This is a genomic window from Phycisphaerae bacterium (genome assembly GCA_018003015.1).
In the GTDB taxonomy this organism is placed as follows: domain Bacteria; phylum Planctomycetota; class Phycisphaerae; order UBA1845; family PWPN01; genus JAGNEZ01.
On the sequence record JAGNEZ010000035.1, the window covers coordinates 1 to 57,671 of the forward strand.

The following is a 57,671-nucleotide window of genomic DNA, read 5'->3' on the forward strand; positions in this document are numbered from 1 at the left end:
CGCAGGGTATGTTGGCGGAGTTCCTGATCCTCTCCCCGATCCCGCCAATGCGTTTGTCGTGGTAGGTGCCGGCCGGGACAGAGTAGATACCCCAGTGAATGAACATGCCGAATCGGGCCTCACGCCACCACTTCATGCGCGCGTCGCGCTGTTCTCGCGTCTCGCGGGCATAGGGATCCACGGCGTCGTCGGCAGCCAGGGCAGTACCCGTCAAGCCGGACGCGAGAAGAACCGCTGCCATCAGTACTCTGCTACGAGTCATGGTCGCACCTCGCTTGGACTCTGGTTGTGGACCCGCACGCAACGACATCGCCCGTGCGCTCGACAAGGATACCGGTAGGTTACATCTCCACGATCGAGATGCAAGAGGGACAGACGATGGCGAATCGACCGGCGGTGAGTCATGGCTCGTCAGCGACGGAGGGTGGGCCATGCCGCCCTATCGCGGAGGGCGGAATACACGTCCCACGAAATGCGCCGGCGACCAGGCGGCCTTGATCTCTCACCCGACCGGATGCCTGTGGGGAGCGGGAGAGCCGCCACGGATTGTGGCGTCGACCAGGCTGGCTCTCGACGTGGCTGCGGTCATTTGCCAAGCTTCTTTCTGATCGCTTCCAGCTTGTCCTTGAGGATGGGCGCGAACGTGAAGAAGCCCTTGAGCGTCTCGCAGCCGTAGTCCGGGCAATGAGCGCAGGTCTGGACTCCTCGCGCGGTGGCGCAGGTTCGCACGCCGCATGTGGCTGCGTGGGCGGTGCTGATCCGTTTGCCCGAGGGGCATCCGTCACATACGCACATGTCGGCGCGATACTCTCTCCCACCGTATTGCCGGGTCCATTTCTGAGCCACCTGCGCCAGTCCGGCCTGGTCGTTTGTCTGAGTGGCGGCGTAGGCTTCACATTCGCCGCAATCCAGACCACAGAACGCTTGGATCCTGGCCATGGTTTCTCCTTCGGCATTCGCCGCGCAGCAGATACGGCTTAAGTTTGGTCTATGTTAGGGTCAAAGTCAAGCGAATTCCGGCGCCACCCCGGTTTTTTCTTCAGTGCGCCGCCGAGAAGCGGCGTGCGTGGAGGGAGGCATCATACGGTGCTCGCCGGTTCGGACACCTCTCACGCGGGCAGAGCTGGCAGTTCTCGAAACCTGTCTCGGTGGGAAAACGAAGCCCTGAGGCGCTCTTGATCGGGACCATCAGGAAACTGTCGGTGAGCCTGACACCGATCTGCACGCTGGCGTCGCCGAGCAGGCTGAACAGCGCGGTCTGCTGCTCGATCGGCCAGTCTTCCAGCGAGCCGGGATTCATCATCGCGGTCTTGCCCAACTGATACCGCCGGTTCATGTCCGCAGTGAGTGTCTCGAAGGCCGATCGCAGCGCCTCCTCCATGATCGTATCGGCCCAGAACCGCTCCAGCATGTCGGTGATGGTCTGCGACCACGCCTCGAGTTCGACCCCGCAGGTGACCACGAAGGGGAAGACGCGATGGCTGTCCGCCAAGTTCACCCGGAGAATGCGGCTGGCCAGTGTGACACCGTTGACGACGACGGCGTCCTCCGCCTTGGAGTCGACGTAAGCGAGCCGGTAGGCTCCTTTGGGTCGAGCGTGCAGGGCAGCTTCTCGTGCCAGGCGGCTGCACCGTTCCGCGTATTCGGGTCGCCCGTCGATCCGCAGCTTCTTCAGCAATGCAGGAAGACCGAGATCGAAGGGAATGTCCTTGAGAATCGTGACTGCCATCATCCGCACCCCGTATAGCTTTCGCCGCATTATAATCGGTCGTCGCCGGCGTGTCACGTCTCGAGAACCGGTGTGGCCACGGCGGAAGATCCAACGGGAGAAAGGTGGTGACCGCCGGCATGATCGAAGGCTTGTAGGGGCCTACCGCGACAGATCGCTCAGCACCGCCGCAAGCAGTCTCGCGAACCGCTCCACGGACGGGATGTTCACCCGCTCGCCTGGTGCGTGCACACCTTGGATCATCGGTCCCAACGAGATCATATCCATCCCAGGGATTCGTTCACCGATGAGTCCGCACTCAAGGCCCGCGTGGATCCCCATCACCGTGATTTCCTTGCTGAAGAGCCGGCGATACGTCTGCTGCAGGACTGCCAGGGCTCTCGAGGTCATGTCTGGCTTCCAGCCGGGGTAGCCTTCCCCTCTCTGGGCAGTGGCGCCAGCCATTCGAGCCAGCGCTTGGATCGCATCGAGGACCTCGCCCAGGGCCTGGGCATTGGACGAGCGTGACGAGCAGACGAGCTTGAAGCCATCGGCGTCCGTGCGCACCGATGAGAGGTTATTGGATGTTTCTACTAGCCCGACGATGCCCGGGGTCATGGCGATAACGCCGGACGGAATGGCACACAGCAGGTCCAGGAAGCGACGCGTGCTGTCCGGCGTGAACGGCCCGGCGGCCTCGTCCAGCGCTGGCTCCGACATGCCGATCTTCAGGCCGTCGTCCAGGCCGGTGTACTGGGCGGCCAGCGCCTGCCGCGTGCCCTCCACCTCCTCGCGGACAACGTGCTTGAAGCCGGCCGGGTGGCAGACCGTCGCCCGGCATTCGCGAGGAATGGCATTGCTCTTGTCTCCGCCATCCAGTCTGGCCAACCGCAGGGGGATCTGTCTCCCGAGAAGGCTCTGCAGGGTCCGAGCCATGGCTTTGATCGCGTTGAGCCGGTTCTTGTCGATGTCCATTCCGGAGTGCCCGCCTTTGAGCCCGGTCACGGACAATTCCGATTGCGTCCAGCCGGCCGGAAGCGGTTCGCGCCGGTCAGACCACTGGAGCGACGTCGTGCAGCCGCCCGCACAACCCACGGTGACCGTGGTCTCGTCCTCGGAATCCAGGTTCAGCAAGGTGCGGCCGCGAAGCATGTTCGGGTCAAGCTGCTTGACCCCGGTGAGTCCCCGCTCCTCGTCGAGCGTGAACAGCAGGTCGAGCGGGGCGCAGGCCAGATCCTCAAGCTCGGCCACATGCAGCATGGCCGAGCAGCCGATGCCGTTGTCCGCCCCGAGCGTGGTCCCTTCGGCGCTGAGCCAGTCACCATCGCGGACCACGTGCATCGTGCCCTTGGCGGTGTCGTAGGGACAGTCGGCATTACGCTCGCAGACCATGTCGAGGTGGCTTTGGAGGACAATCGGGGCCGCGCCGGCCAGGGCACCCCGTCCGGGCACGTGGATGCACACGTTGCCGACCTTGTCCCGGACGACCGGGTACCCCCGCTCGGCGGCCCAGGAGCATACGTAGGCGGCGATGTCCTGCTCCGAGCCGGACGGGCGCGGAATCCTGGTGAAGGCTTCAAAGTGTGTCCACAGCCCTTGGGGCTTGAGGCCGGAGAAAGCGCTCGTATGGCTCATGTGAGATCATCCTGAGGCGCTCCACCGACCATGATGTGTGGCCCGCCGTCTGGAGCGGACAGGCCCGTCATGGCCAGGACGCCGTTCGCCATCGTAGCGGTGCCTGCCGGTATCGTAAAGCGCTCAACTTCTCCGGCTGCAATGTGGCCGGCGGACGGGCGAGGCGTTGCCGAGGTGAGCGGCGCAGGGCGGCCGCCGGAGGCGGCGTTCACAGGTCCGGTGCGGCGAACGTATCCCCCCGAGACAGATCCCCCGTTTCAAGCCCGCGGCGGAACCAGCGCGTCCGTTGCGCGGAAGTGCCGTGGGTGAATGAATCGGGCGTCACGTAGCCGCGGCTCTGCCGCTGGAGCCGGTCGTCACCTATCGCGGTGGCGGCATTGAGGGCTTCCTCGACATCGCCGGGTTCGATGATCTGCTTCATGCGGTGGGCGTGGTTGGCCCAGAGGCCGGCAAAGAAGTCCGCCTGCAGTTCGAGACGCACGAGGAGCTTGTTGGACTCTGATTCGGTGAGCCGGGCACGTTGGGCGTTGACGCGATCCATGATGCCCAGCAGGTTCTGCACATGGTGCCCCACTTCGTGGGCGATGACATAGGCCTGGGCGAAGTCCCCAGGTGCCTGAAAGCGGTTTTTGAGATCCTGATAGAAGCTAAGATCAATGTACACCTTCTCGTCGCCCGGACAGTAGAAGGGGCCTGTTGCCGACTCGGCCATCCCGCACGCCGAGTTGACCGCGCCTGAGAATAGGACCAACTTCGGTTCGCGGTAGGTCTTGCCCATCCGTCGGAACACCTCGTTCCACACATCCTCGGTGTCGGCCAGAACAACCGAGACGAACTTCGCCATCTCGTCGTCCGGACCACCGGTCTCTCTCACGCCCGGCGATGCGGGGGCTGCGGGCGCGCCTTCCGGCATGCTCTGCAAGTTGGTCATCAGCCGGCTTGGATCCACACCAAGAAACAGGCCGAGCAGGATGATGATGATCACCCCCGCGCCACCGCCCACCAGGGTGGTCCGGCCAGCCACCGACATGCCCCGGCGATCCTCCACGTTCCCACTTTGCCGGTCGTTTCTCCATCGCATGGTAACCCTCTTGCCAAGCCTGAGGCTTCCGAGTTGATCGTGTCCGGCAACACCGTCGGACGGTTTGCACGATTATACCTTGCCCGTTGACGTCAGTACTATCGCCGCGCCCGGCGTCGTCCTCTTCCGCCGGGCGAAGGAGGCCGTCAATGCCGGTGGAGACCGGGCCGGCGACTACGGCAGGAATGCAGCGAGCCTGCGAGTCTGCAACTGCCGCGGCAACGGCGCGCCTGGCCAGGATGAGCCCGATGCCAACGGGGACAGCGTGCCCGACGGCAACAATCTTCGCCGGGGTAACGGCTTCGAGGCGTCCGGCGCTCCCGCTGCACCAAGCGGACGCTGAGGTGTGCCCGTCACGCCACGATCCGCGGAGGCTCCGGCCGCCGGTTTCCCGTCTCTTGGCCATGGGGAACTGTGGCTGTATGATCAGCAGGCATGTCGTCAGCACGACGCGTGATCATCAGTCTGCTCGGCGCCTTGGGCCTCGCGTTCTTCCCGGCTTGTCTGCCGGTGCCGCAGCCGCCCGGCGATGAACAGCCCGGTTCCGACATCGCCGCCACCGTGGAGGTTGAGCCCAACAACAGCATGACGGCCGCAGCCCTGGTGACGTTCGACGCCCAGGGGCGGGCACGGCTGCAGGGCACGATCCTCGGCCTCGAACTCGGCGTAGACAGCGACTACTTCGACCTGGGCCCGATGAACGCCGGAGATCAGATCCAGGCCTACCTCAACACGTCCGGATCCGACCTGCAGGGGATGCTCGGGGTTTTCGATGCCGACAGCAAGTTGTTTGTCCTGAGCCAGGAGGAGATCCCGCGAGGTGCCACTGCCCCGCGGAGCCCGGATGTCGAGTGGGGACAGCCTCTTTCGATCGACGAGATCGTTCGCCACGAGTCGAGTCACTACTATCTGGTGGTGAGTCGCAAGCCGGGCGTGGGCAACGTCAAGGGCCCATACGAAGTCCTGGTTCGCCTCCGGCGAGGTCTCGGCGTTCCCGCTCCGCGAAGTCAGATCGTCCTCCTCGATTACCGGCCAGCGACGGTGACTGTGCCCGGCAAGGGGGTTCTTTCGTTTGGCGCCTTTGACCCCGGTGCGGTCAGTTCGCGTTACGCGGGCCAGGCGGACACGGTCAAGCGGCAGATAACCCGCACCGTCCGTCAGAACTACGCTCGCTATGCTGTCCAGGTGTACGATAGCGACGAGGACATTGCCGAGCTGGCGGCGCCTTACTCCACCGTGTACTTCGGCGGTGCCTGCTCCGCCGCCCTGGGCATGGAGCTCGGCGAGACCGACTTCTACAACCACGATGCAGCCGACAACGCCATCGTGTTCACTGACAGCTTCACGCTCGACTTGTTCACCTCGCCGCCGGATGCAACCGGGCTGGGTACCGCGATGGGCAACGTCGCCTCGCACGAGATCGCCCATCTGCTGGGTCTCAGTCACGTGGTTGACTCGGGCGGGACTGACCTCATGAGTGCCCTGGAGATTCCCGATCGCTTCATGACCGACCTGCGATTCCGCGACAATGCCTCCTTGGCTTGGACGCTGTTCCCGGTTCCCAACATCTGGCTCTCTCAGGACGCCGGCGTCATGCTCACGGAGACGCTTGGGCGAGCTGCATTCGCTGTGGCGGCCGAGGTCACCGTGGGAACTGGCCCCATGAGCGTCACCGCCTCCGATTACGACGGCGACGGAGATCTCGATCTGACCATCGGTTGCCCGCTGGCGTCCGAGCTTTGGTTGGCCAAGAACGAAAACGGAGCTTTCCCCAATCCGTTTGCCTTCACCCTGGCGCCGACCGGGGTGGTGGCCGCGGATTTCAATGGTGATGGTGCGGCCGACCTGGCCGCGACGGACCGCAACTCCGGTGACGCGGGCGTGTATGTCTTCCTGACCGACGATGGAGGGGTACTGACCGATCCGGCCGTCTACGCCCTTCAGGACGGTCCCTGGGCCATGGCCGCCGCCGATTTGAACGGCGATGGCCGTCCTGATCTGGTCGTCAGTCATTTCCCCTCCGAGACGGTCTCTGCCTTGCTGAACCTCGGCAACGGCAGCTTTGGCGTGGATGCCGGCGCGGTGCCAGTGCCATTCGCCAACGCTCTGGCGGGCGGTGACCTTGATGGCGATGGTCGGGAAGATGTGACCGTCGCCAGCCTGGGCTCATCGACCAGCGCCGCGGGGGTGTACATTCTGCCCAGCAACGGCGACGGCTCCTTCGGTGAGACTCGGCATCTGTTGGGCGATGCACTCACCACCTCGGTGGCCGTGGCTGACCTCAATGGCGATCGACACCCCGATATTCTGGTGACCGATAGCTACGCGAATCTCATCTACGCGGTGCTCAACGATGGTCTCGGCCGGTTCGAGGGCGCCCAGGCGGTGGGGTATCCAGTCGGGGGGGCGCCGGTCGCCATTGCCGTCGGCGATCTGGACGGTGACACGTACGTGGATCTTGCGGTCGCCAACAGCAGTACCAACGACGTGTCCGTACTTCTCGGGCGCGGGGATGGGACGTTCGAATCTGAGTGGCCGTTTGGCGTGGGTGCCGAGCCTTCCGCGGTGACGATCGCGGATCTCAACGGCGACGGGCATCCGGACCTTGCGGTGGCCAACATGGGTGGAGACACCGTCTCCGTTCTGCTTGGCCGCGGTGACGGGACGTTCGGGGCACCATGAGTCGGCGGCGACGAGTGTGAGGTGCTGAGCTGAGCGTATCGAGGGAGCCCCTCCGGATCGCGCCTCAGCGGAGGCGACGGGGGAAACACCGAGGGCGGATTGTCAGTCTGCGATTACTGCGCGTTGACCTGTGGTTGGCGATTGCCGGTTGCCGGTCAGCGCATTCCGGGTGACGGGTAATGAACCAAGGTCCTGCCATGAAACGGGTGTCGATCCGCGGCCTGATTCGCGGGAGTGTGGCGGTGCTCGCTGCTGGGCTCTGCATGGGGCAAAGCTGTTCAGATTCCACGCCGGTGTCGCCGCCGGTCGGTTCGGCTTGCGGGCAGTTTGCCGCCGAGTGCGTGAATCTCCTCGGTACCGCTCCCTATGCTTTGGCTCCGGCCGATCTCGACAAGGACAGCGACATCGATCTCGTGGTGGTGAACTTCGGTACGGCCAACGTCAGCGTGTTGCTCAATCCGGGTGACGGGCGACTCGTGGAGTCGGGCAGATACACGGTGACCGATTGGCCTGACGATGTCGCCATCGGAGACTGGAATGCGGATGGTCACCTCGATCTGGCCGTCCAGGGGCCGCTCGGCGTCTCGCTGCTGGCCGGCAGCGGCGACGGGACGTTCGCTTCGGCGGTCACACTGGACATCTGGCAGAACGCGCCCCAGCGGTTGACCGCTGCGGACATGGACGGCGACCACCGGCTGGATCTCGTGATCGCGGGCGGCGTGCTCGTTGCCGACAACGTGACGATCATGCGCAACAACGGCCGGGCCCATTTCACCGCGGCCCAGTCGGTGACGGTGGATGAACTTCTGGCCGGCTTCAGCGCGGCCGAGGTCGCCGACCTGAACGGCGACTCTTCTCTCGATCTGGTCCTCGCGAACCGGTACGCCGGCAAGGTGCACATCCTGACCGCGGACGGGCAGGGCGGCTACAGTACCTCCGCCCTGGATGTGGCCGGGGCCAGCCATATTCTCAACGATCTTCTTATCCAGGATATGGACGGCGACGGGACATTGGATTTCGTCGTCGCGGACAACGGCAATCCCCTGGATGCGCAGGATGCGGGGTCGGTGATTCTACTGCTGAATCCGATCAGCGGCACGACGAGCCCGGTCAACTTCAGCGCCGGGACCTCACCGGTTTCGCTGGCGACCGGCGATGTGAATGGCGACGGGTTGCGGGATATCATTGTCGCCAACAACATGTCCGACGACGTCTCCGTCCTTTTCGGTCAACGAGCGGGCGGCTTCGCCTCGCGGATGAGCATCGCTGTCGGCGACGGTCCCACGGCCGTGGTCGCCAGGGACTTCAGCAACGACGGCAATCTCGACATCGCTGTCTCCAACATGAACTCTGGAACGGTGAGCATCTTGATCAATGACGGCACTGGCCATTTCACCGCGACCCGATGACCCGGTGGCCAGCTCAGGTCTCAGGCCCGTCGGTCGAACCCGACGACCGGGAATGTCGCGATCGCTCCGTCCTTCCTTCGAGCTCGTCATCTCGTGTTCGTGAGCGTCCGTCGCGTGTGCGGCATTTTCCCCACCACCCCCGCCTGGTCGGGCACTATTGCCCAATCTCGGCCTCCTCTCCTCGTTCAGTCGCCCCAGAAGTGAGTTCTGTCGCTGGCACACCGTCTGCATGACACGATCATCGACCAAGCCCGCACGGTGCGGGGGATCGGAAGAAGGGGTTATCAAACCAAAGGAGAATGATCATGGCACGTTCAACGAACAACAGGAGCGGCCGCGGCCGGTGGATCAAGGGCCTTGTTCTGGCTCTGGGTTTCTCTGCGCTGGCGGCCGCAACCGGCTGCGACGAACTCTACAGCGGCTTGTATGGTGGCTACTATCCCAGCTACGGCTACTACGACCCCACCTCCACGATTCAGTCGGTGATCAGTTACCGGCAGAACGTGTATGATGCCAGCAACGCCGCGTGGGGCGCGTACTTCCAGGAGTGATCCGGTCATCGAGGGACGGGGGTTCGTTTCGCGGGAAGATCGGTGTGATGCTCGGACGTTGGTTTCAGGACCGGCGCCGAGCATCACCGTTGTTGCGGTCCTGGCCGGGCCTTGTCGGTCCTCGTCGGATGGTGTAATCTGCAGCCGCCGTCCGCGTGTGGTTCGGCGCGGAAGGACTCGTTTGGGGCCAACCAACAGAAAAGGAGCAGGACCGTGGCCAAGGTGCAGACGAAGGCGACCGGCAATCGGGGTAAGTACCGTTTCTCGTTCGGGCCGTGGAATATCAGCGAGGGAGCGGATCCGTTCGGTCCCCAGACGCGTGATCCGGTCGCGTTCGCCAGTAAACTCAAGGTCTACCGAAAGCTCGGATTCGCCGGCGTGCAATTCCACGACGACGACGCAGTACCTGATCTCAACAAGCTGTCCCGCCAGAGCGTCGTGGCCAAAGCCACGGCGCTGGGCAAGGTCCTCAAGAACGAGGGGCTGGAGCCCGAGTTCGTCGCCCCGCGTCTCTGGGAGGATCCCCGGACCATCGACGGCGGATACACCTCCAACAGTCCGGCACTCCGTCAGTACGCCGTGGATCGCTCGCTGCTGGCGATTGACATCGCTGATGCCCTCGGCTGCCGCAATATCGTTCTGTGGCTGGCCCGGGAAGGAACCTATATCCGCGAGTCCAAGAACGCCCGCGTTGCCCACGAGTACCTGCTGTCGGCGATTAACAAGATGCTCAATCATCATCCCTATATCCGTATCATGATCGAGCCCAAGCCGAACGAGCCGATGGATCATGCCTACGTGCCGACTATCGGCCATGCGATCTCGCTCGCCTATCTCTCGATGGATCCGAATCGCGTCGGCGGACTGATTGAGACCGCTCACGCCAAGCTGGCCGGGCTCGATCCGTCCGACGAAATGGCCTTTGCCTTGTTCCACAAGAAACTGTGGAGCGTCCACCTCAACGACCAGAATGGTCTGAAGTTCGACGAGGACAAGAACTTCGGGGCCGCCAACCTTCGCGAGGCCTTCAATCAGGTCCGGATCCTCGAGGAAGGCGGCTACGGCAGTGAGGGCGAGATGGTCGGCCTCGACGTCAAGACCTTCCGGACCCAGAAACAGACCAACAACACTGCCCACCTGGCCAACAGCAAGCGGTTCTTCGAACTCCTGGTCCAGAAGGTCCGCGCTTTCGACCGCAAGGCCGAGGCTCGGTTCATCAAGGACCGCGATTACGAGGGGCTCGAGCGCCTCGTGATCGAGCATCTGCTTGGGGTCAAGTAGGCCGTCTTGCGCCAGCCCTCGGACGCCGAGCCCTCGCAAGGCCCCGGACCGTAAGAGGAGATCCGCCGGGCCGGCAGGTCGTATCTTCCTCGACGAGCATGAGCACAACCTCGCCTTGCCGAGCTCCGCTGGCTCGGGCGGGAGCAGCGGCTACGCATGCAGATCAGCGTGGTCTTGCGTGAACGCGACCTTGATGGCCCCGGTCCGAGCCCGGCCCGCCAGCGTGGCGAAGGCCTCCCGATACTGATCGACTCGGAACCGGTGGGTCAGCAGGCCGGTCAGGTCGAGCTTCTTCTGCGTGATCAGCTCGAACACCACCTCGTAGGTGTGCATCGGGCGCCCCCGATAACGCTCGATGGCACGGCCGTTGGCTCCGATCAGCGACAGCTCGTCAAGCCAGAGCGGGGCGGTGTCCACCAGCCCGATCTGCGAGGTGCCCACCTCGACCACCGTCCCGCCGGATCGGGCGTATTTCATCGCGTCCGTCAGGCTCTGGCCGTTTCCCACGCAGTCAAACACCATGTCGAAGCCGCCGAAGAAGGCCTGATGGCCGAACTTGGAGGGAACCACCTCTCCGCCGATCAGCTCGGCGATTCTGCCGTAGCGTTCCGCCTGAGGCGCGGATCGGCGGAGGCTCACCTGTTCGTTCGCACCAAACCGACGCATCATCTCCGCCTGGCGCGGGCTTCGACCGAGGGCGACAACTCGACATCGCGAGCCCAGGGCCCGGATCGCACCGGTCACACCCATCCCTACGAGACCGGAGCCGAGGACGAGAACGGTCTGCTCGTCGCTGGGCGGGCGTCGCAGCACGGCGTGCACCGCGCCGGCGATCGGATCGGTCAGGACGGCGGTCGCATCGTCGATGGCCGCCGGCACGCGGTGAAGCTGCGATACATGTGCCACGAACCGGGGAGCCCAGCTTCCCCCGGTAAAGTTGTTCCAGCCGATCATCGAACCGACCGGAAGGGGGCCCGTCCGGAAGTGCTGGCAAAGGGTGAACCGGCCCGCCGCGCACATCCGGCAGCAGGGCTCGATTTCCCGGGCGGCACACGAAAGCGCCGACTCCGCCACCACGCGATCGCCGGGTTGCCAGCCGGTTACCTCCGGCCCGATTGCGTCGATGATGCTGACGTTCTCGTGGCCCAGGACTGCCGGCATGCTCGAAATCGTCTGGAGGATCGAGGCCGGGTGGTGACGCTGCATGACCGCCGCCAAGTCCGTCCCGCAGATTCCACCAAGCAACGGCCGCAACCGAACCCACCGAGGCGACGGCAGCGGGGGGATCGGGACTCTCGCCAGCCTCAGGCCAGAGTGTCCGGACCAGAACACCCCCGGCCAGGCCCAGCCGGCGACCTTGGTCACAGTCCAGGCCACCGGCCGGACGCGGTAAACTAGGGCGGTCATCTCGCCTGGTGAATCTGCCCAGCTCATGGTCGAATCATACCGATCAGCGATTCCGGCCGCCAACCCGCTAACCTGACCGGCGAGCGGCTCGCGCCCCAAGGTTTTCGCGAAAGCGGAGTGCGGGTCTCGACGGTCCGTCCGGAGTTGATGGAATACCCAACCTCTAGACCTTTAGCCGAACATGGAGCCGCATCAGCCCGCCGGTCAGGGCGACGATCAGGAGAGCGAACACCGCCGATCGGACAATGGCTTGGCTCCCGGCATTGAAGTGGGTGTCCAGCCAGGTGATGCCCGCCAGGCTGAGAGCCGACTCGATGATTGACGGTAGGATGTACGCCAGGACCGCGCTGGCCCCCGCCGGGCGAAGAAAAAAGGACCACCGCGTCCAGCCGACGACATCCATGACCACGTACAGAACACTGAAAACCAGCGTGGCGAATCCAGCGCTGTACAGTCCCCAGGTGGGCGTGGCCGCGTTCTTGTTGATCCCGAAGGCCGAGCGGAGAAGAAAGCCTCCAGCCATGAAACTCGCCGCCAGCAGGAGCATGAGGCCGATCCGCCGGCCGGCTGACGGCGGCGCATCGGGGCTCCTGATCGCCCTGGCCACCAGCACGCCGGCCAGGGCCACGGCCGTATGGCCTCCAATGTGACCGCCGACATTGAAGTACTCGTGGACGCGGAGGTCGAGATGCAGCCGGCCAACGCTAACAATTCCAAGGCCGTTGAGCCAGCCCAACATGCCGGTCTTGTCGCCGATGAAGATCGCCACACACATGGCCAGCATCCCCGCGATTCCCGCCGGTCGGTTCCTGAACGCCAGGTAAATGACGCTCGCGAGAAGGTATGCCCATCCGATCAGCCCGAGAATGCCCCACCAGGAAGTCCGCATCCGCACAAGTCGGCCCTGCTCCTCTGCCCCGTAGATGGCGGCCATGGCGACGAGAACGCTGATTCCGGCCAAGCGGAGGATGAGGCGAACGGCCTCGGGAATTGAGGCCGGATAATCGTTCCAAATCAGAATGAAGCCCATGTACACGGCTAGGCACCATTGAGCACGGGTCATCCCGGTCAGCTCGGCGTTGACACGGCTCATATTGACCATGAAAACCCCCATGATCACGAGCCGCGCAGTGCGCCCCAGCACATGGCCGCAGACACGTGACCAGTGCTCCCCACGCTCGATCCTGCCGCCGAGGGCAAAGGGAATGGCCATCCCCATGATGAAAAGGAACGCGGGGAAGACCACGTCCACGAAGGTCATGCCGTCACCGTTTGCGGGGAAGTGTTTCATCCACGGGGGGATGTCCTTCATGCCCGCCAACTCGTTGACGAAAGCCATGATGAGGATCGTCAGTCCGCGGAAGGCGTCGACGGACGCCACGCGGCCCCGAGTAGATTGGCACCGAGTGATCCAGGGTGTGTCATTCATGGACGGCGAGATTGTACCTCAAGGCGGCGACGATTCCGTCAGGATTCCCAGAATCCGCCGGGCTCGATTGACTCACATGGCATAACCCGATCATCCGATCATTGGGGGAGGTCCGCTGTTCGAGCAGGGCAGTCTCCGCCGGCTGGAGACTGATTGAGAGGAGACGATCCCATGCGCCCGGTCCAGATTACCTATGTCGCGTCCATGCTCACCGCCACCGTTGCGGCCGGCTGTGTGTTGGTGAACCCATCCAATGTCCACCTCGGAGCGGTCATGGCCTCGCCCTCCCCATCCGAACCTGGCTCAACTTCGCCCTCCGTTCGCGAGACGGCTTACGCTTCTGCCCTGAAACGGGTCATGCACCAAGAGGAGAAAGTGGTGAAGCAACTCCAGAAACGCGACTGGGAAGACCTGTTGGAGGAATGCAGTGCCTGGATGGAATACACCCGCAAGCTCGTCGGTTACGCCGACACGTCTCAAGACCCGGTCCGGTTTCGCCAGTACGGCCAGGAACTCCTGGTGGCTATCGAGGAGATCAGGACGGCGGCTCAGGCTCACGATGCGAACGCATCCCAGGCTGCCATCCGGCGGTGCGATCCCATTCTCGACAGGTATTCTCACGACTTCCCTTTGTCGGTCGTTCCAGTTCAGCCAGGGACCGTTCCGTCGGATTCGCGGGCCTGGACTCCGCCCGAGAGTGCTGGATTGCGAGTCCCTTGACCGCTGAACGGCGGAAAACCGTCTCGCCGGTTAGCTCTCACGGTTCACCCTCAGAAGATACTCGGGCGTGGGGACCGGCATGATGCGGTTTGATGCCGGTTCCTCGGATGATATGGCCTAGCGGACGCCAAGCAGTCGGAGTCTGCTCACCGTCAGCGATCTCCTCTTCAGGAAAGCGTTTTTCAGTTTAATTCCAGCCCTTTGCGATGTTTCAGATACGGGCGGGCATTGCCAAATCGGCTCAACGTGCTGAGCATGAACATCCGATAAAGGCGTTGACGGCGCCGTACGCGACGAGACAATGGGCCCTTGGCGCGGCCCTGGTCTGCAAAACCACTGTCCTGAAGGATGGAAGTCGCTGCGGCAGAACCGGTTATCACCGTTTTTTTGCCTTTTCCGCTTGACAGGCGACAGGCGGTGTGCTATCAGGATAACAGCCGTTCGGCCCAACACCCCGTTTCGGCGTCAGCAAGGCGCGTTGTAGGCTGGCATCGAAGGCCATGCGGTCTGGCGGGGTGGGCAATGGATAAGCGGCCGACTATAACAGCGATATTCTGCGGGTGTGCTAGTGTCACTCGCAGGTGCGGGGCACGACAAGAGTGTTCGCGTGTTCACTCGAGTTGTGGAGGCCCACGGTTGGGCGCCCGTAGGGTGTAGAGTCTACACGAAAGGAGAAAGGTAATGACTGCATTCTGGCTTCTGTTCTGGGTTGTCGTTCAGCCGCTGTTCAACACGATCGTGAATATCTGGCAGCTGTGGGGCTGATGTGTGTTGGGCCTCCCGTTGCTCATCGAGTGACGGGAAGTGCCGAACGCAGCAACTGTGCCGCTTCTTCCTGGACAACGGCTGGGGAGAAGCGGCTCTTATACATCCGTCGGTTGTTCTGATCGGAGCGACCTGAGAGCGATCCTGCAGTTGCTGACGCTTGACAAGGGGCGGTGTGTGTGTTACTTCTCTCGAGTCGATGCGATCGCCACGAATGGCAAGCAAGTTGGCGAGCCATACGGAACCCATGGGAGGGTTTCCGGAGTATTAGGTCTCTGATTGAAAAGGAGAAAGACAATGACTGCTTTCTGGCTCTTTGTTTGGTTCCTAGTCCAGCCGCTGTTCAACACGATCGTGAACGTTTGGCAGCTTTGGGGCTGATGTGATTGTGTTGCGCCTCGTCGCTCTTCAGGGTGACGGGGATCGCGAGCACGAACGATTGATCGCTTCTTAGCAGGCTCGGGCCCGCGAAGAAGCGATCTGTTTTTTCGTTGCGTACCATCGATCTCCTCGTGAGCACGCTTGCCTCGAGGCGAGCATCCTCGTGGACTGCTCAGCGGCTCAGCCCGCCGGCCCGGCCGGCCTTGACTTCTTCATGCCTCTTGGTCGCGGCGGCGGGCGCTGAGCCTGGTCGGCGATGGACGCCGAAAGCCGCGCAGGTTCGGGGCGATCCGGCCTTGGCGCGACGGGTCGCCGATCGGGCAGTCCGGCCGGTCTCAGGATGGGAACCCGGTCTACGGACCCCGGGTGGCGGCGACGACAAGGTCGGAGAGCCGGGCGGAGGCGAGCCTGACAGCCTCAGGTGAACGGTCGCATCCCAGCCATCGGCGGCCAAGGCGACGGGCAACTGCCAGGGTCGTGCCGCTTCCGCAGAAGAAATCCGCGACCAGATCTCCCGGGTCGCTGCTGGCTTGGATCACCCGCTCGAGAAGGCTCTCCGGCTTCTGTGTGGGGTAGCCGGTTCGCTCCCGGGCCACGGTGGACAGGAACGGGAGTTCCCACACATCGGTCATCGCCGGTCCTTCGGGATGGAAATACAGCCGGCCGGAACGGGTCTTCTTGTAGGGTCGTCCGGTCTCATCGTGATTGAGCCCGTCAGTGCGGTAGGCTCCCTCGCGCATGACGCGGAACTTGTGACGATTTCGCTCTCGGGTGTACGCCAGGAGCGAGTCGTGCTTTCGGGCGAACCACCGGTGGCTGCGGCCACCCGTGCGGTAGGACCAGATGATCTCGTTGAGAAAGTGGTCGTAGCCGAATACCTCATCCAACAGAACCTTCACGTAGTGGACCGCGTGCCAGTCCAGGTGAACGTAGACACTGCCGGTGGGTTTGAGCAACCGCCGCATCTCTGTGAGTCGTGGCCTCAGGAAGTCCAGAAAGGCCGTCAGGCCGCCATGCCATCGGTCATGGAAACTCTGCCGGCCGTTTCGGTGCGTCTGTAGCTTGCCGGTGAAGAAGGGCGGATCAGCGTAGATCAGATCGATGCTTGCTGAAGGGAGGCCGACCATGAAGTCCAGGTTGTCGGCCAGGACGATTCGCCCACCCAGAGCGGGACTCTTCTCGCTTCGCGATTCCGGCCTTGCCCCACCGTGGTCCACCGCCTCAACATCATCCGGGCGGCGGGCCGGCTCAGATTCAGAGGATCTCTGATCTGGGGACGATGCCAAGCGCGTCCATCCTGCGATACAACCGACTTCGTGAGATTCCCAGCAATCGGGCCGCTAGACTACGCTGACTTCCGGTCTTACGCAAGGCCGTCAGAATGGCCTGGCGCTCATAATCGGCCAGGAGATTGTCCAGGGGCGTGATCCCGGTAACCGGGCCCTTGTTCAAGCCTGAACGACGGGCCACACTCGCCAGATCGATGTCTTCGCGCTGCAATGAGTCGCCCGAGCCGCGGGTCATGGCCGCTTCAATCGCATTGCGCAACTCCTGGGCATTCCCGGGCCAGTCATAATCGTTGAGCGCTTCCCACGCCTCAGGAGAGATGGTCCGGATCTGACGGTTGCTGTGTGGGTTGAGCTCTCGCACGAACTGATCGACGAGAACCGGGATGTCTTCCTTCCTGGCTCGCAGCGGGGGGATCTCGATGGACAGCACGCTGAGCCGGCCGAGCAGATCATCGCGGAGCGTGTTCTGGTTGCGGATTTCGCTCAACGTCCGGCTGGTCGAGGCAATCAGACGCAGACGTGCCGGGACCGCTTCGACGCTTCCCACCGATCGAACGGCGCCTTCCTCTAGAGTCTTGAGCAGTTTGACCTGGCAGCTCTCGGGCAATTCGTCCACACCCTCGACGAACAGTGTGCCACCGTCAGCCGCCCCGCACAGGCCGGCGGCTGACAAGCCGATGGTCCCAGGTGGGGCATGTCCCTCACCGAAGAGTTCGCTTTCGATCAGGTGCCGAGGTGTGGCCGCCACGCACATGGTGACAAACGGGCCTTCTCTCTGAAGACCATTGAAGTGGATGGTCCGGGCAACCATCTCCTTGCCGGTGCCCGGCTCGCCGCTGATCAGCACCGGGCTGCTGCCGGTACAGGCCGATTGGACCTTCTCGAGAACCCCCTGCATGCCCGGTGAGCGGGAGACGACGCCTTCGAAGCCGTATCGGTGCCGCATCTGGTCGCGGAGTTGTTCCACTTGCTCCCGCAGTCCCTGAATGGTCTTCTCCCAGCGATCCTCGCGGGCCTTGCTTTCGGTCGCGTCGCGCATGATCCCGATGACATGTCCGGGTCCCCCGCCGTCCTTGCGGAGTGGGGTGTAGATCGTCTCAACCCAGCGTTCGCGACCGTTGCGGGACGAGATGCGCATCAGCTGGCGCACGGCGCCGGGCTTCCCCTCGGACAGTTGCTTGGCCGGGCACAGGCCAGCGGACAGGATCCGCCCTTGCGAGTCGCGGCATTCCAGCAAGTCGCTGCAGGCATGCGTGCCGGAGAACATCTCATTCCGTTGGAGCCCGGTGAGGGCTTCGAAGGCCTGGTTGACGAAGACAAACCGCTGCTGGTCGTCAAGGACGAACACACCATCCTGAGTGCTCTCCATCACACGTTCCAGCGCGAGCCGTTCGATGGTTTGAGGTGTCATGAGCAGGTCCCCTGGAAAAGACCATTACGGTTTCGACCTGTTGAGATTCTAGGCGCGCCCCGGCCATGGACGAGGGAAAAACCGAGATGACCCACAACGGGGACAGGACTCGCTCCGATGGACTCAAAGGGGGCTCTTTGGTCGATGCCCTAAGGCGGTTTCCCGACGTCCTCGTCGGGTTATCGACGTCCGTTGAAGCGATGGACAGTCTCGATCATGGCCAGAAAGTGGTCGGCAGGGATGTAATTGGGTATGGAATTCCCAGAGCCGCAGGCGTAGCCGCCCGCCGGGGCGCAGGTATCCAGAATCTGGCGCGTTCGGCGGATAATCTCCGTTTCGTCCCGGCGGGCCAGGATGTCGATGTCCACACCACCGATCGCCGCCAGTCTGCCGCGCCATGCTCGGGCAAACTCCTCGACGGGCTGAATCACATCCTCGAAACTGTGTTTGCCGTCAATGCCCACGGAGTCAACCAGCTCCGGCATCACGCACTTGAGATTGCCGCAGGAATGCAGCAGAAAAGGCTTGTTGTAGCGGTGGGCCAGGTCGACGTACCGACGATACCACGGGAAGATGTACGCTCGGAGGTCCGCGGCGCTGATCATCGTGTTGGTCTTGTAGCCCAAGTCGTCCCCCATCCAGAGGATCGGCACGCTGTCCGTGCGACACCACACCTCGAAGCAGTCATGGAGCAAACGGCCGACCCGGTCCACAACCTCGCGAACTAGGCCAGGTGCGTCGTACAGGGCGAGCATGAAGCTCTCCAGCCCCATCAGCCAACTGCTCCATTCGAAGACCCCGCTGCAGTAGCCGATGCAGGCCATGCCATCGGGAAGCAGGCGGAGTGTCTCTTCGACCGGGCCGAAATCGACGTCTGCCACCGTCGGCCATGGGTAGCGATCGAGATCCTCGGCGGTCTGGATCGGCCCGCGGTGCTCGTTTTGCCATACCCGCTGTCCCCGGTTCAGCTCGGCCGTGTCCGCGGCCTTGTCCTTGAATGTGTTGAACGGGATGGCCGTCCGAAGCCGGAAGGCGTCAAAACCCAGGCGGTGCATGAGGCCGACGGACTGTCTCAGGGACCTGTCGCGGAGTTCCGATGGACCGTTCTTCGACCACGGCACGTAGGGCTCCCCCAGCAAGGCGGACATGACCTCGTCGTCAAGCTTAAGTTCCAGGAAAGGGATCCGCTCCGGCCGTTCCCGACGCAGGACTGCCAGCAGGTGGTGGATGTTCGGATCTGGTTTGGGCAGACGCTCGACGCGATCGATCATGAGGCACCTCTGCGGACAAGAGCCTCCGGCTGACGTCGGGCATGATACAGTCTGGGTGTGGCTTGCTCCAAACGCGAACTTTTACCCGGGCTGTGGCACAATAGGGATGGGCTGGGAAGAGGCAGAGGTGGTTGGTGAACCCGGAACGTCTCCAGATCGAGACGCTGTGGCATACCTGTGCGGTCAGGGTGCGGCGATTCCTACGCCGTAGCATGGGTGACCACGAGACGGCCGACGATCTCCTGGGGCAAACGTTCCTCGAGGCGGCCCGCTCGTGGCATCGCTTTACCGGACGGGGTAACCGGGAGGCATGGCTGTTCGGGATTGCCCGGAACCTGTCGCGGCGGGCCCACCGATCGGGTCGCTTGCGGCGGACGGAACCGCTCACGCACGAGCCGCCGGCTCGCCCGGAGACGGAGTCGGAGGACTTGTCCGATGAGCTGGGTCGGATGAGAGCAGCGATCGCCCGGCTGCCCGACAAGCTCCGTGAGACCCTCACCTACCGTCTGGCCGACGGGATGAGCTACGACGAGATTGCCGCGGCCCTCGGTATCCCGGTTGGAACGGTTCGGAGCCGTCTGCACGATGCCGTACGCCGGTTACGGGAACAACTGACCGATGAGGAACAGGAGTGATTTGAGATGGAACGACACCACATCGAAAGCCTCGTGGCCGATCAGGCCCTCGGCGAGTTGTCCGTACCGGCCTCCTGGCTACTGGAACGTTATCTGGCCGAGCATCCGGAATATGCGCGTGAGGTTGACCAGATGAGGCGCACGATTCGGCTGGCCAAGTCGGCCCTGCTGACCGCTCAGCCCGCGGAGAGCCCGCTGCCGTCGATGCCTCGTTTGCATCCCCGGGGCTGGACGGTGCGGATGCGGAATGTCGCCTGGCCGGCGGCGTGTGCGGCCTGTCTGATGCTGGGCTGGTTCTTGCGGCCCACCGCTCCGACCGCGAGTCAGACCGTCAATCAGGCCAACTCGGTTGTGAAGCGCGAGGGACAGGTCGGTTCGGAGCGTCCTTCGACCATGGTTGTGGCGGGGGCGGCTGACGAGCAGTTCTGGTCGGTTCGTTCCTGGGTCGAGCGCAGCTCGCGTTCATCCAAGGGGACGGCGGGTGCGTCGGCGATCGTGTGGAAGGCTCCCTTTCAGGTTGCATCAAATTGAGGTGCGGTATGGATCGGAAACGACTTGCGGCGGTCCTCGTGATCGCCTGTACGGTTTGGCCTGGTTGTCTTCCCGAGAAGCGGGTGGTTTGGTCGCGTGACGGCTCGCGTGCGATGGTCCGGGCCGGTGGGGATCGCTTGGTCCTGCTCGACGGTCCGACACTGACCCCACGCGATTCCGGCCTGCCGGTCCTGGGCATGGATTGGCTGCCGGAGGTGAACGGAACGCCCCGGGCGGTTCTGCTCAAGCGGCACGACTACACCACCTGGGATTCGCTCAAGTCTAATCTGTCTTCCGACGAGGTACGCAAGGTCGCCGCCGCCGCGAAGGACCTGGGCGATCAGTTCATGGCTTTTCAGGGTCCCACGGATCAGTTCAAGCTCAAGGACGATTCCCTGCTCAATGACGGGGTCTGCGCAGATGCGGCCCTGCTTTGTCTTCGGGACACGGCCACACCGGAGCTGAAAGCCAAGTTCGGTGGCAAATGGGGTGAACTGGGCGAGCCGAAGGCCTACACTGCCGAGGTCACGGTAATCGCGGATGTCGGCAAGCAGGCGGACTCGGGGCAGGTGCTCGACACCTTCCTGGTTTCGGGGCGAGTCCCGGTGGCCGCTGATCCGACCGGTCGAACACTGGCCTTGTTGCTTCCGCGTCCCGACCAGTCCTTGGCCGACGCTCAGCCCGCGTATGCCCTGGCTGTCTGCGATCTCACCCGGCCCAAGTCCTTGAGCGTCGTCGACGAGCGCGTGGGCATGGGTGTGGCCTGGAGCGGCGACGGACGGCAGATCGCCTACTTCCGCTACGTAGGCGACCCACCCAAAGAACGCAAGCCCGACGGCGCCTCTCGGCTGGGGCACCTGACAGTGCGGGACATCTCCTGGACGGAGGTGGATGGCAAGCCGGTGGCCCAAGCAGGCGCACCGAAGCAAGTGGGCGTCCTGTTCAATTCACTGGCCGGACTTCAGTACACGCCCGACGGCAATCTGATCTTCGCGGCTCTGCCGATGACACTGCCCGCCACCACCGAGGATATGCCTCAACGATGGACGTTGTTTCGGTGGGATCCTCGATTTCCCGCGACCGTCAGCCGTGTGCTGGACAGCGAGACCACCGATTGGTTCGCACAGCCAAACCAGATGTGGTTGTTTGCCATGAGCCCCAGCAGTCGGCGGGTCCTCCTGGCTGGCGACAAGGACTCCAGGAAACTGTACGTCTACGATTCCAGGTCGGGGCGGCGGGTCATCGTGGAGGGCGTTGAATGGGACGAACACGGGATCCAGCCCACTTGGCGGAATGAAGATCAGTTCTGCGCTGTCGTCGTGGCGGGCAACGAGAGTGGCTCGCCCGGTCGAAGAGAACTGGTGTTGTTCGCAATCGATTCGTCCGGGCAGGTCAAGGCGGCTTCGTGTCCGAGCAGGGATTGGCCGCTCGAGTGGACCAGGGACTGGCTGGAGACAGAATCGAAATAGTCATCACCGAAAACCGACCGCTAAAAGCTGAAGGCTCTTTCTACTTCCCGAAGTACTGCTGGCACGCGGCCTGGTTTGGGAAGAGCCCCACCCCAACGAGTTCACTGCACCGGCCGTTGGGCCCGGTCAGCGGATTGGCACGCGGGGCAAGGAGGTTGCTTGCCCGAGCCAGGCCGAGGCCGGTGGCCAGCCCTCGCTGCAGGCCCGGCTGGCCGACCACGGCGGTCAGCGTGCGCGGTTGGGGGGCCCCAAGGCCGGCTAGGCCGCTGCCCCCCAGGGGTGTACCCGGCGCGGCTGCGGTCACGCTTGATTGCGACAGTTCTTTACCAGCGCTGGTGACATTCGGGGCAGCGGAACTGAGGGCCAGAGCCGCGAGGAGGCTCAACTGCTGGGCACGAGAGCCCGGCACGGTGTAGGGCACCCGGCCCTTGGGTCGAGTGCTGGCCGGCTGGGTCGCCGCCAAGTCCGAGGATGCCGGCTGGGTCGCCGCGCCTCGCGGGTCGGATTGGTCCGCAATGAGCCTGGCATGGCCCTGCTCCACGCCACGCGACAGGTTGATCGTCGAGCGGTGGAACAGCAGTGCCGCCTCTTGCTGACAGCCGAACGACAGCAGCAGGGGGATGCCGCAGATCAGAACCGCATAAGGCGATGAAAGTCTCATAGTCAGTTCCTTCTTCCTGTGCATCACGCCGCCGCTACCACGTCCACTGAAGCTGGGCTCCGTACACCACCTTGTCGTAGGTGTAGGGCTCGGCCCAGTCGCTCGTGAGCAGGTTCGAGCGGGCGTCCATCCAGTTGATGATGCCATGCAAGGTCAGTTCGCCCCAATCGGGGTGGTCGAGGATCTTCTGAGATACTGTGAAGGCATAGGTCGTAATCTGGTCATCACGCCGGCGGCTGTAGCGATCGAGCAGGCTCCAGTGGCGATAGTCGCCGAGCTGCCAGTTCACGTTGAACCGGAGAACAAGTTCCTTGTCCGGCAGGATGAGATAATCATTGGGTGACAGGGGGTTCAGCAGCGGCAGGTTCGCTCCGAGGTAGAAGTTGTGATCGGTACGGTCGAACTCGCGACCCTCGGTCGCCACGCCATCCAGGCGGTAGCCAAGCGATAGATCGCCGGTTCGTTGCGTCCGGGGCAAGGGATGGTACTTCACACTCTGTTCGACGCCGACGGAGTGGACCAGACCGTCGCGATCATACTCCGGCTCGGTGGGGTAAAGGAATTCCTGGCCGTTCAGCTGATAGAAGACGCCGGTCTCGTTCAGCCAAACGGGGCTGTTTGTCGGCTGCCAGTGATAACGCAGGCCAGGGGTCAGCGCATGGTTGGACAGAAATGACTCGTTGCCCAGTAGACTGATGTCGTAGTCATACTGGAGACTCAGCTCCCACCGCTCGGCGAGCATGCGGGCGTAACGAATGCTGGTTCCGTAGTCCTGGTAGTTGAACTCCTCGACCGAGAAATTCCAGACATGGCCGAGCCGGCCGCCGATCGTCAGCAGTTCGTCGCGCCTGGTCACCGGGGCGTAGTGGACGTCCACCATCTGGCCGAACTTGCCGTCCGGCCGGCCGGAGGTGATGCCAAGGGTACTGCCCGTGCTGCCCAGAAAGCTGACGTTGGTGTCGTACGCCAGGCCAACCTGGTAGTCCAGCCGGAGCACCTGCCGCCGAGCCTCCCGGCGATGGCGGCCAATGGCTTCGGTCAATTGGGGATCGGGATTGCCGAACTCCGCGAGGAGGTCCGTTGCCCGGTCAAAGTTCTCCATGGCCGGATGAATGTTGCCCAGGTTGTGCTCGGCCAGCCCCCGGTAGAACCACAGCCAGGGGTTCTGCGGTTCGAGTCGTTCGGCCTGGTCCAAGGCGGCCATCGCGGCCCGGGGCCGGCCTTCACGAATCAACTCGACAGCCGCGTCCAGCAGACTCTGAACAGATGGCGCAGTCTCCCACGAGTTCCGCGCGGTCGGCTCACGAGAAGTACCGGCCAAGTCGCTGCCGGCCGCCGCGCTGCAGAGTGCCAAGCCGAGCAGAACGCGATGAGCTACGTGCACCGGTGTCATCCTCCCTTGGCGTCAGTCGGGCTCTTCGGGGGGGTATGATACACCATCGTGCCGCCTGTCAAAATGGCAGAACTGCAAGAAATGCTTTTCCAGGACTCGTTTGCCGGCCCCCAAACGCCCCTTTCTCTGGTACGCGGTTTGATTCCTCCCCTGCCTGGGGCCGCCGAGGCGGCTCCGAAGGTGAGGTCTTGCCATGCGCATGGAGCAATTGACCGTCAAGGCCGCCGAGGCCCTTCAAGACGCCCAGGAGCGAGCGTCCGCCGCAGGGCATGCCCAGTTGGAGCCTCTGCACCTGCTGCAGGCCCTCATGGCGGAGAACGGACAGGGCGGTGGGGTCGTGGTACCCATTCTTGAGAAGATCGGCGTCAAGGTCGATCGATTGCGCCAGATTGCAGCGAGCGAACTCGCTCGTCGCCCCAAGGCCACGGGTGGCCAGACCGTCCCTTCCCGCGAGCTCCAGGAGGTGCTGCAGGCCGCCCAGCGGCACGCCGACCGCCTCAAGGACAAGTACATCTCCACCGAGCATCTGCTGCTCGGTCTCGCTGAGATTCGTTCAGACGCCAAGCAGGCTTTGTCAATCGGGGGAGTGACGCCCGACGCAATCCTGGCCGCAATGAAGGATATTCGCGGAAATCAGCGGGTGGACAGTCAGAATCCCGAGGACACCTACCAGTCGTTGGATCGCTATGGCCGTGACTTGGTTGAGCTGGCCCGCAAGGGCAAGATCGACCCGGTGATCGGACGCGACGAGGAAATCCGGCGAATCATGCAGGTGCTCACTCGTCGCACTAAGAACAACCCGGTCCTCATCGGCGAGCCAGGGGTCGGCAAGACCGCGATTGTCGAAGGCCTGGCCCTGCGGATCGTCAACGGCGACGTGCCTCACACGCTCAAGAACAAGCGGGTCGTGGCCCTCGACCTGGGGGCCCTGATCGCCGGAGCCAAGTATCGCGGTGAGTTCGAGGATCGACTCAAGGCTGTCGTCCGGGAAGTGGTCGAAAGCGACGGCAAGGTCATCCTGTTCATCGACGAGATGCATACCATCGTCGGGGCGGGCAAGGCCGAGGGGGCCATGGATGCAGGTAATCTGCTCAAGCCCGCCTTGGCCCGTGGCGAGCTCCGCTGCATCGGGGCGACGACGCTGGACGAATACCGCAAGCACATCGAGAAGGATGCCGCCCTCGAACGACGGTTTCAGCCCGTGCTCGTGGCCGAGCCTTCGGTCGAGGACACCGTCGCTATTCTCCGGGGCCTCAAGCCTCGTTACGACGCTCACCACGGGGTTCGTATCCAGGACTCGGCCCTCGTGGCGGCCGCAACGCTGTCCCACCGCTACATCACCGACCGGTTCCTTCCGGACAAGGCCATCGACCTGGTGGACGAGGCGGCTTCTCGCCTGCGAATTGAAAACGACTCGATGCCTTCCGAACTGGACGAAATTCGCCGCAAGGTGATGCAGCTCGAGATTGAACGCGAGGCCCTGCGCAAGGAGAAAGATGAGGGCTCGCGCAAGCAGCTCGGCCAAGTCGAGAAGCAGCTCGCCGACCTCGGCGAGCAGAATAAGGCCCTCACCGCGCGATGGGAAAAGGAGGTCGGCATTCTCCGCGAGATTAAGTCAATCAAGGAGCGAATCGACGCTAAGCACAATGAGCTCGCCGATGCCCAGCGGACCGGGAATCTCGAGCGGGCCGCGAGGATCCAATACGGCGAGCTTCGCGATGAGGCCAGGAACCTCGCCAGGCACGAGGCCGAGTTGACCGACTTGCAGAAGAACGGCGGGGCCCTCGTTCACCAGGAGGTCAACGCCGAGCAGATCGCCGAAGTGGTCAGCAAGTGGACCGGCATTCCTGTCTCGCGGATGCTCGAAGGCGAGCGACAGAAACTGCTGCAGATGGAAGAACGCCTCCGCCGTCGCGTCGTCGGTCAGGACGAGGCGACCGCCGCCGTCAGCGACGCCGTGCGGCGCAGCCGGGCCGGACTGGGCGATCCCAATCGGCCGATCGGCTCGTTCATCTTCCTGGGACCCACCGGCGTCGGAAAAACCGAGTTGTGCAAAGCCCTGGCCGAGTTCCTCTTCGACGACGAGGGGGCGGTGGTTCGCATCGACATGAGCGAATTCATGGAGCAGCACTCCGTGGCACGCCTCATCGGCGCTCCGCCAGGATACGTCGGCTACGAGGAGGGCGGCGTCCTCACCGAGGCCGTCCATCGGCGACCCTACTGCGTGGTGCTTTTCGACGAAATCGAAAAGGCCCATCACGACGTGTTCAACGTGCTCCTCCAAGTCCTCGACGACGGCCGGCTCACCGACGGCCACGGCCGAACCATCGACTTCCGCAACACCCTCATCGTGATGACCAGCAACATCGGCGGCCAGATCATTCAGCAGCTGGCCGAGGAGAAGGCCCCCGATTTCGAGATCGAGGCTCAGGTTCGCGAGGAGCTCAAACGGCACTTCCGCCCCGAGTTTCTCAACCGCGTGGACGAGACAATCATCTTCAACCGGCTCAGCCACCAGGATCTGGCCAGAATTGTGGATATCCAGTTGGCCCGTCTCCAGCAGCGATTGCATGAACGCCGGATCGTCGTACGCGTCACCGATGCCGCCAAAAGCCACCTGGCCAAGGAAGGTTATGATCCGGTCTTCGGCGCCCGACCACTCAAACGCCTCATTCAACGCGAGATCGAGAATCCGCTGGCCAGGCGAATTCTCAACGGAGACTACGCCGACGGCGATTCCGTCGAGGTGGACGTTCGCGGAGAATCGTTCGTGTTTGAAAAGGCCGGTACGCGGTAGGGGACCACCCGCCGCAAACTCACCGGCCGCTGTCATCGGGGATCGCCGGCTCAATCAAACTCATCGCCGCGGAAGGTGCTGCCCAGGTAGGTGGTTCTCACTTTCGGGTCGTTGATCAGGTCGCGAGGCGTGCCCTCGGCCATGACCTGCCCCTCGTGAATGATGTAGCTGCGGTCCGTTACCGACAGGGTCTCGCGAACGTTGTGGTCGGTAAGCAGGATCGCGATCTTGTGCTCTTCCCTCAGGCGGACAATCTCCCGCTGTAACCCCTCCACCGCGATGGGGTCAACCCCGCTGAACGGCTCGTCCAGCAGAATCAGCTGAGGTTCGGTCACCAGGGCCCGGGCAATCTCCAGCCGTCGTCGCTCTCCCCCCGACAGATCACGAGCGTACTGGTGCTGGAGATGCTCCATGCCGAACTGCTGGAGCAGCTTGTCCGCTCGCGCCCGCCGATCCCGGCGACGCAGCGACATGCTCTCCAGAATGGCCGTCAGGTTCTGCCGAACGGTCAGACGCTGGAAAACGCTGGGCTCCTGAGAGAGATAGCCAATGCCCCGCTGGGCCCGCTTGTACATCGGCAGGTCCGCAATGTCCTCACCGTTGAAGATCACCTTGCCTGCATTCGGCTCGATCATGCCGATGGTAATGCGAAAACTGGTGGTCTTGCCGGCCCCGTTGCGGCCCAGAAGCCCCACGATCTCTGCTTGGTGCACGCAGAAACTGACCCGGTCAACAACCGTACGGCTGCCATATCGCTTGACCAGATCGACGGCATCGAGCAGCTTGGCTGGAGCAGGCATTGCTGGCCTCACCTTACACAAGCCACCCACCGCTCTCGCAGTGGATAGGCTGTTGATAACTCCGAGGGCTCAGACGGTTATCCGCCTTCCGGGGTCCGTCTTCCACCCGATCCTGGCTTCGTCCCCCTCAGGGTTCGCAGAAGCCACCGCAGGCAATAAGACACTGTCTATCAACCAGTTAGGGCGGCAAGTACAGTGCCACACAAGCCCGACGTCGCTTCCTGTCTGTACAACTGAAATAAGTAAACTCAAGTTCGTTACTTCGGCCCTCGTTGTGGATAACTCGATCTCGTCGGTCCTGACCTAGCGGATCCACCGCATCCTGCCGAAGTTGGGAATCACACCCAGACCGGCCGCCCACGAGGATCGGTAGCCCGCCGGCCAGTACACGAAAAAGGCCCGGCCAATGAGCTGGTCGCCCGGCACCGTTCCCAGTTGGTACTCCTCTCCCAGGGGCTTCAGGTGCGGGCCGACTTCCCACCACAGCCGCGAATCCTTGCTGGCCGGACTGTTGTCCCCAAGCATGAAGTACTCGCCTGAGTAGTACCTGCCATTCACGCCGCGCCCTTGACGCAACAACATGGGGTGTCCGGTCGTACCCCATGCGGGCCAACCCACGTGTGGGTTCGTTTGTCCCTTGTCATTGTCGTGTTCGATTTGGGGCGTGCTCTGGTAGTAGACGTCGCGCTCGACCACCACGTGTCGGAACCGAGAATGCAGATTGCGGGCAGCTATCTGGACGGTGGTCGGCCGCACGTCATCAACCTTACGGAGGCTAACTTGAACGGCCCGGGCGATGTCCGGCTGGTACTCATCACCCGTTGCGACCAGTTCCTTGCCGTCGACGCGGAGCGAGACACGGTAGTCAACGTTCGCAAACTCGATCTTGACGGCTCGCCCGCTGCGGAGAGGTCTGCTGATCTTGGCCTGCCCCACCAGTCGCTTGCCGCCCGGCAGCCCCGGCCCTTGCTGTTCGATGGCCACAATACCGTCCGCTCCGATGTCTGCAATGAACACGTCACGGTCCTTGTTTATCTGCAGACGAAGCCCCCCGTTCCCGGCGATCGGGAACCAGGTGAAACGCAGACGCACATCGCCCACGAGGAAGGTGCCGCCACGCGGCCCGCGACCGTAGCGCCCACTGTCGTTGTAGGTCACAAGGTCGCTGATCTCTTTCCCGCTGAACTGGATGGCCTGCAGCGTGTCTTCGCTGCATTCGCAGACGAGTTCGCGCCCCGACGTAGTCCAGACCTTCGCCGCAGCATCGCCCACCGGCCGCCATCCAACCGTCGAGACCGGCCGCGTGTTGTCAGTTGCGGCCGGCAGATAGTCGTGGTCGTACACGTTGGACCACAGCGGCTCCTGAGCCAACTCGGTCTTCCTTGCGATCCTCAGGTGGGGCAGAATGCGCTGGTTGAGCTCGGCGTACCGGCTGTGAATCTGCTCGAAAGGGGCGGCAGGGCCCGACTTGATGCCGTAGAAGTAGACCTCACGCCGCAGTTCGTCCAGGGCCTCCACCACGCCAGGCTCCTTGCTCTGGAGTTCGGCCACTGGAACCGTGTATACGTCTCCGTCGATGATCTCCAGCACCTCGCCGGGCAGGCCGACCAGCCGCTTGATAAAGTTGGTCGTTCCGTCCTTCGGATCCTTGAAGACGGTGACATCCCAGCGGTTGGGCCCGAAGTGCTTTCCGCCCAGCCCCAGCGACCACCCCCACTTCTGGACCAGGATCCGATCACCACTGTCCGGACGCTGAAGACGAGCCATCGGGATGCGGTCGACCTCCGTGTCGCAGTTGGGGCAACGAAGGCGGTTGTTGTACACCCTGCGCTGGATGGCTTCAGCCACGTCCGTCTGCGTGACACCCCGCGCGTACTCGTATCCGCAGGCCGAACAGGTAGTTGTGGCTTGGTCACCGTAGAGCGTCACCGCCATCGAGCCGGTCGGGATGACGAAGGCCTCGACGACAAAGGCCCGGAAAACGAAGGCTAGGATAAACGCCACCACAATCGACTCGAGCGTCTCCCTGATGGTCTCAGTCACCGACTTGGCGGCCGGGCTGGCTGATGAAACTGTCTGGGCTTGTCGGGCCATTCTGCGCATGTTGCCTCATCAGAGACACATTCGTCGGGTGGGTAGCCTATCGGTTGGCACGGTTCCGGTCAACCAATTGCACGATCCCGGGGCGACTGGCAGAGCCCCCCCAAGACATCAGCGAAGACATAAACAAAAGAGCCCACCGGCTTTGCGCTCGGCGGGCTCTGTAGTTCGCAAATAAGCCGGCAATCACCTACTCTCGCCCTGAGGGACTACCATCGGCCGCTTGGGCTTAACTACCGTGTTCGGAATGGGAACGGGTGTGACCCCAAGCGTATGGTCACCGGCACTCGGTATACTACATGATCCCGGCGGGGCGTCAAGGCCCCTGGGCCCGGTTTTTCGAGAAAATCTTCTCCGGCGTCGTTTTGGCCACCACGGCCGCGAAAACAGCCCGGGCCCCTGCTTTTTTCAGGACCTTGGCCATCTCGTTGATCGTGGCATTCGTGGTTGCCACGTCGTCCACCACGCAGATTGTCCGGCCGGCCAGGTGCTCGGGTCCCTTGATCCGGAAGATCCCCCGGACGTTCGCGGCTCTGGCTGAGGCAGGCAACTCCGCTTGGCGGCGCTTCTTGCCACGTACCACCGCCGCCCGCCAGACCGGCACGTTCAGCTTGCGAGCCGCGGCCCGGACCAGAAGACCTACCGGCCAGAAGCCGTGTCCCCACCGTTCCCAGAGGGTGATTGGAACAGGTATCAGAGCCTCGATCTGGCCAGCCCACACCTGCCCGGCAATCGCGTCCGCCACCAGCGTGCCCAGGATTGCATCTAACTCTTGATGGCGTTTTAACTTATAGCGAAGAACAAGCTCGCCGGCGGGGCCTTCGTACGTCCCTACACGGACTAGGGCGTCAATGTCGACCCTTTGTCCCTTACAGTGGCGGCAGCCATCCGGACTAACCATGTAGGGCTCCGCCACCCGCCCGCATCGCGGACAGAAAGCTCTGCTCAGGTCATCCATGAATCGGGACGTGCAGTGCGGGCAGGCCCAGGGGGCCTCCGGTGACAGGCTCGTGCCACACAACGCGCAGGCGCGGGGGTAGACCAACTCGCCCAGCCATCGGAACGGCCAGTGCACCGCATGCATGGGACTCATTCTGCCCTCGTGCCGGATACGAGGCAAGCTACGCTTGTAGGAGCAGGGCCGATGCCATACTTTTTCTCCCGTGAGTCATTCGCTGGACTTGCTTCTCGAAGCGGCACTTGCCAGGCGGGCGTCGCTGCTGGCCGACCATCGGACCGATGCGCTGCGCCTCGTGCACGGGGATGCGGACGGGCTGCCGGGCTTGGTGATCGAGCGCTACGGCGATGTCCTCGTGGCCCAGTTTCACGAGGGACGACTGGCTGTGGAGGAGGACACGCTTCGGCCGGCGATCGAGAATCTGCGGCGAAATCTGGGGCTTCGCGCGGTCTACAGGAAGTCCTTCCTTCGCGATCGTGATCATGTTGCGCCCGATGTCACTGAGGTCCACACGGACCCCACGCCGTGGCTAGGGGATCCGGTCGAGCCTCAGGTGACCATACGGGAGAACGGCCTGCGGTTCGTGGTCCGGCCGTACGAGGGCTTCGCCGTGGGCTTGTTCCTGGAGCACCGGGAGAATCGGCGGCGAGTGCGCGAGCTGGCTGCCGGGCGGCGCGTGCTCAACAGCTTCAGCTACACGGGGGGGTTCTCTGTGGCGGCCGCGGCAGGCGGAGCCATCGTGGTGCACAGCGTAGACCTGTCCAAGCGATATCTGGAGTGGTGCAAGGCCAACTTCGCTGCAAACGGGATCGACCTGGCGGATCATCGCTTCTTCCGCTCGGATGTGTTTGAGTTCTACAAACGAGCGACGCGGCAGAAACGTCGCTACGATCTGATTGTTTTGGATCCACCGACGTTCTCGCGTCTACGTCGGCCGAATCGTACGTTTGTACTGGCGGATGAGCTGGAGCGTCTGGTCGGGGGCGGCGTGACGTTGCTCGATCCTGGTGGGATACTGCTCCTGGCGGCGAACGACCGTCGGCTGGCCATCTCGCGTCTGGAAGAGGCGATCGCCGCAGGTGCCCATCCGCGAAAATGCAGCATCCTCGAGCGCCCCTCGCTGCCGGTCGATTTCCCGGGTGATCCCCACTACTCCAAGACCGTGATCGCCCGCATCGACTAGCCGTGGACGGCGCGGAGAGGCTTCAGGGCATCTGGAGCGGTTGGCCCTTGCGGTAGACCGTGCCCTGGAATACGGCAATGATGGCCTTCTCGTCGTCGGTGACTCGAATACTGTAGGTCGCCAGCTTCGGATTGAGGGACTCCTCCTTCGCCTCGGCGTAGAGCGTTCCGGTCGTCGCGGCCTTCAGGTACGAGATGGTCGCGGTGATGCCGACGGCCAAGGTGCCGTGCGAGTTCGAAGCCACCGCGAACGCCAAATCGGCGAGGGAGAAAATCGCGCCCCCGTGGACCATCCGCACGCTGTTGTAGTGATCTTCACGGATCGGCATTCGCACTCTGGCGGTCCCGGGGCCGACCTCGAGAATCTCGATTCCCATCGCTTTGGCAAGCAGGTCCTGCTGAAAGTAGCTTTTGACATCGGTCATCGGCATGCTGCTCCTTGGATTAGGATTGAGGTCTCACCAGTGACGGGATTGTACACCGCGGACCATTCGGGCGAAACGCCGTCTTTCTAGGTCTTCCAGCCATCTGCCCGGTCGATTCTTTGCCCCATTCATTTCGACCAAGCCCTACAGTAGACTCTAGAGCTGCTTGTCTCTGACTTCGGGTCGAACCGGAGTTTGGGACTGGATACGAGCTGTGGGAGTTGCCGACAAGATACGATGTGGCCTGGATCTGTCAGCGGCCACATGGCTTGTGGGGGCTGGCGTTCCTGAGGTGTGGGACGAGCGTGGGGAAGGGGTAGCACGAGGGCGTTTCGTGAGTCCGACGATCAGTGTGGGCAGGAAGAGGGTCAGCCGAATGCCGGCCTCTGGTATCCACGGGCCGGGTGTCGCCGGCAAGCCTTCAACGTCGAGTGCCTCCGCCCGCGTCACCGCGGCAAAGGCAACCAGGTTTCCTTGCTCAAGGTGGGCTCTGCTCCGCAGCCTGAAAATCACTTTTGCGGGCTTGCTGGCCTTGATCGTGGTGATCCTGATCGGCCTGGCCGCCTTGAACAGTGAAGCGAATCTGCTTTTCCTGCTGTTCAGTCTGAGTGTGGGCCTGGTGGTCTTCGGAGCGGTCGTTCCGCTGTTCATGGTTCGCTGGATCGAGGTGGAACGGGTGATTGCCCGGGCGGCAGTTGCCGGTCGTGTGCTCCCGGTGAGCTATGTGGTGCGGAATCACGGACGGTGGGGGGCGGCCTGGGGTCTGGTGATCGAGGAGACCGCGGCGGGGAGCGTTCTGCAACTGCCGCGGGGGTTCGTGCAGGAGCTGCCGGCCGGCGGTCACGAACGGGTTGAGTTGCTGGCTCATTGTCCACGTCGCGGGCGGTACCCGCTTAAGGCTGTGCGAGCCCGGTCCAGTTTTCCGCTCGGCCTGTTCAGCTGCGAGGTGGTCTTCCCGGCGGAAGCCGAGATCGTGGTCTATCCGGCGTTGGGTTCGTTGCGGGGCAACCCGTGGCGCGATCAGCGCTGGGCGGATGCCCAGACCTCACGGCAGCGGCGAGCGGGCCTTGCCGCGGAGGAACTGGATGGGCTCAGGGAATACCGGGACGGTGATCCCCTGCGGTTGATTCACTGGCGGCGCTCCGCCCATGCGGGCGACCTGGTCGTTCGCGATAGCCCTCCGGCTCAGCCGACACAACTCATCCTGCTCCTCGACCCCTGGCCGGACTCCGATTTCGGGGGCGAAGGCAAGCCGGACCGGCGGAGGAGACGCAAGGAAAGCCCGGTCCATCCAGAACAGCATGATCGCGAGGTGGAACTCATCATCAGTGCGGCGGCAACCGCCGCGTGTGATGCCCTGGAGCGAGGGCATCGGGTGGGGTTGATTGCACGAGGCCAGGTTCCGGTGATCATTCCCCCGGCCAGTGGGCGGCTACAGCGCCAGCGGGTGCTGCACGAGTTGACCATCCTTCGCGCCGGGAGTCCGGAAATGCTGGACGAACTCGTCTCCCGGATCCGGTGGTCGTCAGGATGGCACGCTCGCTGCCTGCTCTGCGTATCCGAGTTGAACGATCAGCATCGACGATTGGCCCGGTTCCTCGGCCGGCGGGCCGAAATGGTCTCCATGGTGGCCCCGGGGACGGCTTGGTTCGACTCGGTGTTCATTCCGGCGCCCCCCATCGCTGCGGAAACGCCGTCGGAACGGAGGGGCCCATGAACGGCTATCCCCGGCTGTTCCGATCGCAGGTGGTTCTGCTCTCCGCGGTGGCGGTCCCCCTGGCGGTCGCGGAGGATTCGCTGGTTCGCCAGATCGTCGTCGTGGGTGCGATCCTCGCCGCGGTTCTGTCCTACGTCTGGCGAAAGAAGCCGGCCCTGCCGATACCCGTCGGGCGCATCCTCGTCTTGGCCGCATTCGGCTGGTTGATCGTCGAATATGCCTGGCTGGATGAGATCCCGGTCGTCGCCCTGTCGCACTTTATGATCTCGTTCTGTCTGGTCAAATTGCTGCAGTTTCAGACCGACCGCGAACGGGCCCAGTCGCTGGTTGTCTGCTTTCTTTTGCTGGTTGTTGCTGCAATCGTGAGCGGCGACATCCTTTTCTTCCTGGTCCTGGTGTTGTACCTGACCGTCGGTCTGCGGGCCCTGATCAGTCTGCACCTGGCCGTGGAGCTTGGCCGCGTCGATCACTACAACCGCCGTGTCAGCCCGTTCATGGCCGCTCTTATGCCCGGCGGCGCGAGGGAACTGGGCAAGCGACCCGCGATGGACTTCACCTTCGCCGGAGCAATGACCGCGATCCTGATCGGAGCCGCGATCTTCGTTCTCTCTCCTCGAGCCGGCGTGGGCATGCTCGGCCACCTCGACGCCCGCGAGGGGGCCATCTCGGTGACCGGTCTGGGCTCCTCGCTCAGCTTGGACCGGATCAGCCGGATTCAGACCTCGGACCAGGAGGTCGGCAGCGTGCGGCTGAAAGACGAGAACCATCAGGAATACTCGTGCCCCGAGCCGGGTCCGTATCTGCGAGGCTTGGTGTACGACCAGTATTCCGGTTCTTCCGCCGGCCGTCGCGGCGGCTGGGAGTGGCGGAAGACGGGCGATCGAACCGCCCCGATGCGGGAACAGCACTGTTCGCTGATCGCCGGCTCGGCGAGTCTCCTCTCCCCAGCCGACATCGAAGACGCTTCCCGAGTCGTGCAGGAGTTCCGGATGCGGACCTCGGACCTTCATGTGTTGCTGGCCATGTACCCGGCGATCGAGGTCCGTTCCGATGACTTCGAGTCCCTTCGGAAAAACAACGACGATCAGGTCCTCTGGCTCCACGGGCGGTTGCGTTCGTCAATTCGCTATGAGATCGTCTCTCTGGCCGGCGTACCCGAGGAAATTGCCGCCGTGCTCGCGAAGAAGCGGGGTCGGTCCGAGCCCATCGTTCAACTTCCCGATCCGCCCCTCCCTCGCGAGGACAGAATTCGTGAACTGGTCGCCAAGCTCTCCGCCGACACGAAGATGCCGGTCGCGCTTGATGATCCCAGGTGGCGGCGGGCTTACGCGGAGCAGATCTGCAAATACCTGGGCTCGTCCGAGTTCGCCTATACACTCGACCGGCCGCCACCCGCCGGGCGACGCGAGCCGCTGTCGGCGTTCCTCCTCGACCACAAACGCGGGCACTGCGAGTACTTCGCCGCGGCCATGGCCCTCCTCTGCCAGTACCGGGGCATTCCCGCCCGGGTGGTCACCGGCTACCGGGGAGGAGACTACAACCCGCTGGGACACTACTACGTCATCCGGCAGAAGCACGCTCACTCCTGGGTCGAAGTCTACATTCCCCAAAGCGACTGGGTTCTGTTTGACCCCACCCCGGCAGCCAATCAGACCGATCGTGCCGCCCGGCCCTGGCTCGCCGGCCTGGCCAGTTGGCGCGACTATCTCCAGTTTGAATGGGCCAACCTGGTCGTGTCCTACGATGCCAGCACCCGAACGCAGCTCTTCAGGGGCTTCGCGGATTGGCTCCGGCGACCGGTGGGGGATCACAAGAACATCATCGAGTCCGTCGGCGCTTTCGTCCGCGAGCTGTTCTGGTGGCGGGCCGAGCTTGGCTTGTACAACCGCCTCCTGTACTGGTTCTTCGCCATCATGGTCCTGGTCATGGTGGTCCTTCTGGGCTATGTATTCGGCGTCCTGGGTCTGTGGGCCGGGCGGTATGGGTGGGCCCGCCACCAGGCACGAGTCCAGGAGGACACCGTTCTCGGAGACGCCGAGTTCTACCGCCGCTTCCGCCGCCGGCTGAGGTCGCTTGGACTGCGGCGACCCGCCGATCAGACGCCTGCCGAATTCGCCGCCGAACTGGCTCGCCGGTACCCGTCTCTGAGTGACGCACCCTCGGTGGTCGGTGCCTACTACCGCGTGGCCTTCGGCCGGGGAGGTCTCCTGCCGTCGGAGAAAGCCCGCATCGAGGCGTTCCTCCAAAGACTCCGCACGCTCGATCCGGCCCAGTTCACGGTGACCTCCTGACCGTGGGTCGACGCTTGCAAAGCCCTTTCTCGCGGGGTATCGTGTTTTTCTGACAGGACCGAGCGAATACCCCTTGCTGCGGCCAAGCGTCGCGAGTGTGTCGCTTGGCCGGCTCGTTTATCCAGGCAGGTGAAACATGGCCCAGTACTTCGTTGGTGTAGATCTCGGAGGAACCAATATTAAGTCAGGGGTTCTTGACGCCGACGCCCGGGTGCTCTGCAAGATGAGTGTGGCAACGGAGGTGGACCGAGGGAACGCGGCCGTGGTCGCCAACATCGTCAATGCGGCCGAAGCCGCCATCGCCCGGTCCGGCGTCGATCGTTCGAAGGTCGCGGGCATCGGCATCGGCTCACCCGGACCGATGAGCCATCGCCAGGGCCTGGTCATCAACCCCGGCAACCTGCCATGCCTCAAGGACACGCCCTTGCGCGACATCATGGTGAAGAAGACAGGTATCAAGACAACCCTGGAGAACGATGCCAACGCCGCGGCCTTCGGGGAGTACTGGGCGGGCGCGGGCAAGGGCGTTCGCGATCTGGTCATGTACACACTGGGTACCGGCGTCGGCGGAGGAGTGATCGTCGACGGGCGGATGCTGCGCGGCTACTTCGAGAACGGAGCGGAACTCGGCCACATGATCGTGAAGCCCGGCGGCCGGCGATGCTCGTGCAACCAGAAGGGCTGCGTCGAGGCATACTCTTCGGCCTATTTCCTTGCCCGCCGAGCGGAAGAGATGATCAAGGAAGGACGCCCCAGCAGCCTCAGAACCCTCGTCGACAAGGGGGAGCTGCTCATGGCTGAGCACATCGTCGAGGCCGCCAAGGCCGGCGATACGCTCGCCGCCCAGGTCTGGGACGAGGCGTGTTACTACCTCGCGGTGGCCATCGTGAACATGCAGCATGTCACCAACCCGCAGCGGGTGGTGTTGGCCGGCGGGCTCATCGCCGCCGGCGACTTCCTGCTCGGCCCGATATGCCGACACGCATCCGAGCTGACCTGGAATCTGCTTGATGATCTGCCGAGAATCTGCTTCGCGACCCTGGGCAACGACGCCGGAGTCATTGGGGCCGCGGGTTGTGCCTGGGAGGCCGACCGCTCGGGGGACTGGTAAGCGATGGAACTGCTGTCAGGAAACGAGGCCATCGCCCGGGGGGCGTGGCAGGCAGGGGTCGCCGTGGCCACGGGCTATCCGGGAACGCCATCCACCGAGATCCTCGAGAACATCGTCAAGTACAAACCGGACATCTACTGCGAGTGGTCGCCGAACGAAAAGGTGGCTTTCGAGGTCGCGGCTGGAGCTTCGCTGGCCGGTGCTCGGAGCATCGTGACCATGAAACACGTCGGCTTGAACGTCGCGGCCGACCCGCTGATGACCCTCTCCTACATCGGCGTCGTGGGCGGCTTCGTGGCCTGCGTGGCCGATGATCCCGGGATGCACTCCTCGCAGAACGAGCAGGACACGCGGCACTACGCCCGTTTTGCCAAGGTGCCCATCTTCGAGCCATCCGACTCGCAGGAGGCGGCCGATTACGTGCGGCTGGCCCTGGAGGCATCCGAGCAGTTCAGCGTTCCTGCCATCCTGCGGACCACGGGCCGGGTCAGTCACTCGCGAAGCCTGGTCACCCTCGGCGAACGCAAGACCCCGCGGTCAGTCGGATTTCAGAAGAACCCACCACGTTTCGTGCCCATCCCCGTCTGGGGCCGAGTCATGCGGGCCAACGTCGAGGACCGGCTTCGGAAACTGCAGGCGGCGGCGGAGCAGTCACTCGCCAACCGCATCGAATGGCGGGACCGCTCCCTGGGGATTGTGACCGCCGGCATCGCCTACCATTACGTGCGCGACGTGTTTCCCGAGGCCTCGGTGCTCAAACTGGGCTGGTCGTATCCGTTTCCCGACCGCTTGCTCCGCGAGTTGGCCGCTGGTGTCGGGCGGGTCCTGGTGGTGGAGGAATTGGACGACATCCTGGAGCAGCACATCAAGGCCCTCGGGATCGCGTGCGACGGCCGCAACTTCGTGCCTGGCATCGGTGAACTGACGCCGCATCGCGTGCAACTGGCTCGAGCCAGATACGAGGGACGCGACGCCCAGCCAATTCAGCCCGTGCCAGAGGCCGCCGATCTGCCCGCCCGCCCGCCGGTGCTGTGTCCCGGCTGCCCCCATCGTTCAATCTTCTACGCCCTGGGCAAGCACGACGTCGTGGTGACCGGCGACATCGGCTGCTACAGCCTCGGTGTCTTCCCGCCCCTGGCCAGGATCGATACCATCCTGTGCATGGGCGGCGGCATCTCCATGGCCCAGGGGTTCCAGAAAGCCGGCGAGCCCAAGAAGGTGGTCGGCATAGTCGGCGATTCAACGTTCTTCCACTCGGGAATCACCGGCTTGCTCGATATCGCCTACAACCGCGGGACCTCCACCATCATCGTGGTCGACAACCGCACGACCGCCATGACCGGCCATCAGGACCACCCCGGCACCGGCGTGACCCTGATGGGGGACAAGACCGCCGCCGCATCCATCGAGGACCTCGGCCGGGCCTGCGGTATCAAACGCGTCCGTACCATCGATCCCTATGATTTAAAGACCACAATGCAAGTGCTCAAGGAGGAAATCCAGGCCGACGAGCCTTCATTGGTCATTTCCCGGGCTCCCTGCCTGCTGCACGAACGCCCTCCGGTCGTAGCCAAGTACGCGGTGGACGCCGACAAATGCAAGGAATGCGGCCTGTGCCTGAAGCTCGGTTGCCCGGCCATGGAGGGCGGCGGTGGGGCGCCGCGGATCAATTACCTCCTGTGCAGCGGCTGTGGGGTGTGCATGCAGGTGTGCCGATTCGACGTGATCGGGCCGGTTGAGAGTGCATCATGAGTGCTGGATCGGTGACCAATGTGCTGTTGGCCGGCGTGGGAGGGCAGGGCATCCTGCGAGCGGCCGAGATCATCGCCCGGGCTGCCTTGGTCGTCGGCTACCAGGTCAAGACCAACGAAATCCACGGCATGGCCCAGCGGGGCGGGTCGGTCGTCGCCCAAATCCGCTACGGTCCTGAGGTCCACAGCCCGGTCATCGCCGAGGGCACTGCCCAGGTCCTGGGGGCCCTCGAGCAGATCGAGGCGATTCGCTACGCCCACTATGTGGCCCCCGGCGGATTGGCCGTCGTCTCCGGCCAGTCGATCATTCCAGTGACGGTTTCCACCGGCGGCGCCAAGTACCCCCAGGACGTCAAGGATCGGCTGGGGCGGCTTTTCAGCCGACTCGTCTACTTCGATGCCCCCAAGATGGCCCTCGAGGCAGGCAACATCCAGGCCGCGAACACCGTGATCCTCGGAGCGATGTCCAGCGGCCTCGATCTCCCGCCGTCCGCGTGGATGGAGGCCATCAACACGTGTCTGCCGGAGAAACACCGCAAGGTGAACGTTCGGGCTTTCGAAGCCGGGAGAGCATGGGTATGAGCGATCGCTATCACAACCCGCATGTCGAGACTCTGTCGGCCGACGAGATACGCTCGCTGCAGGACCGTCGCCTGCGGGCTATCACCGAGCACGTGTACGCCAGAAACTCCTGGTTTCGGGCGCGGCTGGACGCCCGCGGCGTTGCCCCCGCAGACATCCGCGGCCTGGCCGACATCGGGCGCCTTCCGACGATGAGTAAGGAGGATTTCCGTGCCGGTTACCCGCTGGTGATGAGCTGCGTAGACAAGGCGGCCATCGTCGAGATGCATATGTCCTCCGGATCCACCGGGACGCCTGTGGTCATGCCCTACACCCGGATCGACATCGACCAGTGGGGTGAGTGCATGGCCCGCTGTTACCGCATGGCCGGCGCCGACCCGGGCGACATCGTCCAGATTACACCCTCATTCGGCCTCTTCAACGGCGGCTTCGGCTTCTTCCACGGGGCTCGGTCGATGGGCCTCTTCGTGCTGCCTACCGGCGCGGGCAACACCGCCCGCCAACTCCGTCTCGCGAACGACTTCGGGGCGAAGGTGCTGACCGGGGTGGTCTCCTATGCCATCCGGATCATGGAGGTCCTGGATGAAGAGAAGCTGCCCCTGCCGCCCTGGAAGGTGGGCATTTTCGGGGCAGAGTGCTTCTCCGACGCGATGAAGCAAAAAGTGGCCAGCGGGCTGGGCATCGAGGTGTTCGACATCTACGGGATGACGGAGACCGGAGGTGTCGGGACGCTGGGCATGGACTGCCGGGCGCACGACGGCCTGCACGTCTGGGAAGACCACTACGTGGTCGAGGTGTTGGCCAGAGGCGCCGACCAGCCGGTGGCCGACGGCCAGATGGGCGAGCTGGTCGTGACCTCGCTGACTCGAGAAGCCCTGCCGGTGATCCGATTCCGCACCGGCGACCTGACACGCGTCCTCTCCCGTCAGCGATGTGCCTGCGGCCGGACACACGTCCGTGTGGCCCCGATCACCGGCCGCGTGGACGACATGCTCATCGTCAAGGGCGTGAATTTCTGGCCGCGCCAGGTCGAGCAGGCCCTCATGGAAATCCCCGGCGTCCGCTCGAACTACCAGATCGTGATCGAGGAGGTGGACGGCGTGCGCGACATTCGCGTCCATGTCGAGGCCGACCCGGGTGTCACCGGTTTCATGGTCGAGAAGCACCTCAAGGAGGCTCTTGGGTTCTCACCCAAGGGAGATGTCTTCGCCCCCGGCCACCTTCCCCGGCAGGAGGGCAAGGCCCAACGCGTGGTTTTTGAGAAGAAGTGAACTCAAGGGGCTTGTGTCCCGGCCTGGATGAGAGGGCGCTTCATGTCCCCTCGGGCGATGCATGAGAAGACCGCCTCGATCAGCTTCTTCCGATCGATGGGTTTGGTGGCATACTCATCGCAACCGGCTTCGATACATCGGGTCCGGTCGGAAGACATCGCGTGGGCAGTGAGGGCGATGATCGGGCCGGTGTAGCCCCGGCTTCTCAGTTCGCGCGTGGCGTCATACCCGTCCATCACCGGCATCTGCATGTCCATGAGAATGGCGTCAAACGCTGCTTCGTCAGGGCTCGTTCGGAAGGCGGCTTCGACAGCCAATTGCCCATTCTCGACCGCAGCGACTCGGGCCCCGGCCTTCTTCAGAATGTGCGAGATGAGCCGTTGATTGTCGGCCCCGTCCTCGGCCAGCAGGATGCGCCGGCCCGCCAGCGGGTGGGACGTCGTCTCCGAGGCGGCTCCGGACTCGGCCGCGGCGGGGCTTGGCTCCGGCCGGTCCTCCGTGAGCGCCACGCCTTCAAGGGACCCCGTGGGCACCGTGACTCGGAAACTCGTTCCGGCGCCGGGCTTCGTTGCCAGGAGGACGACGTCTCCCTCCAGCAGGATGGCCAGCTTCTTGCTGATGGTCAGGCCCAGCCCCGTTCCGCCGAACCTCCGGGTGGTCGAGCTGTCTGCCTGGCAGAACGGCTGGAACAGCTTGGGCAGCTGCTCCTCGGTCATCCCGATACCCGTGTCGATGATGTCAAACTGCATCTCCGGCGAGTCGCCGCCGGCGAGCCGCACGGCGATGCACACCTGGCCGGTGTTCGTGAACTTGATGGCATTGGCGCACACGTTCAGCAGGATCTGCCGGAGTCGTGTGGGATCGGTGCGAATGGTCGCCGGGATGGTGCCTTCGTATTCAATATGGAGTTCCAGGCCCTTGGAGTCGGTTCGCACCTTCATCAGTGAGGCGACCTCATCCACGATGGTCCGCGGGGAGCAGGGAATCCGTTCGACCGTCATTCGACCTTCTTCGATCTTGGATAGGTCGAGGATATCGTTGATGATGCCCAGGAGGTACTCGCCGTTGATCTTGATCGTCCGGGCCGCTTCCAGCCGCGTACTCAGAACTTCCTCCGAGTCTCCGGCTTCCAGGAGAATGTCCGCGAAGCCCAGGATCGCCGTCATCGGGGTGCGAATCTCGTGGCTCATGTTGGCCAGAAACTCGCTCTTGGCATGCGTGGCGGCCTCCGCAACGGACTTGGCGTTCCGCAGCTGCAGCTCGGCCCGCCTGCGCTCGGCAATCTCCCGCTCCAGGTCGTCGTTGCTCTGCTTGAGCGCACTGGTGCGCTCGGCGACACGCTTCTCGAGGGAATCGTAGGTCTGCTGCAGGCGGTTGACGAGCGCGTTGAAACTGGTGGCCAGATCGGCGACATCATCGCGCCCCTGGACCTCCACGGGAACAAGGCGAGCGCCGTCGGCTTGGTAGGCGACGCTTCGAAAATGATGGGCGATTCGCCGGAGGCGCTGGGAGACCACCAGCCGGAAGACGGCCGCGATTGCCGCCAGCAGAAGCAGCAAACCGCCCAGCATGGTCGCCGATTGACGAATCGTGTGCCGGTTCAGGGTCGCTTGGATGTCCCGCATGGGAATGGCCACGGTGTCCAGGGCAATAATGCTGCCCAGAGGTCGATGAAAGCCGGCCGTGGCACCATATTGCTCAATGAGCGATTTCGGCGCGTTCTGCGGCTCCCCGTGGCAGCGGAGGCAGGATTCCTCCATCCGCCTTGCGGTGAAATGGGCCAGATACTCGTGCCCGCCGACCTTGATGGTCGACTCCACCCGATCGATGTCCGGATGAGCGTTGAAGTACTTGATCATCCGCAGCTCGTCCGGACTCGCCATGTTGATCGGATTTCGAGGATTGTCGGAGGAAAACTTGATGATCAGCTCTGGGTACTTCTCACGGACCTTCTCAAACACCCGCCGTGAAACGTACGAGGTGGACATCGCCTTGGGGATGAAATCGTCCTGCCCGACCAGCGAGGTCACCAGCGGGCGGATCTCCTCGGCCACGTATGCGCGGACCGCCAGGTTGTACTCCATGACCAGGTCCGCTTGCCGCTCGGTGACCTCGGTCAGATGCTGGTGGCTGGTCATGTACGACCGATAAAGCAGAAACCCGGCAAAGGCCAGACCCAGGACAACCAGGGGCAACATGAACTTCGCCGCAACACTACGCATGAGCTTCTTTCGACAACGACGCGGAACCTACCCGTGATTTCAGAGTAAACACCCTTCGGATCCATCGGTTTGACGCGACCGCCAGGTGAGTCTAATCTATGATCTGGGATACGCCGGGGAGGCGAACCGACCCTTAATCACAGGAGACAACATGCGATTCTCGATGATTTTATTGCTGGCTGCGGTCGCTGCCAGTGCCGGGCTCGCGTCCGCTGCTGACGTGCGTCGGGAGATCCAGTTCCCGGACCTGCCGAACGCCCGCACGCTGAAGTGCGATCTCCATATGCATACCGTTTTCTCGGACGGCTTGGTCTGGCCGACCGTCCGGGTCAAGGAGGCCTGGAAACAAGGCCTGGATGCGATCGCCATCACCGATCATATCGAGTATCTGCCCCATAAGGCGGACATCAACATCAAGTTCAACCGCCCCTATGAACTGGTCGAGGACACGGCCAAACTCATGAACATCCTCCTGGTCAGAGGAGTCGAGATTACCCGGGACACCCCCCCGGGGCATTTCAACGCGATCTTTCTGAAAGACAACGCGCTTCTGGATACTAAGGATTTCTACGAGGTCTTCGACCGCGCCGCCCAGCAGCAGGCGTTCATCACCTGGAACCACCCAGGCTGGCAGGGACTCGAACGCGGCAAGTGGGGCGAGGCCCAGACCCGGTTGTTCGAGAGAAAGCAGCTGCACGCGATCGAGATCTGCAACGGAGATGAATTCTATCCCGAGGCCTTCCCCTGGGCCGTCGAAAGGAACCTGGCTGTCCTGGGATGCTCGGACGAACATGAGCCGTTCCGCAACGAGATCATGACGCCCGAGAACCACCGCACCCTGACCCTGGTGTTCGCGCGCGAGCGGACCCTGGACGGGCTGCGCGAGGCCATGTTCGCCGGGCAGACCGCGGCTTGGTGGAAGAACCAGCTCTTCGGACGCGAGCAGGAGCTGGCTCCGCTCTTCGCCGCGTCGGTTGAAATCAGTCCGGTCCGCAAGCGGACCACAGACTCCTTGTGGGTTGAGGTCAAGAACCGCTGTGAGATCGACATCAGGCTGGAGTGCGATCACAAGGACAAGCCACGCCTCATCGTGCTGCCCGCCAGAGCGACCTCGCTGGTGGTGTTCCCCGCGCCTGCGACCGGCGACCCGGAACCCGTGAACTGCCGGGTGACCAACTTCCTGGTCGGTCCGAACAAGTCCCTGAATGTCAGACTCGAGATTCCACGTTCGTGATTCGCACCCGGCACCGCACCGAGCCAGCTCCCCGGTCCGAACAAAGGCGGTGCCAACGCCGCCCCATGGCTTCGCCCAATGCGATCGGCGCCTCCAGATGAGCTCGCACCCTGCTCCCGTCGGGGCCGAGAGCTCGCCTCGGTAGCCAAACGCCGCGTCCCAGCTCAGAGAGACGGGTGGGCACCAAGCTGCCTCACTGTCCCACGCAATGCCGGGATCCCTCGTCTGCGTCCCCGAACAGGCTGGGCGTTTGGGGCGGCGTCGATCTGGCTTCGCGGCGGCGTTTTCCACCCTGGTTCGGCCTTGTCGGCGTGCTTGGGACGCTGGTCAGCGGGTCGGCAGCCCCATCGAGCGGGTCGCCGGTTTTGACCGTCCGGAGCCGGGCTCTGATTCGTTCTGCGTACTCCTTGGACAACTCAAAGCCAACAAAGCCGCGGGCCAGCTTCTTCGCCACGGCGAGCGTCGTTCCGCTCCCGCCGAAGGGGTCCAGGACCAGATCGCCCTCGTTGGAACAGGCCTTGATGATCCGGCCGAGAAGTTGTTCGGGCATCTGGCAGCCGTGCCAGCCTTGACGCTCCTTGAAAGTCCCGCAGACGCGCGGGAAATACCAGGTATCCTCGTTTGCCTTGAACCCTTCGGGCAGATCCTGTGGACGAAGGATCCACGTGTCGTCGGGCAACCGGCCCTTGGGATTGGCCCGGGTGTCGGCGTACACCAGTTGCCGGGCGGACGGCACGCGGATCGTCGCATCGTTGAAGGTGAAACACTTGGCATTCTTGATGAAGTAGAGCAGATGGGCATGGCTGCGGCTGAACTTCGCCTTGCAGTTCACGCCGAATGTGTAGTACCAGACGACCCAGCTTCGGCAGGTGAGCCCGAGCTCCCGCTGGGCAATCAGCTTGAGCTCGGCTGCGTACTCGTCCCCGATCGCCAGCCAGAAGGTGCCCGTCGGCTTGAGAGCTCGGACCACACCGGCCATCCACTGCCGGGACCAGTCCAGGTAGGAGTGCGACTCCTTGCTGTCGTCGTACACATCATAGTCGTAGCCGATGTTGAACGGCGGATCCGCAAACGCCAGGTCGACACAGCCCTCCCCCAGTTCCGCCAGACCCGCCACGCAGTCCATCTCGTGAACTTGACCAGCCTTCAGTGCCATCGGTTCCTCCTTCGACGCCGAGATATCCCCAGAGATTATCGCAGGATTGGACAACCACGCAACGGGAAGAGAATCTCGAGATGTTCGGGGCCTGTGAGATTCGGGTTACGCACAGCCCTGACTCAGGACGCGACGCACGCGCGAGCCAACGAGGCAGGTGATTTCGTACGGAATCGTGTGCAGCTTGCGGGCCAGCGCCTCGACGCTGTTGGGTGCGGACGGATCGCTGTCGATGACAATGATGCGATCCCCGACCCGCACTTCACCGGCGTCGGTCAGGTCCACCGTGGTCTGATCCATGCTGATCCGTCCGACAACCGCAACCGCGCGGCGGGGCAGACCGCGAACCGCTTCGAGCAGCATGACCGCGTCGTTGCCGAGGGATCGTCGGTATCCATCTGCATACCCGATGGGGACGATACCGATCACACTGTCCCGCCTCGTCCGGAAGGTGCGGCCGTAGCCTACGGTACAACCACTGGGAATCCGCCGGACGGCCACGAGCCGGCTGACCACCCGCATCGCAGGCGTGAGATCCACCGGCCGCTCGCCGGCCGGACCACCCCAGTACCCGTAAACAGCCAGTCCCGGTCGCACCCGGTCGAGATGGGATCCGGGAAAGCGGAAGATGGCCGCGGAGTTGGCGGCGTGAAAATGCCGGATGGGCAGGTCGGTGCGGCGGAGCCGGTCACGCAGGACGATGAACCGATCAAGCTGCTCCCGGCTGGAGTCGAGGCTGGGTTCGTCAGCGGAGGCGAAGTGGGTGTAGACGCCTTCAATCGCCAGTAACCCCAGCCCGGCAATGTCCCGGACAAGCTGCTCCGCCTGGTCCGGAGTCAGCCCCATCCGGCCCATGCCCGTGTCTACCTTGACCTCCACCAAGGCCGTGACCGTGAGCCTATCGGCCGCTGCCTTGAGGATCTGGGCCTCTGAGAGCGACATGACCGTCAGCGAAATGCCTGCCTCGACGGCCGCCTCGGCACGCTCGCGGCTCTCGGATTCGTCACATCCCGCCAGCACGGGAGCCAGGCAGAGCAGCGGTCGGTCCCAGCCGAGCCTGCGGGCCTCCAGAGCCTCCCCCAGGTGGGCGACCGCGAGGCGGTCGATTCTGGCCTCGAGCAGGACGGGCAGTACTCCGGCAAGCCCGTGCCCATAGGCGTCAGCCTTGACGGCCGGGCAGAGCACCGCGGCGGAGCGCAACCGTCGGCGTATCGCAAGGATGTTCCGCCGGATCGCGTCCGCGCTGATTTCGGCCGTGACCATCGGTTCCATGGGGCCGTGCACTCTACCCAGCTCCGGGCACGCGGGCAAGAGGACTGGCCGAGGGCCCTGATCAGGGTTAGAATGAACGCCCGTGAATCGTCGGAACTGTTTTTGAAGTCACGAAACCCCGCCGGGCCGCACGAAACGCTGTCATGAAGAAAGCTCAAGCTACTCCCACCGCCTTCGCTGAACTCGGCATTGAAGCCCCGTTACTCCGCGCCCTGGCCAAAATCGGTTTTGTCGAGCCTTCCGAGATTCAGAAGCAGCTCATCCCCGTGGTGCTGAGCGGACGCGACGTGCTGGGTCAGGCCCGAACGGGAACCGGCAAGACCGCCGCTTTCGGGCTGCCTTGCATGCAGATGGTCAATCGCGACATGGGTCTGCAACTCCTCGTGCTTGTGCCCACCCGTGAACTCGCCGTCCAGGTGGCGGCCGAACTCCTCCGCCTTTCCGAGTTCCTCGGATTGCGCATCGTGCCCGTCTACGGTGGACAGCGGATCAAGTCCCAGCTGCACTCGCTGGGCAAGAAGCCCTGCGTCGTCGTGGGGACGCCCGGTCGGCTCATCGACCTGCTTGAGCGGGGGGCTCTGAGCCTCGGCGACGTCCGATTCGTCGTTCTCGACGAAGTGGACCGCATGCTGGACATCGGCTTCCGCGACGATATTCGACTGATCCTCGGCAAAACCACTAACCCCCATCAGACCGTATTTGTATCCGCCACTCTGAGCGACGAAATCAAACGGCTGGCCGGCCAGTTCACCCGCGATGCGGTGGAGGTCAACGTCTCTCGCGACGAGATCACCGTCGAAGAGGTCACTCAGGTGTTCATCGGCGTCGAGCCGTGGGACAAGTTCAGGCTGCTTCAAATGGTCCTGGAGCGCGAACAGCCCAAGCTGGCCATCGTGTTCTGTAACACGAAACGCGGGGTCATGAAGCTCGCCAAGAGGTTGCACGTTGAGGGGATCGACGCTCGCGAGATCCACGGGGACCTGGTGCAGCGCAAGCGAGAGCGGGTCATGGAGCGGTTCCGCAAACACAACCTGCACGTCCTGGTGGCCACCGACCTGGCGTCTCGCGGCATCGATGTCCACGGAATCACGCACATTGTCAACTACGACATACCCGTCGACTCGGAGGCTTACGTTCACCGTATCGGCCGGACCGCCCGCATGGGTTCGTTCGGTAAGGCAATCACCTTCGTCACACGCGAACAGGGCAAGCTGCTCACCGAGGTCGAGAAACTGATCAACCTCCAGATCACCGAGGAGCGGCTCGAGGGCTTTGTGCCCGGTCCTCCGCCACGCGGGGAGTTCGGACGCTTCCCGCCGCCGCCCGACAGACGGTCAAGAGGACCTGCCCAGGCCTCGCCGGCGCCTGCGGCCGAGCCGTCCTCTGTCCCGGCCGGTACCGCACCGGCCCAGCCGGCTTCGCCCTCCGAACGTCCAAAGACCCTTGGAGCCAAGTTCAGAAGTCGCCGGCGACGCTTGTAGGCTTTCAGGAGGCTCACACATCACCCACCTTCCCTTCGCCCTCAGGCAGGCGGCTCGAGCAGTCGAACAGGCCGGGCTGTCGACCGAACTTGCGTGCTCCGCCATACGTTCCTATACTGGGAATCCGTCTCCGCCGGCTTGTACGCCGGGATGTGACTGTTGGCGGTAAGAGGTTGCCAAATGCCGATTTATGAATATGTGTGCCAGGAATGCAGCCACGCATTCGAGCACTTGGCACGCTCGATGAACACGCCCGAACGCACCCAATGCCCGGCGTGCGGGAGCGGCAAGATCGAGCGGCAGATGAGTGTGTTCGCCGCCCGGCAGGGCGGAGGGAACACCTGCACCCTCGCACCCGGCGGGCCATGTTGCCAGCAGTGCCCGGGAGCCGCCTCGGGGCATTGTCCGATGTGAATCGACGTCCTGCGGGCTTTCCTCTGCGGGAGTCCCGTTCTTCGAGGGAAACTGCTACTCAGATGCGATTCCGTTCCGATACCCTACCACCGGCGCTGCGTATGCCTTTGGCTGCGGTCCTCGGTTGGCTCGTGCCCGGCGCAGGGCACTGGTTCATTGGAGAACGAGCCCGAGGTACCATCTTCCTCGTGGTGATCGGTCTGACGTTCTGGGGCGGCATTGCCATCGGGGGGGTCAAGAACACGGTCAACTCCAAAGATCGCTTCCTCTGGTTCCTGGGCCAGGTTTGTGCCGGGGCCCATCCCATCGTGGCCATGACCTGGGGTAAACACTCCGGCGCTCCCGAGACCGGCGGCGATCCACGATGGTACGCCTACGGCCACACGGAGGACACCGCCGTGGTCTACACCGCCATCGCCGGCATGCTCAATCTGCTGGCCATCTTCGATGTGCTGGCCAGGATCGAAAAGGGAACGGGCCAGCAGTCTCGCGCCGCCCCGGCAGCGTCTCGGAGGACCGGACCATGATGGCTTCCGCCATGTCCGTTCTCGCCACGCTCTTCATCACCCCGATCGTGCTGACCCCACGCACGCAGATGGTCTTCCTGCTGCCGCTGTGCTTGGCGGTCAGCATCGTCTACAAGACGACGCGCTGCGACAAGCTCCGTGACATCCCCCTGGCCGCCCTGGTCAGTTGGATCACGATCGTGGTCGGAATGTACCTCGTGGGCATTGTTCTCATGGTCCTCTTCGAGTTGGCGGCCTAGGACTGCCCGCGGCCTCGCCCTCGACTCGATGCTCCTCGACGGATCGGATCGCTCCATCGCATCTCGGCCAACGGTTGCCCCTTCTCCGGCAGGCAAGAAGACCGGAGCGGGCATTCTCGAACCGGTCTACCCGAATGCACCGGAGCCGAACCGGCCAGGCGCGACCGTGGCCCGGTACATGGCCTCAAGCCGATTCTCGAGATCGCCCGAATGTACAGAGGCCGGATTCCCCGGCTTCCGCTGGACGCGGTTTCCGACGTCACCAGCTTCGAACTCGGTTGACACTCTCTCCGCACCCCATACGATGATGCCCGACGATCGACTTGTCCACCGGGACACTGGTGATGAGCTCAGACAACCCTCAGGATCGGCCGAGCACGGCATCCACCGAGCGGGCGACGGAAATCCAGTCGCCGGAAGGTCTCGGTGCCTCCCTCGACTTGTCGCTGCCCCGCCATGTGGCCCAACACGCCGCAGCCCCGAAGATCACCGGCTACGTGTTGGCGGAGTTGCTCGGAGAGGGAGCCTACGGCCAGGTCTGGCGGGCCTGGCAGCTTCGCACCCGCAAGGAGGTGGCCGTCAAGGTCTTCAAGAAGCGAGGCGGGCTCGACTGGATCTTCCTGCAGCGGGAGATCGAACGGCTCCTCCGCCTGGACCGGCATCCTCACGTGGTGACTCTGCTCGACGCCGGCCTGGACAGCGATCCGCCATTCTATGTGATCGACCTGTTGAGCGGCGGTTCCCTGCAGCAGTTCGTGCGCCCGGACGCACCCGCCGGCCGCACCAAGGTCATCGAGTGGGCTCGGCAGATGTGTGATGCCCTCGGCTACGTGCACCGCAAGGGCCTGATTCACTGTGATCTGAAGCCAGCCAACGTGCTCGTCGACGAGCAGGACCGGGTGCGCGTCGTCGACTTCGGACAGTCGCGCGTGTTCACCGAATCGGCGGCATCGCTGGGCACGCTTTTCTACATGGCCCCGGAGCAGGCCCGGGTCACCAAACTCGGCCAGCCGGTACAGCCGGACGTTCGCTGGGACGTGTATGCCTTGGGAGCGACGCTCTTCTCCATTCTCACCGGCCGTGTCTCGCACGCCACCGCAGTCAATATCGCGTCTCTTGACAACGCAGCGACCTTGGACGATCGGTTGGAAAGATACCGCGGCATGATCGCGGCCGCCCCGGTCACCGCAGGCGATCGCGAACTCGCAACCGCTGCCGGGACAGAGCTGGCGGCCGTGGTCGCCAAGTGCATGGCCCCAAAGCCGGAAGACCGTTACGACGCAATGGCCGAGATTCGCTCCGATCTCGACGCCATGGATCGCGGCAGGCCGGTGAGTCCGCTGGCCCATCATCGGCGATACCGCGTCCGGAAATTCGTGCAGCGGAATCCTCTCGGCGTGGCTCTGGCAGTGGCCGTCGTGGCACTGATGACCGGCGGGCTGATGCTCCGGGCCGAGCGGGAGAAAGGCGACCGCGCCGCCGCCACCGGTATTCTGACCCGTTTCGTCCAGGATCCCGCCCAGGCGGCCAGAGAGATCGCGCAGGCCTCGAAGCGAGTCAAGGCATTCCTGGCCGATGAGACAGCACGGTATGTGGCTTCACCGGCCTTCACCGAGCGGATCAAGGGGGCACGCGCCGGCCCCTGGTCAAACCCGGTTGCGTTCTGGGAATCCGTTGACGGCGGACTGCTCTTCAAGCACGGCGAGTGGCTCGAATTGGCGACGATGCAATGGCCGGAGCCGGCGACTCTGTTCGCGCAACTCAAAGCCAAGGCAATCTCGGGCAGCAGTCGGCAGAAGTACACCGCATTCTGCCTGATCGGCCAGAAGGGGGGACAAGAAGCCGAGCTGGCGGAGTTGTGCGTCCAAGCCGTTCGCTCGGAGTCGAACCCCGGCGTGGTTTCGGCCGCTCGATGGGCGGCTGCACGGCTTGGCCGTCCCGAGCCGTGCCGTACCGCTGGGGATATCTTCGTGGACGATCTCTCCTCGCTGGCCTTCGTTCGAATTCCCGGCTGCGAGTCGTTCCAACGAGGCGTGCCGCCGACCGAGGCGGCCTCTCCGAACCAGGCGAAGCAGTCGCATCCGGGGCGCCCGGTCGCCTCATTCTACCTGGCGACGACAGAGGTGACGGCAGGTGCGTTTACCGCCTTCATGAGCGATCCTGCCGAAGCCGACCGGATGAAGGCCCTCATCGAGGCATCCCCGCAGCTGCGCGAACCGCTGGCCCTGTGTACCCAGGCCCTTCAGGCCCAGATCGATCGCGCGGGCCTGGAAGAGCCGGCGGGCTGGCTGAGCCTGGATACAGCCCGCAGCTACTGCGCGTGGCTGAACGTCAGAGGCGCGGCGGCCGCTCCGAGGCGACGGTATCGACTGCCTGCCGAGGATGAGTGGGAGTATGCCTGCCGGGCCGAGAACCCGGGCTGGTTCTGCTTCGGCGACCGTGAGAACGATGTGCCGCTGTTCGCCAACTGCTGCGGCTTCCACACCGCGGGATTCTCGCCACCGGTCGGACAGAAGATGCCCAACATGTTCGGGCTGTTCGATATGCATGGCAACCTCTGGGAATGGACCGACAGCCGCATGCCTCCAGAGGCCATCTCGGATCCGCGAATTGCCCCCGAGCAGGCATCTCGTCTTTACATCTTGCGCGGCGGGGCCTACTATTCACCTTCGCTGGTGTGCAGTTCTGCCCAGCGAAACTACAGCGACGCGTCGCAGCCATCCATGTACTGGGGCTTCAGGATCGTGATGGAGATGGTCGGCAAGTGAAACGCTATGGGGCAACCATTCCGGCCGGCTGCATGGCCCTCGCGGCGGCATCGTGCGCGTCGATCGACTTAAGTACGCTGGGACTGGGCCACCCGGCCACCCTGCCCGTCGAGACGCGCTTCGCATTCACGAACCTGTCAAGCAAGGCCTACGCCGCCCTGGCAATTCGAGCCCATGGCGACACGGACTACGAGACCCTGCCGCTCTTGCCTCCCGGAGGAACCTATCGCGGAGACTTCGGCTCGGTGCTGGGCCACGCCTGCCCCGGCTCACTCGACGTTCGCCTTCTGCTCTATCGCCGCGTCAACGCCTCGATCCCCATCGGCCTGGATGCCGGGGAGACGGTCGCATCGGAGCCTCTCGCTGGCGGCGAGATCCTCGACGTTCCAGCCTGCGATGTGGAACCGGTGGAGGTCTACACCATTGTGAACTGGGACGCGCCGGAGGGGACGGCCCGCCTCAAGTTCGCCCAGGATACGCCGGTAGATGCGTGGATTCGCCAATCAGGTCGTTTTCCCAATGCCGATGCCGCGTGGCAGACCGTCGGGCTGGACCCCGGCCTGGCCGGCCTCCAACCTCCCGAACCGGCCTTGGACGCGGCCATCGCCGGCCGGGTCGTCGATCGCGACGGCGCTGGAATCGAAAACATCGGCGTCCTGCTACGCACGCGATGGAGGGCCCGGCTCGATGACGCCGACGCCGGCAACGATCCCGACAGCGGTTACAGCGATCCGATCGCGGTGACCCGGACCGATGCCTCCGGCCGCTTTAGCCTGGATCGTCCGCCGGGCGCCTACCGGGTCGAGGTCTTTCAGGACGGATACCTGTTCCGGCCGGACGTGATCGACGTTGAAACGCCGCTGGATGGCATCGTGTTTGTGGCGGAACCCCAGTGAGAGTGTGGCGGATACACAATCCGTGTCACCGACCGACGCCCCGGCGCGGCGTGACTCCCATCGGCGGCCCGGCCCTCTTCGGTCTCGCGACAGCCCTGCCCGTTCTCCTTGCCAGTTGTCCCTTCCTGACGCCCGCGTTCAACCCTTTCCAGGATCTGCCGGCGGTGGCCGTCGATGGGCAACCTCACCTGCTCGAGTACGACGTCGCCCCCTTGGGCTGGCTTGACGCCGACCAGGTCCTTCGGCTTCAGGTGACCGGCGAATCGATCGCTGCCGTCCTGATTCTGGCGGCCGATCCGCAGCGACCGGATATCGGACTGCTGGCCGGCGGGGGACCGCCCGGAGCGTTCTTCAACTACCGCGTCCAGGAGGCAGGCCACTACTTCGTGTACGTGCTGTTCGACCCTTCGTCAGACAGCACCCGTCGGCAGGCGATACTCACCGCCGAGAATGGCGATTCAGGACATCGGCCGCCCGCCAGACAGACGGTCCGCGTCGTGTTCGACGAGGGCTACCTCACTCGGCCTGGCCTGGTCGACCCCAACTCGTTCACCGCCGACGAACGGCAGTTCCTGTCGGATATCAGCCCCCTGGTTCGAGAGGGTGTGCTTCAAAGGCTGCGGACAGTCTTCCGGGACACCCCCATTGATGTCCTCGCTGATACCGACCCCTTGCCGGCCTCTCCGTATTCCCAGCTCGAGTTCTCACCCGAGCGGAAACTCGCCCCGCCGGGCGAGACCTTCGACGCCGCCGTGCCGCCGCCGACCTCGGAACAGGCTTCCTGCCAGATCGCAGTCATCTTCGGCGAGATCCTGCCCAGCGGTTCCTACATCGATCCTGGTAATCAGAGGTACGACGACCGTGCCGTCGTCTACGTGGGCAGCTTCCAGGGACGGGGGGCCGACTGTCGCTCGGCCGCAATCAACTCGGTCAACAACATCGTCCTGGGCCTGTCTCACACCGCGGCCCACGAGATCGGTCATCTGGTCGGCCTCTATCATGTGCCTCTGACCGATATCATGAACCGCTCGCCGACGCTGGCCTTCCAGCGAGAGCTTGCCTTTGAGAGTGGCCAGCTTCTCGTCGAGGGGGGTGGGCAATCGCAGGTGCTGACCACCATCGTTCAGAATCCGAATGTCTACTTCCGCTTGGCGTTTCAGCAGTAGCCAGGAGGTTCGATCGGAACATGGCTGTGTCCTCCCCCTCCACGACACCGTGGCCTCAAGTGCTCTCCATGCGTCAACGGACCGAGGCGTTCAACGGCTGTCTGCGGGAACGGCTCGACTCGCTCGTGCCTGTGGCCATGCGCGAGGCCGGCATCGACATGTGGCTCATCCTCTGCCAGGAGGATAACCCCGACCCCCTCCTGGCAACCATGATGCCGATGGACACGTGGTGGCCGATTCTCCAGATCCTGATCTTCCACGATCGCGGGCCAGACGCCGGCGTCGAACGAATCAACCTCTCCATGGTCGACACCAAGGACCTCTACCTCCGCCCGTGGACCGGACGGGGCGAGACGGAACAGTGGCAGCTGTTGAAGACAATCGTGTCCGAGCGAGCCCCCCGGTGGATCGGCGTCAATATCGGGCGAGTCCAGTGGGCGGCCGGCGGCCTGACCCACAATCTATATGGCCAGTTGGCCCATGCCTTGCCTGATGGATACGCGGGAAGGTTGACGTCCGCCGAGGTTGCCTGCACGCGGTGGCTGGCCACCCTGACGCCGCAGGAAATGCCCTTGTTCCGGCATGTCGTGCAGGTCGGGCGACAGATCATCGCCCGCTGTTACTGCCGCGAGGCGATCACGCCCGGCGTGACCATGCCCGAGGATCTTCGGTGGTACTACTGGCAGTGCTGCGCCGATCTGGGCCTGCAGACTTCATTCCTGCCGTATTTCACGCTGCGGCAATCACCCGACAACGTCAAGGCTTTCGGTGCCGATGGGGTGATTCGTCAAGGCGACTGTGTCGTCTGCGACGTGGGTATTCGCTACCTGGGGATGTGCAGCGATCATCAGCAGTGGGCTTATGTTCTACGGGAAGGTGAACGGGCCGCTCCGGACGGCTTGCGCCGCCTGATGGCGGAATGCAATCGGCTTCAGGATGTCTTCATGAGCGAATTCCGCCCCGGACTGAGCGGCAATGAACTGCTGAAACGCATCCTGGATCGGGCGCGTGCCGAGGGCGTGCCCAACCCCAGGGTCTACTCGCATTCGCTGGGACATCTGCTCCACGAACCGGGTCCGCTGATCGGGCTTCCGTGGGAACAGGAGCGGTGCCCCGGGCGGGGGGATGTGAAACTGGAATACGACACCTGCTTCACCATGGAGCTGTCCATCGAGGCTCCGCTGCCCGACTGGAAGATCGAGGCCTTCCGCTTCAATATGGAAGAGGACGTCGCCTTCACCCGGGAGGGCTGCAGGGTCGTCGACGCTCGCCAGACCGAGTTCTACCTCGTCTGATTGCGTCCCTGCATCGGGCCCCCTGCTGCAGGCCGGCCGCTGAGGTTCACTCCATCATCTTGGTCACGCCCGGGAGGGGTAGCGGATACTCGCCTGTCTTCCGGTCCGGCTTGGTCGGCGGCTCCATGTCGAGCGCGGTCTTCTCCGGCAGCGGTCCATGGCTGAACTGCGATTTCCACGCTCCGTTCATGGTGTGCGATTTGCCATCGTAGCAGACCAGCTGGCCCAGGACCGTCGCCATGGTGCTGCCGACCATGTGATAGCCGCTGTTGACGGGCTTACGGTTGCGGATGGCCTCGATGAGCGCCTTCTGTTCGACCAGGCATGGATCCGGCACCTGCCCCTCGTACTTCCATTTCTTCTCCCCCTCGATGCGACAATCGCCCAGGTAGCAGGTGCCCTTGGTACCCATGATGATGTCGCTGAAGTTCCCGTAGGCTCCAGTCTGCGTTCGGCACAACGCGTAGACTCGAGGGCCCGACTCGTACTCGTAGACCACCGTGTGGTGATCGAACATGTCACCGTATTGCTCGCCGAAGGACGCCGAGCGTCCGGCCAGTCCAAAGGCCCAGGTGGGCATCTCCTCCTTCAGCGCCCAGGATGCCCGGTCGAAATTGTGGACCAGCGACTGGGGCACGTCGTCGCCCGAAAGCCAGCAGAAGTGGTACCAGTTGCGAAAGTGGTACTCCATCTCCGTCCATTGGGGATTCCGGGGCACCACCACGTAGGGGGCTCGCAAGAACATGCACTGGATGGCGACAATGTCGCCGATGACCCCATCGTGAATCCGTTTCATGCACTCCCGATAGCCGGCGTGCCAGCGACTCTGCAACCCCGACAGGAGGCTCAGCCCTTTCTCCTTCGCCAGCTCGCCGGCGGCTTTCATCCGCTTGACGCCAACCGGATCGATCCCGTGGGGCTTCTCCACGAAAACGTGCTTGCCGGCCTGCAAAGCGACTTCGCTGTACATCGGGTGGAACTTGCTTGCACAGGCGATCAGCACGAGATCAGCCGACTCAATGACCTTCCTGTAACCGTCTAGCCCGGCAAAGCAGTGGTCGTCGTCAACCTGAACCTGCTCGGGGTACTTCTCCTTCAGGTGCTTGCGGCTGTTCAGGACCTTGTCGTGGAAGACATCGCACATCGCGACCAGCTTCACGTACCGCCCGGCAGCCATGCTCTGGGCCGCGGCATCGGTGCACCGGCCGCCGCTGCCGATCATGCCGATGCGAATCGTCTCATCACCCGCGGCGTGGACATGGCCAGCCATGCTCAGCGTGGCGGCGCCGGCCGCGGATATCCTCAGAAAATCACGGCGGCTCCTGGAACGTGAACGGCTCTCGGGTCTGCTGGGCGACATCATGCACACTCCTTCCTTGCCAAACGCCATCAGCGGGGCTTCACCGAGAGTATACCGGCCAAGCCCGGCTGTGGCGATAGCCTCATCCTCGCAGGGCGGGTCTTCAGCGGGCGTGCCGTGGGAGTTCGGCCCTGAGGAACCCGCTGATGAGCTCGATCATGGCGGTACGGTCGATGGGCTTCGTGGCGTAGCTGTCGCAACCGGCGGCGATGCACTTGTCGCGGTCACTGGACATGGCATGCGCGGTGAGGGCGATGACCAGCCCGTCGTAGCCGCGATCGCGCAACTGCCGGGTGGCTTCATATCCATCCAGAATCGGCATCTGCATGTCCATGAGCACCACGTCGAAGGGGTTCCCGCTGTCCCGGGCGTTGAGCGCCGCCGTCAAACCCATCTGGCCATTGTCCGTCGTGACTACCCTCGCGCCGGCCGACCGAAGTACGTGCGAGATCAGCCGCTGGTTGTCCGGGCAGTCCTCCACCAGCAGGACGACCTTCCCCTCCAGTGCCCGCCGGCCGCCGGGCTCCGGAAGAGCCTGCGCTGCCCGCGGGCAAGCCGCCGGCTCCGCAATGCCCTCCTCGATCATCCGCACGCCTCGAAGCGGGCCCGTCGCCACGGTCATCCGGAAGCGGGTGCCCAGATCCGGCTGAGAATCCACGATGCAGACGTCACCACCCAGCATCTTGGCCAGGTTCCGGGCGATGGCCAGTCCCAGGCCCGATCCTCCAAAACGGCGGCTCATCGACGCGTCGACCTGGACGAACGCCTGGAAAAGCTGAGCGGCCTGATCCTCGGTCATGCCGATGCCCGTATCGACCACGTCGAACTGGACAAACGGCTTGGGCACGTCCGCAATGCACCGCACCACCACACGCACCCCACCCACCTCGGTGAACTTGATCGCGTTGGCGATAAGGTTGATCAGGATCTGACGCAGCCGGCCGGGA

47 protein-coding genes and 1 rRNA gene (1 of these 48 running past the window's edge) are annotated in these 57,671 nt (G+C 63.7%); 26 read left to right on the forward strand and 22 right to left on the reverse strand.

Annotated elements, in window-relative coordinates:
* The 5 genes from KA354_15360 to KA354_15380 all read right to left on the reverse strand — a co-directional run.
* Positions 1–262 (reverse strand): alpha-L-fucosidase (locus KA354_15360; GenBank protein ID MBP7936020.1); only part of this gene is annotated, 262 nt, incomplete at its 3' end.
* A 323-nt stretch (positions 263–585) separates the two neighbouring features.
* Entirely contained in the window at positions 586–939 is a 354-nt protein-coding gene (locus KA354_15365) for a DUF3795 domain-containing protein (protein MBP7936021.1), read from the reverse strand.
* A 100-nt stretch (positions 940–1,039) separates the two neighbouring features.
* Entirely contained in the window at positions 1,040–1,729 is a 690-nt protein-coding gene (locus KA354_15370; GenBank protein MBP7936022.1) for a vitamin B12 dependent methionine synthase, read from the reverse strand.
* A gap of 141 nt (positions 1,730–1,870) precedes the next feature.
* Entirely contained in the window at positions 1,871–3,343 is a 1,473-nt protein-coding gene (pepD, locus tag KA354_15375; GenBank protein ID MBP7936023.1) for a beta-Ala-His dipeptidase, read from the reverse strand.
* Between the two features lie 208 nt (positions 3,344–3,551).
* Positions 3,552–4,424 carry a zinc metallopeptidase gene (locus tag KA354_15380; protein ID MBP7936024.1) on the reverse strand — a complete coding sequence of 291 codons (873 nt, stop codon included), beginning with the start codon at positions 4,422–4,424 and terminating at the stop codon, positions 3,552–3,554.
* A gap of 79 nt (positions 4,425–4,503) precedes the next feature.
* Here KA354_15380 and KA354_15385 point away from each other — a divergent pair, with 79 nt between their 5' ends.
* The 5 genes from KA354_15385 to KA354_15405 all read left to right on the forward strand — a co-directional run bounded on the left by KA354_15385 (position 4,504) and on the right by KA354_15405 (position 10,347).
* Complete coding sequence (locus KA354_15385) at positions 4,504–4,767, forward strand: hypothetical protein (protein MBP7936025.1); 264 nt, start codon at positions 4,504–4,506, stop codon at positions 4,765–4,767.
* A 92-nt stretch (positions 4,768–4,859) separates the two neighbouring features.
* Complete coding sequence (locus tag KA354_15390; GenBank protein MBP7936026.1) at positions 4,860–7,106, forward strand: VCBS repeat-containing protein; 2,247 nt, start codon at positions 4,860–4,862, stop codon at positions 7,104–7,106.
* 179 nt (positions 7,107–7,285) lie between these two features.
* On the forward strand, positions 7,286–8,515 hold the full coding sequence (locus KA354_15395; protein MBP7936027.1) for a VCBS repeat-containing protein: 1,230 nt from the start codon (positions 7,286–7,288) through the stop codon (positions 8,513–8,515).
* 305 nt (positions 8,516–8,820) lie between these two features.
* Complete coding sequence (locus KA354_15400) at positions 8,821–9,066, forward strand: hypothetical protein (protein MBP7936028.1); 246 nt, start codon at positions 8,821–8,823, stop codon at positions 9,064–9,066.
* Between the two features lie 222 nt (positions 9,067–9,288).
* Positions 9,289–10,347, forward strand: coding sequence for a TIM barrel protein (locus KA354_15405; protein MBP7936029.1), 1,059 nt, complete (start codon positions 9,289–9,291; stop codon positions 10,345–10,347).
* Positions 10,348–10,497: 150 nt separating this feature from the next.
* Here KA354_15405 and KA354_15410 read toward each other — a convergent pair whose 3' ends face one another.
* Positions 10,498–11,781, reverse strand: a complete 1,284-nt coding sequence (locus KA354_15410; GenBank protein MBP7936030.1) for a zinc-binding dehydrogenase — start codon at positions 11,779–11,781, stop codon at positions 10,498–10,500.
* A gap of 136 nt (positions 11,782–11,917) precedes the next feature.
* On the reverse strand, positions 11,918–13,183 hold the full coding sequence (locus tag KA354_15415; protein ID MBP7936031.1) for a DUF5009 domain-containing protein: 1,266 nt from the start codon (positions 13,181–13,183) through the stop codon (positions 11,918–11,920).
* Positions 13,184–13,354: 171 nt separating this feature from the next.
* On the opposite strand from KA354_15415, the gene KA354_15420 reads away from it, so the two are divergent.
* A complete protein-coding gene (locus KA354_15420) occupies positions 13,355–13,903 on the forward strand; it encodes a hypothetical protein (GenBank protein ID MBP7936032.1) in 549 nt (182 codons plus the stop codon).
* Between the two features lie 1,499 nt (positions 13,904–15,402).
* On the opposite strand, the gene KA354_15425 is transcribed toward KA354_15420, so the two are convergent.
* From KA354_15425 to KA354_15435, 3 genes are all read right to left on the reverse strand, one after another.
* A complete protein-coding gene (locus KA354_15425) occupies positions 15,403–16,176 on the reverse strand; it encodes a site-specific DNA-methyltransferase (protein ID MBP7936033.1) in 774 nt (257 codons plus the stop codon).
* A gap of 127 nt (positions 16,177–16,303) precedes the next feature.
* On the reverse strand, positions 16,304–17,749 hold the full coding sequence (locus tag KA354_15430; GenBank protein ID MBP7936034.1) for a sigma 54-interacting transcriptional regulator: 1,446 nt from the start codon (positions 17,747–17,749) through the stop codon (positions 16,304–16,306).
* A gap of 179 nt (positions 17,750–17,928) precedes the next feature.
* Positions 17,929–19,020: a uroporphyrinogen-III decarboxylase-like protein gene (locus KA354_15435; GenBank protein ID MBP7936035.1), complete on the reverse strand. Its 1,092-nt coding sequence runs from the start codon at positions 19,018–19,020 to the stop codon at positions 17,929–17,931.
* Positions 19,021–19,154: 134 nt separating this feature from the next.
* Between KA354_15435 and KA354_15440 the strand changes: the two genes are divergently transcribed.
* Genes KA354_15440 through KA354_15450 form a run of 3 tightly spaced genes read left to right on the forward strand, consistent with a single transcriptional unit; the run spans position 19,155 to position 21,655 of the window.
* On the forward strand, positions 19,155–19,655 hold the full coding sequence (locus tag KA354_15440; protein ID MBP7936036.1) for an RNA polymerase sigma factor: 501 nt from the start codon (positions 19,155–19,157) through the stop codon (positions 19,653–19,655).
* Positions 19,656–19,661: 6 nt separating this feature from the next.
* Positions 19,662–20,186 carry a hypothetical protein gene (locus tag KA354_15445; GenBank protein MBP7936037.1) on the forward strand — a complete coding sequence of 175 codons (525 nt, stop codon included), beginning with the start codon at positions 19,662–19,664 and terminating at the stop codon, positions 20,184–20,186.
* Between the two features lie 8 nt (positions 20,187–20,194).
* Positions 20,195–21,655, forward strand: a complete 1,461-nt coding sequence (locus KA354_15450) for a hypothetical protein (protein MBP7936038.1) — start codon at positions 20,195–20,197, stop codon at positions 21,653–21,655.
* A 40-nt stretch (positions 21,656–21,695) separates the two neighbouring features.
* Here KA354_15450 and KA354_15455 read toward each other — a convergent pair whose 3' ends face one another.
* Together KA354_15455 and KA354_15460 are read right to left on the reverse strand one after the other, a co-directional pair.
* On the reverse strand, positions 21,696–22,316 hold the full coding sequence (locus KA354_15455) for a hypothetical protein (protein ID MBP7936039.1): 621 nt from the start codon (positions 22,314–22,316) through the stop codon (positions 21,696–21,698).
* A 34-nt stretch (positions 22,317–22,350) separates the two neighbouring features.
* Positions 22,351–23,700, reverse strand: a complete 1,350-nt coding sequence (locus tag KA354_15460) for a hypothetical protein (protein MBP7936040.1) — start codon at positions 23,698–23,700, stop codon at positions 22,351–22,353.
* Positions 23,701–23,902: 202 nt separating this feature from the next.
* Between KA354_15460 and clpB the strand changes: the two genes are divergently transcribed.
* The gene (gene clpB, locus KA354_15465; protein MBP7936041.1) at positions 23,903–26,506 is read left to right on the forward strand and encodes an ATP-dependent chaperone ClpB; all 2,604 of its coding nucleotides are present in this window, start codon (positions 23,903–23,905) and stop codon (positions 26,504–26,506) included.
* Between the two features lie 50 nt (positions 26,507–26,556).
* On the opposite strand, the gene lptB is transcribed toward clpB, so the two are convergent.
* The 4 genes from lptB to KA354_15485 all read right to left on the reverse strand — a co-directional run bounded on the left by lptB (position 26,557) and on the right by KA354_15485 (position 30,499).
* Entirely contained in the window at positions 26,557–27,306 is a 750-nt protein-coding gene (gene lptB / locus KA354_15470) for an LPS export ABC transporter ATP-binding protein (GenBank protein ID MBP7936042.1), read from the reverse strand.
* Between the two features lie 303 nt (positions 27,307–27,609).
* Positions 27,610–29,409: a hypothetical protein gene (locus KA354_15475; GenBank protein MBP7936043.1), complete on the reverse strand. Its 1,800-nt coding sequence runs from the start codon at positions 29,407–29,409 to the stop codon at positions 27,610–27,612.
* A 174-nt stretch (positions 29,410–29,583) separates the two neighbouring features.
* Positions 29,584–29,691 (reverse strand): 5S ribosomal RNA (gene rrf, locus KA354_15480).
* Between the two features lie 31 nt (positions 29,692–29,722).
* Positions 29,723–30,499, reverse strand: a complete 777-nt coding sequence (locus tag KA354_15485) for a ComF family protein (protein MBP7936044.1) — start codon at positions 30,497–30,499, stop codon at positions 29,723–29,725.
* A 70-nt stretch (positions 30,500–30,569) separates the two neighbouring features.
* On the opposite strand from KA354_15485, the gene KA354_15490 reads away from it, so the two are divergent.
* Positions 30,570–31,547, forward strand: coding sequence for a class I SAM-dependent rRNA methyltransferase (locus KA354_15490; GenBank protein MBP7936045.1), 978 nt, complete (start codon positions 30,570–30,572; stop codon positions 31,545–31,547).
* A gap of 22 nt (positions 31,548–31,569) precedes the next feature.
* Here the strand turns inward: KA354_15490 and KA354_15495 are convergent, their stop codons facing one another.
* Positions 31,570–31,977 carry a hotdog fold thioesterase gene (locus KA354_15495; protein ID MBP7936046.1) on the reverse strand — a complete coding sequence of 136 codons (408 nt, stop codon included), beginning with the start codon at positions 31,975–31,977 and terminating at the stop codon, positions 31,570–31,572.
* A gap of 370 nt (positions 31,978–32,347) precedes the next feature.
* On the opposite strand from KA354_15495, the gene KA354_15500 reads away from it, so the two are divergent.
* The 6 genes from KA354_15500 (at position 32,348) to KA354_15525 (ending at position 40,694) form a co-directional block, all read left to right on the forward strand.
* Positions 32,348–33,688 carry a DUF58 domain-containing protein gene (locus tag KA354_15500; GenBank protein ID MBP7936047.1) on the forward strand — a complete coding sequence of 447 codons (1,341 nt, stop codon included), beginning with the start codon at positions 32,348–32,350 and terminating at the stop codon, positions 33,686–33,688.
* Positions 33,685–35,979 (forward strand): DUF3488 domain-containing protein, encoded by a 2,295-nt coding sequence (locus tag KA354_15505; GenBank protein MBP7936048.1) that lies wholly within the window; start codon positions 33,685–33,687, stop codon positions 35,977–35,979. Before KA354_15500 ends, KA354_15505 begins: the two co-directional genes overlap by 4 nt.
* A 136-nt stretch (positions 35,980–36,115) precedes the next feature.
* The gene (locus KA354_15510; protein ID MBP7936049.1) at positions 36,116–37,090 is read left to right on the forward strand and encodes an ROK family protein; all 975 of its coding nucleotides are present in this window, start codon (positions 36,116–36,118) and stop codon (positions 37,088–37,090) included.
* A gap of 3 nt (positions 37,091–37,093) precedes the next feature.
* Complete coding sequence (iorA, locus tag KA354_15515) at positions 37,094–38,842, forward strand: indolepyruvate ferredoxin oxidoreductase subunit alpha (GenBank protein MBP7936050.1); 1,749 nt, start codon at positions 37,094–37,096, stop codon at positions 38,840–38,842.
* Positions 38,839–39,423, forward strand: a complete 585-nt coding sequence (locus KA354_15520) for an indolepyruvate oxidoreductase subunit beta (GenBank protein ID MBP7936051.1) — start codon at positions 38,839–38,841, stop codon at positions 39,421–39,423. Before iorA ends, KA354_15520 begins: the two co-directional genes overlap by 4 nt.
* Positions 39,420–40,694, forward strand: coding sequence for a phenylacetate--CoA ligase (locus KA354_15525; protein ID MBP7936052.1), 1,275 nt, complete (start codon positions 39,420–39,422; stop codon positions 40,692–40,694). Before KA354_15520 ends, KA354_15525 begins: the two co-directional genes overlap by 4 nt.
* 2 nt (positions 40,695–40,696) lie before the next feature.
* Here KA354_15525 and KA354_15530 read toward each other — a convergent pair whose 3' ends face one another.
* Positions 40,697–42,916, reverse strand: a complete 2,220-nt coding sequence (locus KA354_15530; GenBank protein ID MBP7936053.1) for a DUF3365 domain-containing protein — start codon at positions 42,914–42,916, stop codon at positions 40,697–40,699.
* A gap of 151 nt (positions 42,917–43,067) precedes the next feature.
* Between KA354_15530 and KA354_15535 the strand changes: the two genes are divergently transcribed.
* On the forward strand, positions 43,068–44,150 hold the full coding sequence (locus KA354_15535; protein ID MBP7936054.1) for a histidinol-phosphatase: 1,083 nt from the start codon (positions 43,068–43,070) through the stop codon (positions 44,148–44,150).
* Positions 44,151–44,343: 193 nt separating this feature from the next.
* On the opposite strand, the gene KA354_15540 is transcribed toward KA354_15535, so the two are convergent.
* Both KA354_15540 and alr read right to left on the reverse strand, forming a co-directional pair.
* Positions 44,344–45,306, reverse strand: a complete 963-nt coding sequence (locus KA354_15540; GenBank protein ID MBP7936055.1) for a site-specific DNA-methyltransferase — start codon at positions 45,304–45,306, stop codon at positions 44,344–44,346.
* A gap of 105 nt (positions 45,307–45,411) precedes the next feature.
* Complete coding sequence (alr, locus tag KA354_15545; GenBank protein MBP7936056.1) at positions 45,412–46,578, reverse strand: alanine racemase; 1,167 nt, start codon at positions 46,576–46,578, stop codon at positions 45,412–45,414.
* A 143-nt stretch (positions 46,579–46,721) separates the two neighbouring features.
* On the opposite strand from alr, the gene KA354_15550 reads away from it, so the two are divergent.
* The 8 genes from KA354_15550 (at position 46,722) to KA354_15585 (ending at position 55,364) form a co-directional block, all read left to right on the forward strand.
* Positions 46,722–48,059 (forward strand): DEAD/DEAH box helicase, encoded by a 1,338-nt coding sequence (locus KA354_15550; GenBank protein ID MBP7936057.1) that lies wholly within the window; start codon positions 46,722–46,724, stop codon positions 48,057–48,059.
* Positions 48,060–48,239: 180 nt separating this feature from the next.
* The gene (locus KA354_15555; protein MBP7936058.1) at positions 48,240–48,473 is read left to right on the forward strand and encodes a zinc ribbon domain-containing protein; all 234 of its coding nucleotides are present in this window, start codon (positions 48,240–48,242) and stop codon (positions 48,471–48,473) included.
* Positions 48,474–48,535: 62 nt separating this feature from the next.
* A complete protein-coding gene (locus tag KA354_15560) occupies positions 48,536–49,000 on the forward strand; it encodes a hypothetical protein (protein ID MBP7936059.1) in 465 nt (154 codons plus the stop codon).
* Positions 48,997–49,239, forward strand: coding sequence for a hypothetical protein (locus tag KA354_15565; protein ID MBP7936060.1), 243 nt, complete (start codon positions 48,997–48,999; stop codon positions 49,237–49,239). The genes KA354_15560 and KA354_15565 overlap by 4 nt, the downstream gene beginning before the upstream one ends.
* 344 nt (positions 49,240–49,583) lie before the next feature.
* The gene (locus tag KA354_15570) at positions 49,584–52,007 is read left to right on the forward strand and encodes an SUMF1/EgtB/PvdO family nonheme iron enzyme (GenBank protein MBP7936061.1); all 2,424 of its coding nucleotides are present in this window, start codon (positions 49,584–49,586) and stop codon (positions 52,005–52,007) included.
* Positions 52,004–52,903, forward strand: coding sequence for a carboxypeptidase regulatory-like domain-containing protein (locus tag KA354_15575; GenBank protein ID MBP7936062.1), 900 nt, complete (start codon positions 52,004–52,006; stop codon positions 52,901–52,903). Before KA354_15570 ends, KA354_15575 begins: the two co-directional genes overlap by 4 nt.
* Complete coding sequence (locus KA354_15580; protein MBP7936063.1) at positions 52,900–54,069, forward strand: hypothetical protein; 1,170 nt, start codon at positions 52,900–52,902, stop codon at positions 54,067–54,069. Before KA354_15575 ends, KA354_15580 begins: the two co-directional genes overlap by 4 nt.
* Before the next feature lie 68 nt (positions 54,070–54,137).
* Positions 54,138–55,364, forward strand: a complete 1,227-nt coding sequence (locus tag KA354_15585) for a M24 family metallopeptidase (protein MBP7936064.1) — start codon at positions 54,138–54,140, stop codon at positions 55,362–55,364.
* A 46-nt stretch (positions 55,365–55,410) separates the two neighbouring features.
* Here the strand turns inward: KA354_15585 and KA354_15590 are convergent, their stop codons facing one another.
* Positions 55,411–56,727, reverse strand: a complete 1,317-nt coding sequence (locus tag KA354_15590) for a Gfo/Idh/MocA family oxidoreductase (GenBank protein ID MBP7936065.1) — start codon at positions 56,725–56,727, stop codon at positions 55,411–55,413.
* Positions 56,728–56,827: 100 nt separating this feature from the next.
* Positions 56,828–57,671 carry the 3' portion of a response regulator gene (locus KA354_15595; GenBank protein ID MBP7936066.1) on the reverse strand. The gene runs 3,014 nt beyond the window's last position, so the window shows 844 of its 3,858 coding nt (coding positions 3,015–3,858); its start codon lies off the right edge, out of view — the gene reads right to left on this strand; its stop codon occupies positions 56,828–56,830.

What these genes read in the sequence shown, in the direction of transcription:
- KA354_15570 (MBP7936061.1), top strand. Translation starts at nt 49,584, where the DNA reads ATGAGCTCAGACAACCCTCAGGATCGGCCGAGCACGGCATCCACCGAG.
- KA354_15365 (MBP7936021.1), bottom strand. Translation starts at nt 939, where the DNA reads ATGGCCAGGATCCAAGCGTTCTGTGGTCTGGATTGCGGCGAATGTGAA.
- KA354_15380 (MBP7936024.1), bottom strand. Translation starts at nt 4,424, where the DNA reads ATGCGATGGAGAAACGACCGGCAAAGTGGGAACGTGGAGGATCGCCGG.
- iorA (MBP7936050.1), top strand. Translation starts at nt 37,094, where the DNA reads ATGGAACTGCTGTCAGGAAACGAGGCCATCGCCCGGGGGGCGTGGCAG.
- lptB (MBP7936042.1), bottom strand. Translation starts at nt 27,306, where the DNA reads ATGCCTGCTCCAGCCAAGCTGCTCGATGCCGTCGATCTGGTCAAGCGA.
- KA354_15590 (MBP7936065.1), bottom strand. Translation starts at nt 56,727, where the DNA reads ATGATGTCGCCCAGCAGACCCGAGAGCCGTTCACGTTCCAGGAGCCGC.
- clpB (MBP7936041.1), top strand. Translation starts at nt 23,903, where the DNA reads ATGCGCATGGAGCAATTGACCGTCAAGGCCGCCGAGGCCCTTCAAGAC.
- KA354_15560 (MBP7936059.1), top strand. Translation starts at nt 48,536, where the DNA reads ATGCGATTCCGTTCCGATACCCTACCACCGGCGCTGCGTATGCCTTTG.
- KA354_15450 (MBP7936038.1), top strand. Translation starts at nt 20,195, where the DNA reads ATGGATCGGAAACGACTTGCGGCGGTCCTCGTGATCGCCTGTACGGTT.
- KA354_15565 (MBP7936060.1), top strand. Translation starts at nt 48,997, where the DNA reads ATGATGGCTTCCGCCATGTCCGTTCTCGCCACGCTCTTCATCACCCCG.
- KA354_15390 (MBP7936026.1), top strand. Translation starts at nt 4,860, where the DNA reads ATGTCGTCAGCACGACGCGTGATCATCAGTCTGCTCGGCGCCTTGGGC.
- KA354_15540 (MBP7936055.1), bottom strand. Translation starts at nt 45,306, where the DNA reads ATGGCACTGAAGGCTGGTCAAGTTCACGAGATGGACTGCGTGGCGGGT.
- KA354_15395 (MBP7936027.1), top strand. Translation starts at nt 7,286, where the DNA reads ATGAACCAAGGTCCTGCCATGAAACGGGTGTCGATCCGCGGCCTGATT.
- KA354_15475 (MBP7936043.1), bottom strand. Translation starts at nt 29,409, where the DNA reads ATGCGCAGAATGGCCCGACAAGCCCAGACAGTTTCATCAGCCAGCCCG.
- KA354_15485 (MBP7936044.1), bottom strand. Translation starts at nt 30,499, where the DNA reads ATGAGTCCCATGCATGCGGTGCACTGGCCGTTCCGATGGCTGGGCGAG.
- pepD (MBP7936023.1), bottom strand. Translation starts at nt 3,343, where the DNA reads ATGAGCCATACGAGCGCTTTCTCCGGCCTCAAGCCCCAAGGGCTGTGG.
- KA354_15505 (MBP7936048.1), top strand. Translation starts at nt 33,685, where the DNA reads ATGAACGGCTATCCCCGGCTGTTCCGATCGCAGGTGGTTCTGCTCTCC.
- KA354_15500 (MBP7936047.1), top strand. Translation starts at nt 32,348, where the DNA reads ATGCCGGCCTCTGGTATCCACGGGCCGGGTGTCGCCGGCAAGCCTTCA.
- KA354_15550 (MBP7936057.1), top strand. Translation starts at nt 46,722, where the DNA reads ATGAAGAAAGCTCAAGCTACTCCCACCGCCTTCGCTGAACTCGGCATT.
- KA354_15420 (MBP7936032.1), top strand. Translation starts at nt 13,355, where the DNA reads ATGCGCCCGGTCCAGATTACCTATGTCGCGTCCATGCTCACCGCCACC.
- KA354_15520 (MBP7936051.1), top strand. Translation starts at nt 38,839, where the DNA reads ATGAGTGCTGGATCGGTGACCAATGTGCTGTTGGCCGGCGTGGGAGGG.
- KA354_15445 (MBP7936037.1), top strand. Translation starts at nt 19,662, where the DNA reads ATGGAACGACACCACATCGAAAGCCTCGTGGCCGATCAGGCCCTCGGC.
- KA354_15410 (MBP7936030.1), bottom strand. Translation starts at nt 11,781, where the DNA reads ATGAGCTGGGCAGATTCACCAGGCGAGATGACCGCCCTAGTTTACCGC.
- KA354_15430 (MBP7936034.1), bottom strand. Translation starts at nt 17,749, where the DNA reads ATGACACCTCAAACCATCGAACGGCTCGCGCTGGAACGTGTGATGGAG.
- KA354_15535 (MBP7936054.1), top strand. Translation starts at nt 43,068, where the DNA reads ATGCGATTCTCGATGATTTTATTGCTGGCTGCGGTCGCTGCCAGTGCC.
- KA354_15530 (MBP7936053.1), bottom strand. Translation starts at nt 42,916, where the DNA reads ATGCGTAGTGTTGCGGCGAAGTTCATGTTGCCCCTGGTTGTCCTGGGT.
- KA354_15555 (MBP7936058.1), top strand. Translation starts at nt 48,240, where the DNA reads ATGCCGATTTATGAATATGTGTGCCAGGAATGCAGCCACGCATTCGAG.
- KA354_15415 (MBP7936031.1), bottom strand. Translation starts at nt 13,183, where the DNA reads ATGAATGACACACCCTGGATCACTCGGTGCCAATCTACTCGGGGCCGC.
- KA354_15400 (MBP7936028.1), top strand. Translation starts at nt 8,821, where the DNA reads ATGGCACGTTCAACGAACAACAGGAGCGGCCGCGGCCGGTGGATCAAG.
- KA354_15370 (MBP7936022.1), bottom strand. Translation starts at nt 1,729, where the DNA reads ATGGCAGTCACGATTCTCAAGGACATTCCCTTCGATCTCGGTCTTCCT.
- alr (MBP7936056.1), bottom strand. Translation starts at nt 46,578, where the DNA reads ATGGAACCGATGGTCACGGCCGAAATCAGCGCGGACGCGATCCGGCGG.
- KA354_15435 (MBP7936035.1), bottom strand. Translation starts at nt 19,020, where the DNA reads ATGATCGATCGCGTCGAGCGTCTGCCCAAACCAGATCCGAACATCCAC.
- KA354_15425 (MBP7936033.1), bottom strand. Translation starts at nt 16,176, where the DNA reads ATGGTCGGCCTCCCTTCAGCAAGCATCGATCTGATCTACGCTGATCCG.
- KA354_15455 (MBP7936039.1), bottom strand. Translation starts at nt 22,316, where the DNA reads ATGAGACTTTCATCGCCTTATGCGGTTCTGATCTGCGGCATCCCCCTG.
- KA354_15585 (MBP7936064.1), top strand. Translation starts at nt 54,138, where the DNA reads ATGCGTCAACGGACCGAGGCGTTCAACGGCTGTCTGCGGGAACGGCTC.
- KA354_15525 (MBP7936052.1), top strand. Translation starts at nt 39,420, where the DNA reads ATGAGCGATCGCTATCACAACCCGCATGTCGAGACTCTGTCGGCCGAC.
- KA354_15510 (MBP7936049.1), top strand. Translation starts at nt 36,116, where the DNA reads ATGGCCCAGTACTTCGTTGGTGTAGATCTCGGAGGAACCAATATTAAG.
- KA354_15495 (MBP7936046.1), bottom strand. Translation starts at nt 31,977, where the DNA reads ATGCCGATGACCGATGTCAAAAGCTACTTTCAGCAGGACCTGCTTGCC.